Here is a 54,647-nt window from a genome sequence, read left to right as displayed (position 1 = left end):
CGACGATGCGGCCGGTCAGGGCCTCGAAATCCTCATCCGTCAGCGTGCGTTCGGCCGGCTGGATGGTGACCTCGATCGCCACCGACTTCTTGCCCTCGCCCAGCGCACCGCCTTCAAAGACGTCGAAGACATTGACGCCGGAGATCAGCTTGCGGTCTGCGGTCGAGGCCGCCTTCAGGATCGCGCCGGCTTCCACCGCGCGGTCGACCACGAAGGCGAAGTCGCGGCGCACGGCCTGGAAGGGCGAGAGATCGAGCGCCGGCTTGGTGCGGGTCGCCTTCTTCTTCGGTTCCGGCAGGGCGTCGACAAAGACCTCGAAGCCGCAAAGTGCGCCGGAAACGTCGAGCGCTTCCAAGACCTTCGGATGAAACTCGCCGAAGTGGCCAAGCGTGATCTTCGGGCCATATTTGATCGTGCCCGAGCGTCCCGGATGATACCAGGAGGGACCGCCGGCCTCGATCTGGACATTGGCCATGGGCACGCCGCAGGCTTCGAGAACCGCCAGCGCATCGGCCTTGGCCTCGTAGACATCCACCGGCTTGCCGCCGCCCTTCAGCCCGTTCGACCAGGAGCGCCCGGCGCCGGCAAGGCCCGCCGTGCCCCGGCGCAGGCCGCCTGCCACGCGCCGCTGGCCTTCCGGCTTGTCGCTCTCATAGGTGCCGGAGACTTCGAACAGCGCGACATCGCCATAGCCCTTGTCGGCATTGCGCTTGGCCGCTGCAATGAGGCCCGGCAGCAGCGAGGGGCGCATATCCGACATATCGGCGGCGATCGGATTGACCAGCGCCAGCTCCGGCTTGCCGCCGCCGAAGAGCATCGCCTGCTCCTTCGGGATGAAGGACCAGGTGACGGCCTCCAGCATGCCGCGCGATGCCAGCGCCCGCTTGGCCGCACGGGTGCGGATCTGCAGGAGCGTCAGGATACGGCCATTGACGGCGTTGAGCCGCTCCAGCGGCGCAGGGCGGATGCGGTCGACGCCATGGATGCGCATGACCTCTTCCACCAGATCGGCCTTGCCATCCACATCCGGCCGCCAGGAGGGCACGGTAACGCGGGCCCGCTCGCCCTGGTCCTCGACGGTGAAGCCGAGCTTTTCCAGGATCGTGCGCGATTGCGCCGGCTCGATCGTCAGGCCCGTCAGGCGGTTGACCTCGCTATAGGGGAAATCGACCTGCTTTGCCGGGATCTCGGCGTTGCCGGCGACAACGGCCTCGCAAGGCTGGCCGCCGCAGAGCTGAAGCACGAGCTCGGTCGCGCGGTCGAGGCCGGGGATCATATAGGCCGGATCGACGCCGCGCTCGAAGCGGTAGCGCGCATCGGTGATGATACCGAGGCCCCGGCCCGACTTGGCGATGTTCATCGGATCCCACAGCGCCGATTCGATCAGCACGTCGGTGGTCGTTTCATCGCAGCCGGAATGCTCGCCGCCCATAATGCCGCCGATCGACTCCACGCCGCTCTCATCGGCGATCACCACATTGGCGGCCGAAAGCTTGTATTCGCGAGTGTCGAGCGCCAACATGGTCTCGCCGTCCTTCGCGCGACGCACGACGAGATCGCCCTTGACCTTGGCGGCATCGAAGACGTGCAGCGGCCGGCCCTGATCGAAGGTCATGTAATTGGTGATGTCGACAAGCGCGTTGATCGGGCGCAGGCCGATGGATGTCAGCCGGCGGCGCATCCACTCCGGGCTCTGGCCATTGCGGACACCCTTGACGAGGCGCAGCGCGAAGCCGGGGCAGAGCGCGGGATCGTCGAGATCGAGCTTTACCTTGACCGGGGTCTCGCCCGAAAGCGCCAGCGCCGGGGCCGGCGCGGTCTTCAGCCGGCCGAGACCGGCGGCGGCGAGATCGCGGGCAATGCCATGGATCGAGGTGCAGTCGGGCCGGTTCGGCGTCAGATTGATCTCGATGACCGGGTCGTCGATGCCGGCATAGGACGCGAAGCTGGTGCCGACAGGCGCATCCTCGGGCAGTTCGATGATGCCGTTATGATCGTCGGAGATTTCAAGCTCCTTCTCCGAACACATCATGCCCCGGCTTTCCACGCCTCGGATCGTGCCGACCGAAAGCGTGACATTGAGGCCGGGCACATGGGTGCCGGGTGCGGCGAAGGCGCCGATCAGGCCGGCGCGCGCATTAGGCGCACCGCAGACGACCTGCACCGGCTGGCCGGCACCGGTATCGACCATCAGCACCTTCAGCTTGTCGGCCTGCGGATGCTTCTCGGCCGAGACCACCTTGGCGATCAGGAAGGGCTTGAAGGCCGCCTTGTCGTCGACATCCTCGACTTCGAGACCGATGGCGGTCAGGCGTTCGCAGATGTCGTCCAGCGCGGCGTCGGTCTCAAGATGGTCCTTGAGCCAGGAGAGGGTGAATTTCATTTCATTATTCCTTGCCGGGCACCAAATTCTTCGGATCTTGACGCGAGTGCCAAGAGTTCTTTGGAAGACAGACGCTCAGGACGCCTGTCGATGTGAGCATAATATGTTCGCGATTCGGGTCCCCAATTGAAGTGAAGACCACAATCGATATTGCTGAGAGCTTCCGCATGCTCTGAAGTTAGAGTTAGTTCGGTTTTAAACAGAAGTTCTGTTTGCTTTCCGACGACATTCCCAAAAACTTCCAAGCTAAGAATTCCAGGTTGAAACGAAAAATGCTTTTGGTCCGAAGAGAGAACGAAATGATGATTCGTCGCTACACCATCAGAGCCGACAAAAAGCCCGCCGCCCACTGAAAGACCGTTGCTATCGCCATGGAACCATAGCGAGAAATTTTGGGCGGCTTCTCCTCGTTTCAGACGCACATAAAGATTCTCGATTAACTGACCTCTTTTGGACGTCGAAAATAATAGTCCGCGTAGGAACACCTTCGGATCTGGCTTTCCTGGGGTTGTATCGTAGCCAAAGAAAATAAGGCTTGGCCTTGTCATCCTCAGCTTTCCAATTCTAAAAAAGGTCAACCAAGCCGTAATTGCAGAAACAGCAAGCGCCATTCCGCTTATAATCAATGCAATTACCGCAGGCCATGTCTCCATCTCAGGCAGCTTTCTCCGGCGCCCTGGCCCCAGGCGCTTTGATGCCAAGGAACATGCTTTGGACGGAGATGCCCTCGTCCACCTCAGGCCACCAGATCCCCTCATACATCAATTCGATCTCGTTGAGGGCTACTGGATCGAGATCACCAAGAAACGGATACCACCAAAGAGGGGTCGAAATGGTGCGGCCATCTGCCAGCGTCACATGGACCTCATCTGCGGAGCACCAAGCTTTCACCGGGCGCATCTCCTCGGTTTCAAATTCCAAAGAAGCCATTCCATGCCTCGATCCATTGATCCCTGTGTTGCGAAATCACCGCAAGCAGGCGGTCGACCTCCCGTTCATTGTAGCCAATATTCCGGGCCACCGCCGCAGTCTCCAGCCAGACCTTCAATGATTTTCCGTCCTTCACGACATGGATATGCGGAGGTTCGCCCATATCAAGCGCATAGAACCGGAACTTGTAACCCTGCCAGATGAGAAGTGTTGGCAAGGCTCATGCCGCCTTCTCTGGCGCCTTGGCTCCGGGTGCTTTCCATCCCGCAAGCATTCCACGAATGGACAGATCCTCATCCACGTCCGGCCAGTGCACACCGGCCAGCATCAGATGGACATTGTTGCGCTGTGCAGGGGTCGCATTGAGGAGGCGCGGATACCACCACAGAGGCGTGGAGACATGGCGCCCATCCGCAAGGCGCACATGCACCTCGTGCAAATCGCACCAAGCTTCCACCGGACGTTCGGCTTCCGGGTATGGATCATGCGAAATAGTCATTCCATGCCTCCAGCATCATGAGCCTGTGCTCCTCAACCACGTCCAATATACGTCGAAGGTCCCTTTGGCTAAAGCCGCCGGCTTCCGCCAGTTTCACGTCCGTCAGCCAGACCTTGGCTTCCCCGCCATTTCCATCAACATGGATATGCGGCGGTTCATATCTTCCTTACGCGCTCAATCCCCCAAACAGCGTCGGCATATCCAGCGGGCGAAAGCCGTAATGGGAGAGCCAGCGCGCATCCGCGTTGAAGAAGTCGCGCAGGTCCGGCATGCCGTATTTCAGCATGGCGATGCGGTCGAGGCCCATGCCCCAGGCAAAGCCTTGGTAGACATCGGGGTCGAGGCCGCCGGCGCGCAGCACGGTCGGATGCACCATGCCGCAGCCGAGGATCTCCATCCAGTCCTTGCCCTCGCCGAACTTGACAATCGGGCCGGAAGAGCGATCGCACTGGATATCGACTTCGAAAGACGGCTCGGTGAAGGGGAAGAAAGAGGGGCGGAAGCGCATGGTCACGTCTTCCACCTCGAAGAAGGCCTTGCAGAATTCGGTCAGCACCCAGCGCAGATTGGCGACATTGGCCGTCTTGTCGACGACCAGGCCTTCCACCTGATGGAACATCGGCGAATGAGTGGCATCAGAGTCCTGGCGATAGGTCTTGCCGGGAATGATGATGCGGATCGGCGGCTCCTGCTGCTCCATGGTGCGCACCTGCACCGGCGAGGTATGGGTGCGCAGCACGCGCTGCTCGTTGCCACCGTCGCCCGCCTGCAGGAAGAACGTGTCGTGCATCTCGCGCGCGGGATGGCCTTCGGGGAAATTCAGCGCGGTGAAATTATAATAGTCGGTCTCGATATCCGGACCCTCGGCGATCGAGAAGCCCATATCGGCGAAGATCGCGGTGATCTCGTCGACGATCTGGCTGATGGGATGGATACGGCCCCGCTCGGCCGGCGAGGAGCGCACCGGCAGGGTCACGTCGAGAGTTTCGCGGGCCAGCCGCTCGGCGATTGCGGCATCCTTCAGCGCGGCCTTGCGCGTCGCAATGGCGTCGCTCACCCGCGTCTTCAGCGCGTTGATCGCCGCACCGCGCGTCTGGCGCTCTTCCGGCGACATGGTGCCCAGCGTCTTCAGAAGGTCGGAGACCGATCCCTTCTTGCCCAGCGCTCCGACGCGCACGGCTTCGATGGCTGCTTCGTCGGCGGCCGTCTCAATGTCATTCAGCAGGGTGCTTTCCAAAAGCGCGAGATCGCTCATGTGGTGAACCTGTTCTGGCCAGTCTGGCCGTGTGGGTGGGCAAGAAGGACGGCCGAACGAAGATAGTCGGTCGCCAGGATGAAACGGTCGATATCGGCGCCCCGCCTCAGCCGAAGGGCGAAACGGGCAAGTGGCAGGAAGCGCGCCAGCATGGGAATGATGTCGTCCAGCGCGGTCTCGGCCGCATTCGGCCGATTCTCGCGCCAGGCGGCAAGCGCCTGCTCCAGCGTTTCGCGCGCAAGCGCCCGGCTGGCGACCTGGAGAAACAGCAGCCAGAAGTCGCGCGCCTGGGCGAGCGGCATGGGCATGACGGCCGCCGGATCTTCTTCAAGATCCAGAAAGCCGAAGCCTTGAGAATCGAGTGCGAAATCGCGCGGATGCGGCCGGCCATGGCAAAGCCCGGCAGCATGAAGCCGCCCAAGTTCACGGGCGCAGCGGACCAACAGGGCATCATGGCCTTGCGGATCCACAGGGCTGAGCGCCTTCATCAACGCGAGCACATTTGGACCGAGATCCGACAGAACCAAAGCTGCGGGACCCTGGTAGAGGATCCGGGGCACGCGAAAGCCGGCTGCCGCCAGCGCCTCGATCCGTCGCTTCTCACCCTGGGCCGAAGCCTCCGCGGACAGGCGCGGGGAGGGCGCGAGCATGCGCGCATTTGGTCCAAGCCGGGCGGCCAAGCGCCGCAGCATCGTGCCGCGCAGGAGCGATGGGGTGAGACCTTCGTAACGCTTGATCCAGAGCGCACGACCACCCGAGAGAGCGACACGCTGGACACGTTTGGACGAGCCGGCAAGGGCGGCCAGCATTCTCTCAACATCCGTGTCATCAAGCTCTTGAAGCATGACCGGGCCCTTCTCCCCATCCGCTTGCTCAAAGCGCGTCGTGATCCGCCAGATCAACGCGTGACGATCCAAGAAAAAACCCGCGCCGGCTCAGCGCCAGCGCGGGTTTCCCAAAAGTAACGATAGCTTGGGAAGCGCTGGTCTTAGCGAACCGCGCTTTCAAACTCGTTGGCCGTGCCCGTATCCTTGAGATAGGCGAGCGCGGTCTTGGCGGCTTCGACGAGCGCGCCGAAGGCAGCAGCTTCATGAATGGCCATGTCGGACAGAACCTTGCGGTCAACTTCGATGCCGGCCTTGTTCAGACCATCGATGAAACGGCCATAGGTCAGGCCATGCTCGCGCACGGCGGCGTTGATGCGCTGGATCCACAGAGCGCGGAAATTGCGCTTCTTGGCGCGACGGTCGCGCGTGGCAAACTGGCGCGAACGATCGACGGCAGCCTTGGCGGCGCGGATCGTATTCTTGCGACGGCCGTAGAAGCCCTTGGCGGCCTTCAGCGTCTTCTTATGCTTGGCGTGGGACGTTACGCCGCGTTTTACACGTGCCATGGAATGATCTCCTTAAAATCCTGGGCCGATGAGGGTCTTAAAGACCGTTGGGCAAGTAGTTCTTGACGATCTTCTTGCCATCGGCTTCGGCGAGAACCATGGTTCCACGCGCGTCGCGGATGAACTTGTTCGACCGTTTGATCATGCCGTGGCGCTTGCCGGCGGCAGCTGCGAGAACCTTGCCGCTGGCGGTGATCTTGAACCGCTTCTTGGCCGAGGATTTCGTCTTCATCTTGGGCATTTTGCTACTCCATTCTTCTTCGTTTCGAGCCTGCTGACGAGACAGGCTCCAGCATGAAGAACGGCCACGGCATGCCCTGCCGGACCGTTCGGACGGCGGCTTGTAGCCGAAGCCGGGCGAAAGCGCAACGGCTCGCGGCGCATTTCGTCGCGATTGCAGCCGATCGCGGCGTGAAGGCCGCAGGTGGCGATCCCGATCGATGTATCGGTGCGCCAGCATTCATCCCGATCAGCCAGAATGCAACAAGGCCGCTCAGGGTATCTCCCTGGGAGCGGCCTTGTTCAAGCACATGTCGAAGCGGGGCTGCGAGCGCTCCTGTCGCGCTCAGCCGCCGGCGGCGCCCGACGCGGTGCGCCGGCGCATTACCGCGGCGCGAGCACCATCATCATCTGACGTCCCTCGAGCTTGGGCTCGGCTTCGACCTTGGCGATGGTGGTGGTGTCTTCCTTCACCTGCAGAAGAAGCTTCATGCCGAGTTCCTGGTGGGCCATTTCGCGGCCACGGAACTTCAGCGTCACCTTCACCTTGTCGCCGTCTTCGAAGAAGCGGCTCATCGCCCGCATCTTCACCTCATAATCATGGGTGTCGATGTTCGGACGCATCTTGATCTCCTTGATCTCGATGATCTTCTGCTTCTTGCGGGCCTCGGCGGCCTTTTTCTGCGATGAATATTTCAGCTTGCCGAGATCGAGGATCTTGCACACCGGCGGTTCGGCGTTCGGCGAGATCTCGACGAGATCCAGACCGGCTTCCTCCGCGAGGCGGAGCGCCTGGTCGGTCGGCACGATGCCCTGGTTTGCACCTTCGGCATCGATGAGCTGCACCCGGGGAACCCGGATTTCCTTGTTGGATCGGGGTCCGTCCTTGACAGGGGCGTCCGATTTAAAGGGTCTGCGAATGGTCGTACTCTCCTCGCATTGTTGAAGAATTTTGCTTGATGCCAGCGCGTGCGCCAAGACCGGTCTGTCTTCAGACCTGTCGGCCGTAACGCCGCCCGTTCAATCGTCAAGGCGCGTATATAGCATCTTTCCTGAAGAAAATCACCCTCTGTCGCGGCTCGTCAAATCCGATTAGATGGAAAAAACCTGCCGCAAAGGAGCTGATTGCCATGACCGAGAGCCAAGTTCCCGCCATTTCGCAGATCACGGTCGGCGCGTCTGGCGAATCGCGGATGATTGCCTATCGGTTCCTGCGCGCCAGGACCGGCATCAAGCCGGCACTCGTCTGGCTCGGCGGCTACCGCTCGGACATGGAGGGCACCAAGGCGCTGGCGCTCGAAGGCTTTGCCCGGGAGCAGGGACTGGCCTGCCTGCGCTTCGACTATTCCGGCCATGGTGTGTCCGGCGGCGATTTCGCCGAGGGCACGATTTCGCGCTGGCTGGAGGAGGCGCAGGCCGTGATCGCGGCGGCAGGTCTGGATCGCATGATCCTCGTCGGCTCGTCCATGGGCGGCTGGATCGCCTTGCGGCTGGTCGAGGAGCTGCGCAGCCGGGGGGAGGGTGCTCGTCTGACCGGGCTGGTCCTGATCGCGCCGGCGCCTGATTTCACCAGCGCGCTGATCGAGCCGCAGTTGAGCGACGCTGAGCGCGAGGCGCTCGCGCAGAAGGGCTATTTCGAGGAACCCTCCGCCTATGGCCCTGAGCCTTATATCTATACCCGTAAGCTGATCGAGGATGGACGGAAAAACCGCGTTCTGTCCGGCATGATCGAAACCGGTTGCCCCGTTCACGTGCTCCAGGGCATGCGCGACGACGACGTGCCCTATAGCCATGCCCTGACACTGATGGAGCATCTGGCCTGTGACGATGTGGTGATGACCTTGATCCGAGACGGGGACCACCGGCTGTCCCGTCCAGAAGATCTGGAGCGGATGCGCGCCGCCATAGAAGGCATGCTCGGCGAAGCCTGAGCGCGCCCACAATCCTGTTCGATAGCACGAAGCACGTGCATTGCGGCCCGTTCTCGCGCTTTCGCACCGGCGAAGCTCGGGACGGTGAGCCGATGATCGGGCTCGTTCGATCGTCATCCTGCCATAGTGATTAAGGCCTTTTCACCCGCCTGGAAGGATCATGGCGAACTCTCCATTGATGCCCTGCTTTCGCCATTTTCGTAAAAATCTATTTAAATACAATGCGATGAAGGCTCGTTGCGTCTATCAGTTCTTACGAATCTGATGCGGTTTCGCCGCAGATCTTAACCATGTCTTAACGTGCCGCGCCGCTGCAATTGACTCTCCGCGCCCCTGCTGGTTAACGTTTTCTTAACAAATGGAACGGCGGGCGCATGAGGCGCCGCATACGCTGTCGTTAGATGTCATCGGCATGCGGAATGTTCGCGCGGGGTTTTCCGCGGGCGTTCCGCCACAGGGGACGCGCATGGCGCAGATCAACGGGCTTTCCAGGCTGGTAGCGGCAATGGCCGCGCTCGTGCTTTCCGCAGGTGCTGCCGTTCCGGCGCCAACCAATGGCAGCCTTTGGATGCAGACCGGCAGCGTGACCTCCCAGCCGATCGGCCATTACGAATTCTGCCAGACGCATCAGAGCGAATGCTCGATCACCTCGCCTTCTTCGCCGCCGCCGCGCGTCACCGAATATGGCTGGAAGGTCATTCGCGACATCAACACCACCGTCAACCATGCGATCACGCCGATGACCGACATGGAACTCTATGGCCGCGAGGAATTCTGGACCTATCCGGAAACCGCCGGTGACTGCGAAGACTATGCGCTGCTGAAGCGCCGCGACCTGCTCGAAAAGGGCTTTTCTCCCGCAGACGTGCTGATGACCGTCGTGCGCAAGCCCGATGGTGAGGGGCATGCGGTGCTGACCGTGCGCACCGCCCAGGGTGACTTCATCCTCGATAATCTCGAAGACGAGGTGAAGCTCTGGACCAAGACGCCCTACCGCTATCTCAAGCGCCAAGCCTCCTTCAACACCGGGCGCTGGGTCACCATCGAGAATGGCGACGAAATCATGGTCGGTTCAGTCGGGCGCTGAACCTCATCTGATTGCCGGATGCATCAAGGGCCGGAGGTTCACGCCTCCGGCCCTTTCCTTTGCGCAAGCAAGGGTAAGTGCAGCCTTTAGCCGCTGCCGATCAGAATGCCGGCCGCGAGCACCAAACTGCCGCCAACCACCACCTGAAAGGCAGCGCGCAGGAAGGGTGTCTCCATATAGCGGTTCTGGATGAAGGCGATGGCCCAGAGCTCGAAGAACACCACGATGCCGGCAACAATGGTTGCGGTCCAGAAATCGGGAATGAGATAGGGCAGGGCATGGCCGAGGCCGCCGAGTGCCGTCATGATGCCGCAGGCGAGCCCGCGCTTGATCGGTGATCCCCGACCGGAAATCTTGCCATCATCATGGGCGGCTTCGGTAAAGCCCATGGAGATGCCGGCGCCAACGGAGGCCGAGAGGCCGACCAAGAAAGTCTGCCAGGTATCCTGCGTGGCAAAAGCGGCGGCGAAAATCGGCGCAAGTGTGGAGACGGAGCCGTCCATCAGGCCAGCCAGGCCGGGTTGCACATAAGTCAGGACGAATTGCCGCCGGGCCGTCTCGCCTTCTTCCGTGCGAACGTCTTCCGGCCGGTGGCGCTCGTCCAGCATGCGGGCAATGTCTTCATGTCCTTGCTCCGCCAGAGCCAGATCGTGCAGAAGCGCACGCGTGCCCGCATCCGAGGTCTGCTTGGCTGCTTCCACATAGAAATGATAGGCCTGCTGCTCCATGAGTTCGGCTTCGCGCCGGATGGCATCGGGCGTCAGGCTTTTCTGCAGCCAGTCAGGCTTGCGCTCCAGAAAGCCGCGCACATGCTCGCGCCGCAACAGCGGAATGCGCTCGCCGAACCGGCGGCGATGCATGTCGATCAGCATGTTCTTATGGGTGTTTTCCACCTCCGCCATATCCTCGAAGACCTTGGCGGAGTGGGGATAGGCCGTGCGCAGCTGATCGGCATAGGCGAGATAGATGCGGGCATCGTCTTCTTCGCTGGAGATGGCAAGCGCCAGAACCTCCTGTTCGCTTAAGGAGGAAAGGCTGCGGCGGCGGGCGCCGCTGAAAAACTGCGTGAGCATGGAAAAGCACTCTAGATTTAGAATGATTCTAATCTATCGCGGGTGCGGAAGAATGCAAGGCGCAAGCCGTGCCAGGATCCGAAGAGGGCCTCATAGACATCATGCATCCCTATTACGTCCTGCGGAACAAAAGCCGACATCGCTCGTTTTGCTGGCAAGAACATCGCCGGACGCTTTCAAGGAAATTCGGCGGGGTTTTAACAAGAACGTGTTGAACCACAGGAGAATTCCCATGGACGTTAATGGCGTAGGTTGGCTTGCAGCAATCATCATCGGCGGCCTTGCAGGCTGGCTGGCAGAACAGTTCATGAAATCCAATATGGGTCTCTTCATGAACATCATCCTGGGTATTCTCGGCGCCGTCGTCTTGAACGCCATCCTGCACTTCGCAGGTCTCTCTTTCGCCGGCTGGCTTGCCTATCTGGTCATCGGTTTCATCGGCGCCTGCCTGCTCATTGCGGTCGGCCGCGCCGTGCGGCATTGATCGCCTGACACTCACGACATGATGAAACGACAGAAGCCGCTTTGACAAAGGCGGCTTTTGTCACTTTGAGGCGGCTCTGATCCTTGAAGGGCGGATGCATGCCCAAGCAAAAGTGTCTGAAGAACAGAGGAGAGCGCGATGCTCACGCATGATGCGGAAGGCAACGGCAAAGGCATTCTGGAAATCAACGGCCAGTCCCAGCCCGTGTCCTACGAACTCGTGGTGGCGCGCGAGGAGGACGATACGCGCCGCGTGCGCATTCGCCTAATGGCGCCGCGCGACTGGCTGATGAAGCAAGGGTTCAGCGGCGAGGCAACCTTGGTGCGTGACAATGGCTCACGCGTGAAGGTGTCCCATGAGGGTGGCGTCGATGTGGACGATCCCATCGCCGTCGCGCTGGAAGGGCATGACTCTCTGAAGGGCGGCGACGCAGAAATTGCCGAGGCCTATCCGGAATTGTCGAACTGACAGCGCTTTGACAGCGCAGAGAAAAGGGCGCGGCCTTTGACAGGCTGCGCCCTTTTGCATGCTCGGTCTCGCATGTGCTCCGGTGTCGTCATGTCGACGCTCAGAGCCTTAGGCTCAAGGCTAGAGCATCGGACCGAAAAGTGGGAACCGGTTTTCGGAAAATCCGATGCGAAACAAAAAACTAGAGCGTCGGACTGCGTATGATTTTCAGTCCGACGCTTTAAAGGCTGGCGCTTTCGACGCTGTGCACCGGAAAAGGCCGTGGCCTCAGTCCTTGGCGCGCTCCACGTAGGAGCCGTCTTCAGTGGCGATGATGACGCGCGTGCCGGCAGTGATGTGCGGCGGCACGAGCGTGCGCACACCATTCGACAGCATGGCCGGCTTATAGGACGAGGAGGCCGTCTGGCCCTTGGTGACCGGCTCGGTCTCGGTGATTTCGAGCGTGACATGGCGCGGTAGCTCGATGGCGATCGCCAGGCCTTCATGGATCGACAGGGTGCAGACCATGCCTTCCTGCAGATAGGCTTTCTGATCGCCGATGTCCTCTGCGGTCATGACCAGCTGGTCATAGCTTTCCGGGTTCATGAAATGGAAGCCTTCGCCATCCTCATAGAGGAAGGTGTGCGGGCGGTCTTCGACGAAGGCGCGCTCCACCTGCTCGGTGGTCCGGTAACGCTCGGAAACCTTCACGCCATCGGAGATGCGGCGCATATCGACCTGCGTGACCGGCGTGCCCTTGCCCGGATGGAAATTCTGCGCCGTCAATACGACGTAGAGCTTGCCGTCGACGTCGAGAACGTTCCCCTTGCGGACGGAGGAGGCGATGACCTTGACCATAAGTCTTCCTTGTTCAGAATTGTCTTGTTCGCGGATGCTTGTTTCAGATGGGCCGAACGTCTAGGTAACGGCCGACATGGCCGCCGCGAAGGCGAGGCGATTGCCCGTATTTTGGGCCGCACCTACCGCATCTCAAGCCAAAAGGCCAGCATCCTCGCGGCGAAAGCCAGAAGGAGTGGGTGAAAGCTTGGCGATCAAGGGTTTCGTTGGATCTGAATCCGGCAAACATCCCCTGTGATCCACGGCCTGATCGCTGCAAGCGGATGGGTGTGGGTCTGTCCCGGCGCGCATGACGGCATCACAGGCGCCGCAGGGCGGAAGGAGTTGAACGAGAATGGCCGCAGTCTCTCCCTGGTGGAGCCCCGCCCGGCATGCCGACCGGCGTCCTTTCTTAACGGCCCGCGGACGCATTCAAGCAGCGCTACGTGGCTTCTTCGACGGGCATGATTTTATCGAGGTCGATCCGGCCGCCCTTCAGGTCTCGCCCGGCAACGAGGCGCATCTGCATGCTTTTTCCACCCAGGCGACCGGCCCGGATGGGTTCAGCTACCCGATGCATCTTCACACCTCGCCGGAATTTGCCTGCAAGAAGCTTTTGGCGGCCGGCGAGCGGCGCATCTCCTGCTTTGCCCATGTCTGGCGCAACCGCGAGCGCGGGCCCCTGCACCACCCCGAATTCACCATGCTCGAATGGTATCGCGCCGGCGAGACCTATGAGCGGCTGATGGAGGATTGCGCGGCGATGCTGGGGCTGGCGGCGGAGGCGGCCGGAGCCAAGATGCTGAGCTGGCGCGGCGAAAGCTGCGATCCCCATGCCGAGCCCGAGCGGCTGAGCTTGGCGGAGGCTTTCGACCATTTTGCCGGCATCGACCTCTTGGCGAGCGTCTCCGCCGATGGCGAGACCGACCGTGACCATCTGGCCGCCGCCATGCGTGCCTCTGGCTTGCGGGTGGCCGAAGACGATGGCTGGGCCGATCTCTTCAGCCGCGTGCTGGTGGAAAAGATCGAGCCGAAGCTCGGCTTCGGCCGCGCCACGATCCTTTACGGCTATCCGGTCAGCGAGGCGGCCCTTGCTCGGCGCAGTGCGGCCGAGCCACGGACAGCCGAGCGCTTTGAGCTTTATGCCTGCGGCGTCGAGCTGGCCAATGCCTTTGGCGAGCTGACCGATCCGGCCGAACAGCGCCGCCGCTTCGAAATCGAAATGGCTGAGAAGCAGCGGATCTATGGCGAGACCTACCCGATCGACGAGGATTTTCTGGCGGCGCTTAACCTCATGCCCGAGGCCAGTGGCGCCGCACTCGGCTTCGACCGGCTGGTGATGCTCGCTGCGGGCGCTCGCCGCATCGAGGAGGTGCTCTGGGCGCCGGTCGCGGAATTGCCGCAGACGCAGGGGCGCCGCTGATGGCTGCGGCAACGCTGACCACACTGGAGGCGCTGGAAGAATCCGGCTTCGTCAAGGACGATGACCGCGCCGCGCTTGAGGCCGTTGCCGCGCGCTATGCCGTTGCGGTCTCACCTGATATGGCCGCGCTGATCGACCCGGATGATCTGGACGACCCGATCGCCCGGCAGTTCATCCCGCAATCCGCCGAGCTGGTCATCTTGCCGGACGAGCGCGCCGATCCGATTGGCGACCATGCCCATTCGCCGGTGGAAGGCATCGTCCATCGCTATCCCGACCGCGTGCTGCTCAAGGCCGTTCATGTCTGCCCGGTCTATTGCCGCTTTTGTTTCCGCCGGGAAATGGTCGGCCCGAAGGGTGATGGCACGCTGTCGGGCGCAGCTCTCGACGCGGCCTTTGCCTATATCGCCGCTCATCCCGAAATCTGGGAGGTGATTCTGACGGGTGGCGATCCCTTTGTGCTGTCGCCTCGCCGCCTGGCCGATCTCATGCGCCGGCTCGCGGCCATCGATCATGTCAGGATCGTGCGCTTTCACACCCGCGTGCCGGTGGTCGAGCCGGCGAGGATCGATACGGCTCTGGTGGCGGCGCTGAAGGAGAGCGGCAAAACCGTCTATGTCGCGCTCCATGCCAACCATCCGCGCGAGCTGACGCCGGAGGCGCGCGCGGCCATAGGGCGGCTTGCCAATGGCGGGGTGACGCTGGTCAGCCAGTCTGTGCTGCTGAAGGGCGTCAATGACGATCCGCAGGTGCTGGCAGCGCTGATGCGCGGCTTCGTCGAAGCGCGGGTGACACCCTATTATCTCCACCATCCCGATCTCGCGCCCGGCACCAGCCATTTCCGCCTGACGATCGAAGAGGGGCAGGCGCTGGTCGCCAGCCTGCGCGGCCATCTCTCCGGCCTTTGCCAGCCGACCTATGTGCTCGATCTTCCCGGCGGCCACGGCAAGGCGGTGGTCGCGGCCTCGTCCGTTCAAGACGATGGGGAAGGCGGCTATCGCATCATGGATTTTCGCGGGCAGGTGCATGCCTATCCGCCGCGCGGCGATTGATGGCAAAAAAACCGGCCCTTTCGAGCCGGTTTTGCATAGGTCGGTGAACGGCCTCGGCCGATCAATTTTCCTGGATCGGCGCGATGGAGATTTCCACGCGGCGGTTCTGGGCGCGGCCCGCCTCGGTGGCGTTGGAGGCGACGGGGCGCTCTTGGCCATAGCCGATGGCCGACATGCGGCGCTGATCGACGCCCTGGCTCGCCAGATAATTGGCGACCGAGGCGGCGCGGCGCTCGGAGAGGCCTTGGTTATAGGCCGGGTTGCCGACCGAGTCCGTATGGCCGTCAACGTCGACAAGCGTCTTTTCGAACTTGCGCAGAACGATGGCGACCGAGTTCAGCGTCGCGTAGAAGCCCGGATTAACCTGGTCCTGGTCGGTGGCGAAGGTGATGTTGGACGGCATGTTCAGAACGATGCGGTCGCCGACGCGGGTGACCGAAACGCCGGTGCCCTGCAGCTGGGCGCGCAGTTCGGATTCCTGATTGTCCATATATTTGCCGATCAGGCCGCCGCCGAGTGCGCCGATGCCGGCGCCGATCAGCGCGCCATTGCGCCGGCCACGGGCGCTCTTGCCGACCAGAAGGCCGGTCGCGGCGCCAAGGCCTGCGCCGATCAGCGCACCGCCTGATGTGTTCGACATCTTCTGTTCCCCGGTATAGGGGTCCACGGTCGTGCAGCCGGAAAGATAGACGGCCGCGATGGCCAGGATGGCGGTTCTCTTCATCATCGAATCAAGGGTTCCCCGAGTGACAGACTTTTGTTCATAGCATCGATTGCGGCGGGAAGATGAAGCCCCCACAATGGCGTGATGATGACGTGAAGCGAAAATTCTGCACGCGCTGCGCCTTGTGCTTCCCGTCAAAGCGCTTTGTAGAAGATCGTCGTGTCGCAGAAGCGGCCATCGGGCCAGAGCGCATAATTCGGGATGATGCCGCTGGGCGACCAGCCGAGGCGCGCATAGATCGCCTCCGCCGGGCTGCCGGTGGCCGTATCGAGCACCAGCAGGCTCTTGCCCGCGTGCCCCGCCTCCGCCTCTGCCGCATCCAGCAGCAGGCGGGCAAAGCCCAGGCCGCGCGCGGTGCGGTGAACCAGCAGTTTCTTCAGGTCCGCCCGATGGGGCTGGTTGGGCGGCTGTTTCAGGCCCAGCTGCACCGTGCCGGCAAGGCGGCCATCCTGCTCGGCGGCCAGCAGCAGCGTGGCGCCGGAGGCCACGCCGGCAGCAACGTCGCGCCAATAGGCTTCCGCCTCGTCACGGGAAAAATCCGCCATGAAGCCGACCGATGCGCCGCCTTCTATGCAATCGAGCAGGATGTCGGCAAGCTCGGGCAGGGCGGCAATGGCCGCCTCGGCGGACAGGCGGCGAAGGCCAGGCTTGGACGCTTGCGGGGCAGCGGGGAGAGGGGATGACATAAGGGGCTCTTTCATCAGCAATGCGCTTGGATCAACCTTCGCGCCGGTGGAGGATCACCGCGTAGCGTGCCGGTTCCGCATGCGGGTTTTCGAAAATCTGGCCGTCGTCCAGGCGCATGAACAGACAGTCCCCGGCCTGAAGATCGCAGGTCACATCGCCTGAGGTCAGTCGCATCGCGCCTTGCAGAACCCAGACATGCTGCGTCGTGCCGCCATCGAAGACATGGGGATCGAAGACCACGCGTCCATGCGCCGGAAATTCGACCTCGATGATATCGACGGGCGAGCCCGTGCGCTCCGGCGAGACGGAACGGCGCAGATAGCCCGTCGCCGGGTCGCGCCACAGGCGTTGAGCCTCGCGCCGCGACAGCGGATCGCCGGCTCCGTCTTCTTGGGCGAAAAAGCGCGACAGCGTCGTGTCGAGCGCGGCGCAGAGACGATTGAGGAGCTGCGCCGTCGGGCTCGCCTCGCCGCGCTCGATGCGTGAGATCATGGCGCGGCTGACCCCGGCACGCTCGGCCAGCCCGTCCAGCGTCAGACGTTGCATCTGGCGCAGATGCTTGAGCCGATGGCCGAGGCGGCTGTCGATCGGATCGGACAGGGATGATGTTTCTGATTCCATGATAAGAGAATAAATTCTCTTTTATGAGAGTCAAGCGGGCTTCGTCTTCGATGACGACAAAGCAAGCCTCGAGCTCTCCTGCCCGAAGTGCCGGAAGCCCGGCATTTTCCCGCTTTGCGGCCGGGATATGCGCTGCTATATGCCGGCTCCATGAGCACCACGACGCGCACGCCCCTCGACCATATCCGCAATTTCTCCATCGTCGCCCATATCGACCATGGCAAATCGACCCTTGCCGACCGGCTGATCCAGTCGACCGGCGGGCTGGCCGAGCGTGAGATGAGCGAGCAGGTGCTCGACAGCATGGATATCGAGCGCGAGCGCGGCATCACCATCAAGGCCCAGACCGTGCGCCTGCACTACAAGGCGAACAATGGTGAGGTCTATGTCCTCAACCTGATCGATACGCCCGGCCATGTGGACTTCGCCTATGAAGTCTCGCGCTCCCTGTCGGCCTGCGAAGGGTCGCTGCTCGTGGTCGACGCTTCGCAAGGTGTGGAAGCGCAGACGCTCGCCAATGTCTACCAGGCGATCGACAACAATCATGAGCTGGTGACCGTCCTCAACAAGATCGACCTGCCGGCCGCCGAACCCGACCGGATCAAGCAGCAGATCGAGGAGGTGATCGGCATCGACGCGTCCGACGCCGTGCTGATTTCGGCCAAGACAGGCCTTGGTATTCCCGATGTGCTGGAGGCGATCGTCAACCACTTGCCGCCTCCGACAAGCGAAGGCGGCGAGACTGCGCCCTTGAAGGCGCTGCTGGTCGACAGCTGGTACGACACCTATCTCGGCGTCATGGTTCTCGTGCGCATCATCGAAGGCGTGCTGAGCAAGGGCCAGACCATCCGCATGATGGGCACGGATGCCCGGTACACGGTCGAGCGCGTCGGCGTGCTCACGCCCAAGATGGTGGCCATGGACAGTCTTGGCCCGGGCGAGATCGGCTTCATCACCGCCTCGATCAAGGAAGTCGCCGATACCCGCGTCGGTGACACGATCACCGAGGACAAGAAGCCGACCGCCCATGCGCTGCCGGGTTTCAAGCCGGCGCAGCCGGTGGTTTTCTGTGGCCTGTTTCCGGTCGATGCCGCCGATTTCGAAGATCTGCGGGCGGCGATGGGCAAGCTGCGCCTCAACGACGCCTCGTTTTCCTTCGAAATGGAATCCTCCGCCGCGCTCGGCTTCGGCTTCCGCTGCGGCTTCCTCGGCCTGCTGCATCTCGAGATCATCCAGGAGCGGCTGGAGCGCGAATTCGATCTGGATCTCATCGCCACCGCGCCCTCGGTCGTCTACAGGCTGACGATGACGGACGGTTCCGAGCGGGAATTGCACAATCCTGCCGATATGCCCGATGTGGTGAAGATCTCCGAGATCCAGGAACCCTGGATCAAGGCGACGATCCTGACTCCGGACGACTATCTCGGCGGCATCCTGAAACTGTGCCAGGATCGGCGCGGCATTCAGACGGAGCTCACCTATGTGGGCAAGCGGGCGATGCTGACCTATGAGCTGCCGCTCAACGAAGTGGTGTTCGATTTCTACGACCGCCTGAAATCGATTTCCAAGGGGTATGCTTCGTTCGATTACCATCTGCATGGCTATCGCGAAGGCAATCTCGTCAAGATGTCGATCATGGTCAATGGCGAACCGGTCGATGCGCTGTCGATGCTGGTGCACCGTTCCGCCGCTGAAAAGCGCGGCCGCGACATGTGCGAGAAGCTGAAGGACCTGATCCCGCGGCACATGTTCAAGATCCCGATCCAGGCGGCGATCGGCGGCAATGTGATCGCCCGCGAAACGATTTCGGCCATGCGCAAGGACGTGACCGCAAAGTGCTATGGCGGCGACGCCACCCGCAAGCGCAAGCTGCTGGACAAGCAGAAGGAAGGCAAGAAGCGCATGCGGCAGTTCGGCAAGGTCGATATTCCGCAGGAAGCCTTCATCGCCGCGCTGAAGATGGGCGACGAATAGTCCACATACCGCAGGCCCAGGTCCCGGCGCTTTTTTATCTTGGCGCCGGATGTATCGTCCAGCTTGTGCTTGATCTTCTTCTTGACGTTTGCGGTCTTTGTCTTACCATCCAAAAGCATCGGCATGCCGACCCGGCATGTCCGGCTGGAGGAAGGCGACATGCACAAGTTCAAGATCGTCAAGGCCGCCAACGGCCAATTTCGCGTGCATTTTCTCTACAATGCCGAAGTGATGGTCTGGTCGGAGAATTACGCCTCCAAGCAAAGCGCCAAGGCCTGCGTCGAGTCGGTGAAGAAGAATGCACCGGGCGCTGCCACGATTGATCTGACGCGCGCAGAGAGCGGCTCCGGCTATCGCTTCGAAATCGTCGACAGCAAGGACCAGGTCTTCGTGCGCTTTCGCGCCGCCAATGGCGAGGTCATGCTCCGTTCAGAAACCTATTCCGCCAAAACCAGCGCGAAGAACTGCATCGACTCTGTCAAGAAAAACGCGCCTGATGCCCCTGTCGAGGATGAGACGGCGTCTGCGTAAGTGAGCTCAGGTCTTTTCCGGCAGGCGCGATGGCCGTATGATGCGCAGCACCGAGAAGGAGCCTGTCATGTCTCAAGCCGTCAAGCTCACCGATCTGACTGTTGACGACCGTCTTCTGGCGGAAGCCGAGGCACTGAAGATCGACATCACCCGCGCCGCCGCCGATGGCATCGCCCAGGCGGTGAAGGCCGAAAAAGAGCGTCTCTGGCTGAGCGAAAATGCCGAGGCGATCGCGGCGTCGAATGCTTATGTGGCCAAGCATGGTCTTCCGCTGGCGCGTCATCGCCGCTTCTGATGGCGCGGTTTCACGTTTACCGGCTTGAGCCGGACGATGCGCTCGTGCTCGATGTTCAATCGTCTCTTCTGGTCAATCTTGATACGCGCGCTGTCGTGCCACTGCTGCCAACAACAGCTTTGTCTCCCATCATGGCGCGACTCAATCCGAAATTCACGATCGATGGCGATCTCTATGTCATGGCAACGCAATTCATCGGCGTGGTGTCTGACCGATCCATTGGCTTAAGCGTCAGCAATCTCACCGCAAGGGCTGACGACATCATCGCCGCCCTCGATTTTCTCTTCCAAGGATTTTAAACAGCGCGCTATTGATCGGCCGCGCAGGGCCAGCCGGCAGGCTTCGTCAGGCCTGCGGGCAGCTTGGTCTTGTCGTCGCCGCAGGCAAGCTCGACCTGCTCCTGTGTTAGGCCCTTGACCTGCGAAAGATTGAGCCCCTCGATCCGGGTGAGATAGAGAAAGGCCTGGTCGAAACCGATCTGTCCGCCGAGCTTGGCACCAGCTAGCCGGGCGCGCGACAGATTGGACAGCGCAAAGCGCGCGTCAGTGAGCGAGGCGCCTGCGAAGTCCACGCGGCTCACCTCGGCCTTCTCGAAATTGGCGCCAGTGAGATCGGCCTTGGTGAAATCGGCGCGCTGCAGTTCGGCGCCGGAAAAATTCGCACCCTTGGCCTGAATGCCGGAGAAATTCGACCTGTAAGCCTCGATCCGGGCAAAATCGGCGCCGTCCGCCGCAGCGCCAGAAACGGAGGTTCGGATCATCCGCGCCTTCTCGAAGCGCGCGCCTGCCAAAGCCGATCCGCTCAAATCCGTTGCGCTGAGATCGCTGTCGCTAAGATTGGCGCCATCGAGCTGGCTGGAGGAAAGCAGGATGCGGGACTTGGTGCAGCCGCTCCAGTCGATTCCCGTTGTTGGCGACTCGCTGCAGTCTCCAGCGGAAGCCGGCCGCACGAGGCTTGACGATGCAAGAAGCGTCAGGGCCATGACCGCAAGCGCCGCCAAGCGCGATGCCGATCTCGCCCTGCTTGATGAATTGGTCGCCTTCATGCCGTTCATCCTCCACCCAAGCGCGCCGCGATCTTTCGGATCGGCGCCCGCGCTATCGCTCCTTGGTCTCGACGCATCCCTTATGCCTGGGCCCCTGACGACGTCGATATGCGTCCTGACGTCCGTGCTCCCGGCGATCCCCGGCTTGACGAGGTGCCTGCTAAGCGACGTCGTCCGGCCTTGGCGGTGCAGCCTATCCTTGCCATCTCATATGCGGTCGTGCACGCATCAATCCAAGGGGAAAATGGGGCAGGGCCTGCGATCCGTCCACAGCCTGAGGCAGGAGTAGGCTCTGTCCGTAGGCTCCCAAGGCCGGCTTTCGCACCGGCGGTCGCTTGACCTTTCGGCCTGAAACAGGCATTGCACCGCCTCAATCGCGCCTTGTGGCGCTGGATAACGGAACCATCATGAGCAAACCGACCTCCTCGGCCCCCTCGCAGCGGATGCTGCGGGTAGGTGAGCAAGTCCGCGCCGCCCTGACCCAGGTGCTGCAGCGTGGCGAGGTGCGCGACCCGCTGATCGAGACGACGGTGATTTCCATCTCGGAAGTGCGCATGTCGCCGGACCTGAAGCTCGCCACCGCCTATGTAACGCCACTCGGCGTTGCCGATCATCAGACCATCATCGACGCGCTGAACCGCAATGCCAAGTTCATTCGCGGCCGGCTTGGGCCGCAGCTGCGTCAGATGAAATATATGCCCGACGTGCGCTTCCGCGACGATACAAGCTTCGACAATTATCAGAAGATCGACGAGCTCCTGCGCTCGCCCGATGTCTTGCGCGATCTCGATCGTCCTGATGACGACGAGGACGAACCGCGCTGAGCGTCTTTGCGGATCATGATGGCTTGGACCTGCTCGGTCCGCCCATCTGCTCCCGTTGTCGCCTTTGAGGATGATAGCAAGCTGTGCAGACTGGGCTCCGCTTTCCAAGGAAGCGGTATGCGTTAGACTGAAAATACAAGGCGTGGCAGCATTTTCCTGAAGCGGGAGCGTCACACCCCTAAAACGAGACCTGCGTGCCGGAACCTAAGGCGTCTGGCCGGGCTTTTGCCAAGCATTGGAACGAAGAAGACGATGGGAAAACCGCGCAAACCCAAGGGACGTCCGATCTCCGGCTGGCTGATCCTCGACAAGCCGATCGATTTCGGATCCACCGAAGCCGTGTCGAAGATCAAATGGCTTTTCAAGGCGCAGAAGGCCGGCCATGCCGGCACGCTAGATCCCTTGGCCTCCGGCATGCTGCCGATCGCGCTGGGCGATGCGACCAAGACCGTGCCTTACGTCATGGACGGCCGCAAGATCTATGAATTCTCCGTAGCCTGGGGCGAAGAACGCACGACCGACGATCTCGAAGGCGAGGTCAGCCAGAGGTCCGATCAGCGCCCCGATGCGGAAGAACTTCGTGCGCTGCTGCCGAAATATACCGGCGTGATCTCGCAGATCCCGCCGCAATTTTCCGCGATCAAGATCGATGGCGAGCGCGCCTATGATCTCGCTCGTGAGGGTGAGACGGTCGAGATCCCGGCGCGCGAGGTGGAGGTCTTTAGGCTGACACTTCTCGGCACGACGCCCAATTTGGCGCATTTCGAGATCGAATGCGGCAAAGGCACCTATGTCCGCTCGATTGCGCGCGACCTCGGCCGCGATCTCGGCTGTTTTGGCCATATCGCCTCCCTGCGCCGCAGCTTCGTGGCGCCTTTTGCCGAAGACAGCATGGTGCCCCTGTCCGAGCTGGTGGCGCTGGAGAAGATCGAGGACGAGGGCGAACGCCTGGCTGCGCTGGATGCTTTCCTGATCGATACCAGCGAAGCGCTCTCCAGCCTGCCGCATCTTGCCGTCAACGACGATCAAGCGCACCGCCTGCGCATGGGCAATCCGATCATCCTGCGCGGGCGCGATGCGCCGGTGGCCGAGCCGGAAGCCTATGCCACGGCGCGCGGTCGCCTGGTGGCGATCGGCGAGATTGCCGAAGGCGAATTCCGCCCCAAGCGCGTTTTCGCCGAGACCTGAAAAGGCGATGCCGCCCGGCGCTTAGCTGTCTTGAATAGCCGGGCCTAGCTCGAGCGGCCGACGCGCAGCTCCAGCGTTTTTGGGTCCAGCTGGATCCGCCTGGCGTCCACGCATTGCACTTGCCTTTGCGGCTTTTGCTAAAGCGTTGGTAAGGCGGGTTTTTTCCTTCGCGTTGGCGAAATTCATTTGTTAAGCTCGCCGCGGATCTGCTTCGCCGGGCCGGCACCCTTGGGGTGTCTGCCTTGCGGCACATGTCCTTTAGGGAACGGGCGATGGTGGAGACAGCGAAGACCAACCCTGAACGCGCGCCGCCTGGCGAGGCGGAGACGCTGGCGCGCGTGCGCCGGCCACTCGCGGCCTATCTCGCTGCCCTGTTGATGGTGGCGATCATTCCCTCCTTCGTTTTCTCCCTCGTCATCCTCAAGCGCAGCACGGACAATCAGGACGAAGTCGTCAGCCAGCTTCTCAGGGCCTCGACGGGTTCTGTGACCCGCGTGGTCGAGCGCGAGATCGACACCATGCTGACGACGCTGAAGGTTCTGGCCGCGCTGCATCGGCCGGGAGACAAGGATTTTCGCGCCTTCTACGACCGATCTTTATCGGCACTGGCGGGTACCAGCACCAATCTCCTCGTCATCGAGCGGAGTTACCGCCAGCTGTTCAACACGCGCGTGCCCTATGGCGCGCCGCTGCCGCCTGTGGCCGATCCGAAATCGGTCGATCAGGCGTTTCGCTCCGGCACCACCGTCGTGTCCGATGTCTTCTTCGGCCGCACGGCCGGGCGCTGGGTCTTCAATGTCTATCTGCCGCTCGGCGACAACGGCACATCGACCGAATGGGTGATGGCACTGACCCGCGATGCGGACGACCTGGCGCGGGTTGTGGGTCACGGCACGCTTTCAGCCGGCTGGAATGCCGCCGTGCTCGATAGTGCCGGGCGGGTGGTCGCGTCCTCCGATCCCAAACTGAAGCCGGGCACGCCCTTTTTCATGGACATCGTCCCGAGCCATAACACCGGTCTCGGTACGGCCCGCTATAATGGCGTCGATTACCGCACCGTTACGGAGTTTTCGGTTACCAGCGGCTGGCGCGTGGTCGCCTGGGCGCGCCAGTCCGACGTCAATGCGCGGGTGGTGAACTCCTATCTCTGGCTCAGTCTCGGTGGCGTGCTGTTCGCCGCCCTGGCGCTGGTCGGTTCCAGCGCCATCGCCCGGATGCTATCCCAGGGCGTGCGCGGCCTAGTCGAAGATGCGCGCAGGCTTGGCGATGGCGAAGCGGTGGCCCCACGCCGCCATATGATCGCCGAGCTTGAAACCGTGTCCGAGGCGCTCTCCTCCGCCGCCAATGCCCGCAGCGAGGCCGAAAGCGAAATCCGCTTCCTGATGCGCGAGGTGGCGCACCGCTCGAAAAACCAGCTGACCGTCATCCAGTCCATGCTCAACCAGTCGGTCCATTTCAACGGCACTGCCCAGGATTTTGCCGAGGCCTTCCGCCGGCGGATCGCGGGGCTGGCCCGCTCGACCGATCTGATGATCGCCAATGCGGTACAGGGCGTGGACATGGCCGAGCTTGCCCGCAACCAGCTTCAGCCCTTCATCCCGGAAGACAGCACGCGGGTGGTGCTGCAGGGCCCGCCACTGCGGCTCGATGCACAGGTGTCGCAGACGCTCGGCATGGCGCTGCATGAGCTGGCCACCAACGCCACCAAATATGGCGCGCTTGCCAATGGCCACGGGAAGGTGACGCTGACCTGGACCATGGACGATCAGCTCTTTCGCCTGGTCTGGCGCGAAAGCGGCGCCGATCTCGTGGTCAAGGACGCCAGCCCGCGCAGAGGCTTCGGCACCATGGTGCTGGAGCGCATGCTGGGCATGGCTCTCGAAGCGCAGCTGGAGCGGCTGATGCACGACGATGGCATCGAATGGCACGTGGCGATTCCCGCCCATCACCTGGCGCCGGAAGAGGCCGCCGCCTGAGATCGGGCCGCAGCGTCGCCATGCCCTTTCCTTCCGCAGGAAGATGGTTTATAGGCAGCGCCAACATGGGGTTCCGCCTCTTCGGCTATCGCCGATGCGTGAACGCAGATACGGCGTCGAGGCTGTGCTCCATGGGCTTGAACGGCCGCAGCTAGACGACATCCCGGCTGCAGGCGACCTGAAATCCTAAAAATCACAAGAAAGGATCACCGATGTCGATCACTGCAGAACGCAAGGCGGAACTGATCAAGCAGTACGCAACCGTCGAAGGCGATACCGGTTCGCCGGAAGTCCAGGTGGCTCTGCTCACCGAGCGGATCAACAACCTGACCGAACATTTCAAGGGCCACAAGAAGGACAACCACTCCCGTCGTGGCCTTCTGGCCATGGTGTCCAGCCGCCGCTCGCTGCTGGATTACCTGAAGAAGAAGGATGAAGGGCGCTACAGCAAGCTGATCGCTGCGCTTGGCATCCGCCGCTAAGACCTTTGGCCGCCGGGCGCATCGCGATGATGGGCCCGGCGGTTTTGCATCAGGCCGCCAATGCTTCTTGAAGGGTTGGCGTAAAGAGCGCCCGTAAAGCCGGCGCTCGAGAGAAGAAGGGTCCGGCCTTGCCGGCCGCTTCGACGATCCGGAACAGCGGCGCCGCGGCGTTTGCGATCCAGCGGGTATGTCCAGGAAGCCGAGACGCTTTCGCGCTTGGGCAGGCCGAACAGACATTACAGGAACATTGAGGGTGGCCGCGTGTCGCCCGGCATGTTCGCGATGCAGGCAGCGCCGGTCATCTCAGCTAGAGAAAGGCAGATGTGGCGCGCGCCCTGCGAGACCGGAATGGATGTGGATGCGGAGGGCCTGAAACGGCGCCGGATCAAACGTTAAGGTGGCCGATCCGCGTTGCCCGTCGAAAGCGATGGGCGGCGAAGGCGACCATCCCGCAGGCCGGAATGGGCCGGACTGCGCAATGAAACCGACGGCCCGTCATGGGGCAGGATTGCAGGATGCTTCGGCACCCAGCCGGCATGGAACAGCGGGCAAAACGATGCCGCGTTCCGCGTCAACCGGATGGAGATGCTGGAACGGTGTGAGGGCCACACCCTTCGTGAAGCGTCTCGCTGTCTTGCCCGTGATGCGCCATCAGCTCGGGGGTGTTGCCCGCGCCGGTCTCCGGCAGCGGCCGAATGCCCGCAGATGCAAGGATTTACACTATGTTCGATACGCATACGGTCGAAATCGAGTGGGCCGGCCGCCCGCTCAAGCTGGAAACCGGCAAGATTGCCCGCCAGGCCGACGGCGCCGTTCTCGCCACCTATGGCGAAACTGTCGTTCTCGCTACCGTCGTTTCGGCCAAGGCGCCGAAGCCGGGCCAGGATTTCTTCCCGCTGACCGTCAACTACCAGGAAAAGACCTATGCCGCCGGCAAGATCCCGGGCGGCTATTTCAAGCGCGAAGGCCGTCCTTCGGAAAAGGAAACGCTGGTTTCCCGCCTGATCGACCGTCCGATCCGTCCGCTCTTCCCGGAAGGCTACAAGAACGACACCCAGGTCGTCGTCACCGTCATGCAGCATGACATGGAGAACGATCCAGACATCCTGTCGATGGTCGCCGCTTCCGCGGCCCTGACGATCTCCGGCGTTCCCTTCATGGGCCCGGTCGGCGGTGCTCGCGTCGGCTACATCAATGGCGGCTATGTGCTGAATCCGCATCTCGACGAGATGGACGAATCGAGCCTCGATCTCGTTGTCGCCGGCACGCAGGACGCCGTCCTGATGGTCGAATCGGAAGCCAAGGAACTGAACGAAGACGTCATGCTCGGCGCCGTCATGTTCGGCCACAAGGGCTTCCAGCCGGTGATCGATGCGATCATCAAGCTTGCCGAGGTTGCCGCCAAGGAGCCGCGCGAATTCGAGCCGGAAGACCATTCGGAACTGGAAGCCGAAATGCTCCAGCATTTCGAAGCTGAGCTGCGCGACGCTTACAAGATCACCCAGAAGGCCGATCGTTACGCCGCCGTCGACGCCGTCAAGGCCAAGGTCAAGGCGCATTTCTTCCCGGAAGGTGCAGAACCGCGCTTTTCGGCTGAAGTGATCGGTGCCGTCTTCAAGCATCTGCAGGCCAAGATCGTCCGCTGGAACATTCTCGACACCAAGAGCCGTATCGATGGCCGTGACCTGGAAACGGTCCGTCCGATCGTGTCGGAAGTCGGCGTTCTGCCGCGCACCCATGGTTCGGCGCTGTTCACCCGTGGCGAAACCCAGGCGATCGTCGTCGCCACGCTCGGCACCGGCGAAGACGAACAATATGTCGACAGCCTGACGGGCATGTACAAGGAGCGCTTCCTGCTCCATTACAACTTCCCGCCCTATTCCGTCGGTGAAACGGGCCGCATGGGCTCCCCGGGCCGCCGCGAAATCGGCCATGGCAAGCTGGCATGGCGCGCTATCCGCCCGATGCTGCCTTCGGCCGAGCAGTTCCCCTACACGCTGCGCGTCGTCTCCGAGATCACCGAATCGAACGGCTCCTCCTCTATGGCGACCGTTTGCGGCACCTCGCTGGCGCTGATGGATGCCGGCGTTCCCCTGGCAAAGCCGGTTGCAGGCATCGCGATGGGCCTGATCCTGGAAGGCGAGCGCTTCGCCGTTCTCTCCGACATTCTCGGTGACGAGGATCATCTGGGCGACATGGACTTCAAGGTCGCCGGCACCGCCGATGGCATCACCTCGCTGCAGATGGACATCAAGATCGCCGGTATCACCGAAGAGATCATGAAGGTCGCGCTGAACCAGGCGCAGGGTGGCCGCAAGCATATCCTTTCGGAAATGTCGAATGCCATCACCGAGAGCCGTGGCCAGCTCGGCGAATTCGCCCCGCGCATCGAAGTGATGAACATTCCGGTCGACAAGATCCGCGAAGTCATCGGTTCGGGCGGCAAGGTCATCCGCGAAATCGTCGAAAAGACCGGCGCCAAGATCAACATCGAAGACGATGGCACCATCAAGATCGCCTCCTCCTCCGGCAAGGAGATCGAAGCAGCCCGCAAGTGGATCCACTCGATCGTCGCCGAGCCGGAAGTTGGCCAGATCTATGAAGGCACCGTCGTCAAGACGGCCGATTTCGGCGCTTTCGTCAACTTCTTCGGCCCGCGCGATGGCCTTGTGCATATTTCGCAGCTGGCCCAGGATCGTGTGTCCAAGACCTCCGACGTGGTCAAGGAAGGCGACAAGGTCTGGGTCAAGCTTATGGGCTTCGACGAACGCGGCAAGGTTCGCCTCTCCATGAAGGTTGTCGATCAGGCGACCGGCAAGGAAATCTCGGCCAAGGCCGAGGGCGACGCCGCCGAATAAGAACGAGCCGGCTCGCCCGCAGGGTGGCTGCAAGCCCTCTGAAGGCGGATCTGCCCGGTGGCGGCTTGACGCTGCTTCTGCATGACGAATGGCAAGGCGCGGACACGGCAGATGTCGTTCCGCGCCTTTTGCCTTCTTCCAGCCCGGCGGCCGTGTCCAAGCCGTCCGGCCCTGATGCCGAGTGCATGATGAGCTGGCTCGCCTTGGGAACCGTCTTGTTCACAAGCGGAAAAATCTGGACAAAGACCATCGGAGGCACGAGCCGGCGCGGTAAGCCGCGCGCCGTTCTTCTGACCTGTCAGGCCTTGATGCTCACACGCTCGCGGGCCGACCCATTCGATAAAGGGAGCGCCCACGTGACGCGCAATGCCGTAAAGACCCTGTTCCACCCCTTCGCCAACGGTACGCTCGAGCTGCCTGGCGACAGCCAACGCATCCTGTTTCTTGGCGCCGAGGCAGGCTTCGACCGGCCCGAGGGCTTTGCAGCGCAGCTGGACGCCGTCCAGCCGATGCGCACGCTGCACCGTGGTCTGGCAGCCGCGCGGATCGACAGCCAGCCGCAACTCGGCGATGGTCGGGATTATGATGGCGCCCTGATCTTGATCGGCAAGCACCGCGGCGAAAACGAGCAGCGTCTGGCCGACGCGCTGGAACGCACCCGCACGGGCGCGATGATCGTGATCGCAGGTGCGAAAGAGGATGGCATTCTGGCGCTGCGCAAGCGGCTGGAGGGTCTTGCGCTCGATGTCGACAGCCTGCCGAAATATCACGCTGTGGCTGTCTGGTTTCCCCGTCCCGCCGATGTCGCCGCGCTTATCGATGCCCTGCATGCGCGCAGTGCCGTGGTCGAGGGCCGCTTCTCAGCCGCGCCCGGCATGTTCTCTCACGATCGCGTCGATCCCGGCTCAGAACTCCTGGCGTCGCGCCTGCCGAAGGATGCGACCGGCCATGCGGCCGATTTCGGCGCCGGCTGGGGCTATCTGTCGGTCATGCTGGCGGAAGCCGCGCCCGGCCTCAAGGGGATTGACCTATTCGAAGCCGACCACAATGCGCTGGAGGCAGCGCGCGCCAACATGGCCGCCAACGCCCCACGCATGCCCGCCCGCTTCCATTGGCAGGATCTGACCGCCGAGGAGCCGCGCGACCGCTTCGACCTGATCGTGATGAACCCGCCTTTCCACGAAACGCAGGCGACCGAGCCAGCACTCGGCCACGCAATGATCCGCATGGCCGCCAAGTCGCTGAAGATCGGCGGCCGGCTGATGCTGGTTGCCAATCGTGGCCTGTCCTACGAGCCGACCATGACCGAGCTGTTCAAGGAATGGGGCGAGACCTGCCGCAATGCACGCTATAAAGTGCTGTGGGGACGCAAATAGACGGCGCACCCACGCGACTGGGCGCAAGAGATCCGATCATTGTTGCAGATCCAGGCCGTTGATCGGGCTTGCGGCGGCTGGATTGCTGGAAGCCATACGCGTGACCAACCGTCACATCGTGCTCGTGGATCGGGTAGAGGATGAAGTCCGCGGCGACCTTGCCAAACCCTTTGCCGCCGAGGTGGCGGACTGGCTCGTTCGCATGCAAGGTGCCATCGTCAGGGCGCCTACACTGGAGGGGCTTGCCATCGCGACATTGCGCCAGCAAGCAGGGCAGGGAGACACTGCGGCGGCCGAGCGTCTGAAAAAGGCGTTGCGCCATAGCGGCGAGCGGGCAATTCGCGAATATGTGGAAATGATCGAGCCGAAAGACATAGACGACGCCGTCGTGCTTTATGAAGACGGCGCCGTGCCCAATCTCATGTCCGCAGCCAGCGTGCCGATGGTGTTGATGACGACACGCGCTTTCGTTCGAGTGATGATCGATCGCGGCTGTAATGGTGATGCGCTGCAAGCCTTGGAGAAGACCGGGTATCACCTCAAGCCACCGATCCGTACGCTGATCGAGGCAGGACTGGACGATGTCACGCCGTAGAGCCTGATACGCCACAGATCAGCAAAAGCCTGACGATCTCGATAGGCGCCTGACAAGGCGGATGCATAACCCATGAAAAAGCCCGGATCGGCAGCCGCCGATCCGGGCTTTGTTGTCATAGGCGAAGAAGCAAGCCGCTATTCCGTATCGGCGGAACGCAGGGCTTCCAGCGCAGGCATGGAGGTGATGTTGTAGCCGGCATCGACATAGTGGACTTCGCCCGTCACGCCGCTGGACAGATCCGAAAGTAGGTAGAGGGCAGAGCCGCCGATGTCGTCGAGCGTCGGGGTGCGGCGCAGCGGGGCGTTCTTCTGGTTCCAGGAGAGGATGGCGCGGGCATCGGAAATGCCGGCGCCGGCCAGCGTGCGCACGGGGCCTGCGGAGATCGCATTGACGCGGATGCCACGCGGGCCGTAATCGGCCGCCAGATAGCGCACGGAGGCTTCCAGCGCGGCTTTGGCGACGCCCATGACGTTGTAATTGGGAATGACGCGCTGCGAGCCGTTATAGGTCAGCGTCAGCATGCTGCCGCCTTCGGTCATCAGGGGTGCTGCGCGCTTGGCAAGCTCGGTGAAGGAGAAGCAGGAGATCACCATGGTGCGCGAGAAGTTCTCGCGCGTGGTGTCGGCGTAAAGCCCCTTCAACTCGTTCTTGTCGGAGAAGCCGACGGCATGGACGACGAAGTCGAGCTTGCCCCAGCGCTCGGCAAGCGCGGCAATGGTCGCATCCACCGAGGCGATGTCCTCGACATCGCAGGGAACGACGAAATCCGAGCCGAGTTCGGCCGCCAGCGGCTTCACCCGCTTGCCCAAGGCCTCGCCCTGATAGGTGAAGGCGAGTTCGGCCCCTTGCGCGCGGAGCGCCTTGGAGATGCCCCAGGCGATAGAGTGATTGTTGGCCAGGCCCATGATGAGCCCGCGCTTGCCGTTCATGATGCCGGTCATGACGCTTATCCGTTGTGACGCTGGAAGACCAGCGTGGCGTTGGTGCCGCCGAAGCCGAAGGAATTGGAGAGGATCGTGTCGATCTTGGCATTGTCGATGCGGCTGCGCACGATCGGCACGCCTTCGAACTCCGGATCGAGTTCGGTGATATGCGCGCTCTCGCCGATAAATCCGGCCTGCATCATCAACAGGCCATAGATGGATTCCTGCACGCCGGCGGCGCCCAGCGAATGGCCCGTCAGCGACTTTGTCGACTGCACATGTGGGATCTTGTCCCCGAAGACCTCGCGAATCGCGCCGATCTCTTTCGAGTCGCCGACCGGCGTCGAGGTGCCATGGGTGTTGATATAGTCGATCTCGCCCTTCACCGTGGCAAGCGCCTGGCGCATGCAGCGCACCGCGCCCTCGCCCGAGGGGGCGACCATGTCGTAGCCATCGGAGGTGGCGCCGTAGCCGACGAGTTCGGCATAGATCTTGGCGCCGCGCGCCTTGGCATGCTCCAGCTCTTCGAGAACGAGCACGCCGGCGCCGCCGGCAATCACGAAGCCGTCGCGCGAGACGTCATAGGCCCGCGACGCGGTAGACGGCGTGTCGTTGAACTTCGAGGACATGGCGCCCATGGCGTCGAACAGGTTCGACATGGACCAGTCGAGATCCTCATGGCCGCCGGCGAACATGATGTCCTGCTTGCCCCACTGGATCATCTCTGCGGCATTGCCGATGCAATGCGCCGAGGTCGAGCAGGCAGACGAGATCGAATAGTTGACGCCGTGGATCTTGAACCAGGTGGCAAGCGTGGCCGAGGCGGTGGACGACATGGCCTTCGGCACGGCAAAGGGGCCGATACGCTTCGGGCTCATATTCTTGCGGGTGATGTCGGCTGCTTCCACCAGCGTGCGGGTGGAGGGGCCGCCGGAGCCCATGATGATGCCGGTGCGCTCGTTGCCGGAGATTTCGCGCTCTTCCAGGCCCGAATCGGCGATTGCCTGCTTCATCGCGACGTGGTTCCACATGCCGCCCTGCGACAGGAAGCGTGCGGCGCGCCGGTCGACCAGATCGGTCGTGTCGATGTCGGGCGCGCCCCAGACCTGGCAGCGGAAGCCGTATTCGGCAAAATCCTTGGAGAAGGTAATGCCGGATTTGGCGTCCCGCAGGGATTGCGTGACCGCTGCCGCATCGTTTCCGATGGAGGAAACAATCCCCAGGCCGGTGACAACAACACGTCTCATCGCGATGAACCTTCCTTCGATCGGTATCAGTTTGCCTCTTGCGCCTTTAAGGGGGCGGCAAGGGCGTCAGGCGGCCTTTTCCTGGAAGAGGCCGACGCGCAGATCGCTGGCGCGGTAGATCACCTCGCCATCGGCCTTCATCCAGCCATCGGCAATGCCGAGCACCAGGCGGCCGCGCATCACGCGCTTGAAGTCGATGCCATATTCGACCAGCTTGACCTTCGGCGTCACCATGCCGGTAAACTTGACCTCGCCCGTCGACAGCGCGCGGCCCTTGCCGGGCTCACCCAGCCAGCCCAGATAGAAGCCGGTCAGCTGCCACATGGCGTCAAGGCCAAGGCAGCCGGGCATGACAGGGTCACCCTGGAAGTGGCAGGGGAAGAACCAGAGGTCGGGCGTGATGTCGAATTCGGCGCGGGCAAAACCCTTGCCATGCTCGCCGCCATCCTCCGAAAGTTCGGTGATGCGGTTGAACATCAGCATGGGCGGCAGAGGAAGCTGGGCATTGCCCGGGCCGAACAATTCGCCGCGCCCGCAGCTCAGGATTTCCTCGTAGGTGTAGCTCGTCTGCCTTGAACTCATGCCTTGACGTCCTCAAGTCTTAATTCGCCGAAGCCCAGCGCCCATGTAGGATCGGACAGGCGTGATTGTAAGCTTTGGCACGATTGCCGCGCCGGCTGCTGCTCACGCCCATGGTCCCCGGCGCGGGTGTTTGCGCCGTCGCATACATGATGATCTGCGTCATCACCAGAGGAAAACCTTTGGGCGCGGCCATGGAACGCCTCCAGAAGCCTGCGTCTGGCGCTGGAGACGGCATTTGCAAGCCTATTTCGGCGCGGTCGGGATTGAAAGGGCAGCGTGGTCTTACCAAGTGCCTGATTGCCGCTATTGAAAGGCTTTGCACGAAAAGTTATATCGGTGCGGATTGATCAAGTTTTATGAGAGGTTGCAGCCGCGCCCGTGATGACGAACAGTCCGACGCTCTGTCCTGAAGATCGCCTGCGCCAGTTCGGGCTTCGTCCGACGCGTCAGCGTGTCGCACTGGCCGATCTGCTGTTCGCCAAGGGCGATCGCCACCTGACCGTGGAAGAACTGCACGAGGAAGCGGTGACCGCCGGCGTCCCCGTGTCGCTGGCAACGGTCTATAACACGCTGCACCAGTTCACCGATGCCGGCATGATCCGTGTGCTGAGCGTCGAGAGCAGCCGCACTTATTTCGACACCAATGTGTCCGACCACCATCATTTCTTTGTCGAAGGCCATAACGAGGTGTTGGACATTCCCGTCAGCAATATCTCGATCGGCAATCTGCCCGAGCCGCCCGAGGGCATGGAAATCGCTCATGTCGACGTGGTGATCCGCCTGCGTCGGAAGGATCGGCGCGAAGGCGCCCAATAGAGATCGGCAGTCGGATGCTTCGAGCTGCCCGTTCCCGAGAATCTGACCCCATCCAATCCCGCGTCGACCGGACGGCTCGTCAGGCGGGTCGAACGCGGCCTCACGTCTCCTGTTGATCGTCCCGCCGTCGTGGCGGCATCACCACATCCGGGTCGCGGCCCGGCTTGGCGCGGCCGGTTGGCAGCGTCCAGCCGAATTTGAGCGCGCCGCCGCGCACGAGGAAGGCCACAAGCGCGCCGGATAGCAGGGCGAGCCAGGGCGCAGCGCCGAAGGCGAGCGAAAGAACGAAGAGCGCGGAGCCAGTCAGCGCCGCGCTGATGTAGATTTCCGGGCGCAGCAGCACGGAAGGTTCGCCAGCCAGGAGATCGCGCAGAATCCCGCCGAAGGTGGCGGTGAGAATGCCGGTGACGAGCGCGAGCAGCGGCGAGCCCGTGGCCGCCAGTCCTTTCTCCGCTCCCATGACGCAGAAGAGCGCGAGCCCCGCCGCATCCAGCCAGAGCAGCAGGCGGTAGCGTGATTCGAATCTGTTGGCCGAAAGGAAGACCGCGATCGCGGCCGCCGTGGTGATCACCAGATAGGTGGGGTCGCGGACCCAGAAGACCGGCGCCTGGCCGAGAATGAGATCGCGCAGCGTGCCGCCGCCAATGCCGGTGACGGCGCCGAAGAACAGGTAGCCGATGATGTCGAGCTGCTTGCGTGAGGCCGACAGCGCACCCGTGGCGGCAAAGACTGCCACGCCGGCATAATCCAGCAGGCTAAGCATCGACAGGATCGGCATGGGCTTTCTTCTCCTGCGGATTGGCGCAAGGCTGCGTGATCGTCTTGCCGTCAAGGCATGCATCAAACACCGCAAATCTGAAAACGCGGTTCATGCCTCAAAGAGGGGGCGCAGCCGCCTTGTCCGGAAACAGTGCCGTTGTGCGCCCTGTGGCGTAGTAGGCGGCAAGCCCGGTCCATTCCCTGAGCGCCGTGGTCAGAAGCTGGGCATTGAGCGAAGGCTGAGTGAAATCGAGACCGAGTCGCGCCCGACCGGTGGTGCGGTAGTCGCTCGGCCAGGGGATCATCTCCAGGCCCTGCTTGCGGAACAGGCCGATGGCGCGCGGCATATGGAAGGCGGAGGTGATCAGTGCGCAGCGCGCCAGTCCCGCCTCCTTCAAAAGTGCCTGCGTCTGGCGGGCATTCTCAAAAGTGGTGCGCGAGACGTTTTCCTTCATCAGCCGCTCGGGCGGAAGGTCGAACAGGGCGAAAAAGTCCGCTGCCGCATCGGCATCGCCTTGATAGGCGCCGCTGAAGGAGCCATCGCCGCCCGAGACCAGGATCCTGGCCTGCGGGTGGAGCTTGGCCAGCCGGGCCCCTTCGACGAAGCGGTCGGCCGCCTGGTTGAATTCGATGCCGCCGCGGGCTGCCATCACCTCATTTTCGAATGCGCCGCCGAGAATGACGATGCAGGCGAGATCGGCCGGCAGACTGTCCGGCCGGGCGAAGCGATCCTCGAGCCTTTGCAGGAGAACGCTGCCCGTCGTGGTGAACAAGGCCGTGAAGAGAAGAAGCATGGCCAGAAGGAGCGCGAAAATCCCGGTGCGCGACAGGCCGAGGCTGAGCAGGAGAGCGCTGACGAGAAGCAGCAGAAAGACGAGCGACAGCGGCTGGGCGACCAGCCAGAGGATTTTCGAGATCAGAAACATGGTCGCACCATGCCGCGCGGCCAGGGTGAGGGCAAGCGCTGCTGCGGCAGTTCGGCTGTTGCAGGAGGCATGTGGGTGACAGCCGAAGAGACGGCGTCAGCGACATGTCCATGATCTCTGCTCGCCTGCAAAGGCTTGACCGGTGCCGCGCTCTGCGCTTTCTCGCAAGGCATGAGCATGAACGATCAAGACGGTGTAGGGCAGGCAAGCCCGGCCGTGGATACACCCGCGGCGTCCAAACTCGTCGAGCCCGTTGCGATCATTGGCGGAGGGCCGGCGGGATTGATGGCGGCCGAGGTTCTGAGCGCGCGGGGTTTTGCGGTCACAGTCTATGAGGCCATGCCGACGATCGGGCGGAAGTTCCTGCTCGCCGGCAAGTCCGGGCTCAATCTCACTCATGCTGAGGACTATAGCCGCTTTCGCACCCGCTTCGGCCAGGCGAATGCGAGGCTGGCGCCGGCGCTCAATGCTTTCCCGCCCGAGTTCGTGCGCACATGGGCGGCCGGTCTTGGGGTGGAAACCTTCGTCGGCTCATCGGAACGCGTCTTTCCCACGGCTATGAAGGCCTCACCTCTCCTGCGCGCCTGGCGGGCACGGCTGGAGGCGGCTGGCGTGACGATCCGCACTCGCCACAGGCTGATCGGGATCAAGACGGATGGGCTGATTCTGGCAACGCCGGAAGGAGAGGTGACGCTCCATCCGCCGGCTGCGCTTCTGGCTCTCGGCGGCGCAAGTTGGCCACGCCTCGGCTCGGATGCCGCCTGGCTGCCATGGCTCACCGATCTCCATGTCCCTGTCAGGCCGTTCCTGCCAGCCAATTGCGGCTTTGACGTCGCCTGGAGCGCCCACTTCATCGAGCGTTTTGCCGGCGCGCCGCTCAAGGGCGTCGCAGCCACGAGTGCGGCGGGGCGTCTTCCCGGCGAATGTGTCGTCAGCCGCCATGGGCTGGAAGGAAGCCTGATCTATGCCCATGCCGCCTCTTGCCGCGACGCGTTGCTCGCCCACGGGCAGGCCGATTTGACTTTTGACCTCGCGCCCGGCCGCACGGCGGAACGGATAGCGGCCGACCTCATGCGCCAGCCGGCCAAAGCCAGCCTGTCCAATCGTTTGCGCAAGGCCGCCGGGCTCGACACTGTCAAGACGGCGCTGTTGCGTGAGCTTGCGCCTGATCTCGCCCACCAGCAGCCGGAGACGGTGGCCATGCGGATCAAGCATCTGCCCGTGCCGCTGCTCCGGCCCCGGCCCATCGCGGAGGCGATTTCGTCCGCTGGCGGGGTGATGTGGCAGGGTGTGGATGCGCGGATGATGGTGGAGGCCCTTCCAGGCCTCTTCGTGGCGGGAGAGATGGTCGATTGGGAAGCGCCGACCGGCGGCTATCTTCTAACGGCCTGCCTGGCCATGGGCCGCTTTGCCGGGCAGTGCATGGCCGACTGGCTGGCGCGACAAACAGCCTGACGATGGCAAAAAAAAGCCGCCGACACGGTCGGCGGGCTTCTGGCTTCTACGCTTTCCGATGGTCCGCTATCGAAAAACCGGCGGCCGACGGGCATTCATCAGCAGCTCCTGCTCGCTGGCGAAATGTCCGAACAGACGTGTCAGGCGAACATGCTCCTCCTGATTCAGCCGATAACGCCGGCAGAACTCTTCGACGCTGCGCACCTTGCGCAACCCGCTATCGTCGAGTTTCCCCAAATCCAGATGTTCGCTCATTCTCTCAAATCCCTCCAAGAATGCGCTCGTAACGCTTTGTGTCGAGATTTGTTCCCAAAAATATCGCTAATATTTCCGGCTTTTTCTATTTTGTGGGAACTTCCTGGCGAACCGGGCTTTTCTTCTGGCTGAGCAATGTCACGCCTTTGCGTTCATCGGCGTGGCGGGTTTGAGGGAGAAAGCCATGGCGCCGCGTGCCAACTGGAAGGGTCATCTGAAGCTCGGCGAGATGGCCTGTGCCGTGGCGCTTTATACGGCTGCATCTACATCGGAGCGAATCTCCTTTCACATGCTGAACCGCAAGACCGGCAATCGGCTTCACCGCGAATTCGTCGATAGCGAGACCGGCGCCGTCGTCGAGCATGACGACCAAGTCAAAGGCTACGCGCTGTCTGAAAATGACTTCGTGGTGCTGGAGCCGGAGGAGGTCGCCGCTGCCGTTCCCGACAGCGACAAGATGCTGGCAATCGAAGCCTTCCTGCCAAGCGACGAGATCGACGACGTCTATTTCGACAAACCCTATTATCTCGCGCCTGCCGATCCCCAATCTCGTGATGTCTTCGCGCTGGTGCGCGATGCGCTGGCCAAGAAGAAGGTTGCGGCGATTGCCCGCACGGTGCTTTTCCGGCGGCTGCGCACGGTGCTGATCCGCCCGCATGAAGACGGGCTCGTGGCGTTCACCCTGAACTACGACTACGAGGTGCGCCCCTCCGCCGAGGTTTTCGCGGATCTGCCGGAGGTAACGCTGAAGGGCGAGATGCTGGATCTGGCCACCCATATCATCAAGACCAAGATGGGCCGCTTCGATCCCTCGACCTTTGACGATCGCTATGAGAATGCGCTTGGCGAGGTGATCAAGGCCAAGATCGAAGGGCGCAAGATCAAGAAGCCGCCGGAGCCTGAGCGCGGCAAGGTGATCGACCTGATGGAAGCATTGCGCCAGAGCGCCGGCGCGGGGAGTGCCGGTCAATCGAGCCGCGCCGCTGAAGCCCGTAGCGCAAAGGGCAAAGCGGAAGACAGGAAAGCGGCGACCAAGGCGACCCGGACGAAGGCCACGCGCGCCAAGGCGAGTGCCGGCTCCTCCCGCAGCCGTGCCTCCAGCCGCAAGGCCGGGTAAACGCCATGGCATTGGAAACCTATCGGGCCAAACGCAATTTCGAGCGCACAGCAGAGCCTAAGGGCAGCACGCGGCAGCGCGCCTCCAAGGCCAAGGCGAAATCTGCGCCCGCCTTCGTCATTCAGAAACATGCTGCCCGGCGCCTACATTACGATTTCCGCCTGGAGATGGACGGCGTTCTGAAAAGTTGGGCCGTTGCCAAGGGACCGAGCCTGGTCGCGGGTGAAAAGCGGCTTGCCGTTCATGTCGAGGACCACCCGCTCGACTATGGCGATTTCGAAGGCACGATCCCGAAGGGTGAATATGGCGGCGGCTCGGTCATCGTCTGGGATCGGGGACGCTATACGCCGCTTCACGATCTCGACGCCATGTATCGCAAGGGACATCTGGAGTTTTCGCTGGAGGGCGAAAAGCTGGCCGGGCGCTGGCATCTCGTGCGCATGGCAGGAAAACGCGGCGAAAAGCGGGAGAACTGGCTGCTGATCAAGGCCGAGGACGAGGCAGCACGGTCGGAGGATGCGCCTGACATTCTCGAGGAAGCGCCCGATTCGGTTCTGACAGGTCGACCGGTCGAGGCGCTGGAGGGTGAGGCGCCCGGCTGGTCTTCGAAAACAGGGCCGATTCGCGAAACGCCGGGCACCAAGGCCGCTCGCAAGACGCGCAGGCAGGCCAAACAGACGGCAACGCCTGACGCAGAAGTGGGGACCGATAGGCAAGCCGATCCGTCGCCGCTCGACGGCCTCAGCGCAAGGGACCGCCGAAAGCTGAAGCCTTTGGATCTGCCGGACTTTATCGAGCCACAACTTGCCACGCTCGTCGCCAAGCCGCCCAAGGGCGGGCGCTGGCTGCATGAGGTGAAGTTCGACGGCTACCGGCTTCAGGCCCGAATCGACCAGGGGCAGACGCGCCTTTTGACCCGCAGCGGCCTGGACTGGACCGAACGGTTTGGCCCGGCCATCGGCAAGGCCTTGGCCGGTCTGACCGAAGGCAGCGCCCTGATCGATGGCGAGCTCGTCGTGGAGACAGGCGCCGGCAGCTCGGATTTCTCGGCCCTGCAGGCCGATCTGAGCGCCGGTCGGCAGGATCGCTTCGTCTATTACGCCTTCGATCTCTTCCATCTTGATGGGCAGGATTTGACCGATGTGCCGCTGGAGAGCCGAAAAGCGATTCTGGAACGGCTTGTTCAGGCGGCGGAGCCGCAGGGTCGTGGCGAGCAGGGGGCGCCCGGGCTTGTGCGCTTCAGCGCCCATTTCGGTGAGGAAGGCGGTCTGGTGCTCGAACATGCTTGTCGTCTCAGTTTGGAGGGTATTCTCTCCAAACGGGCGGATGGTGCCTATCACGGCGGGCGCAGCAAGGACTGGGTGAAGTCGAAATGTTCGGCGCGCCAGGAGTTCGTCATTGCCGGCTACATGCCTTCCACTGCCGCGCGCAACGCCATCGGCTCGCTGGTGCTCGGCGTTTATGAGGGCGACGATCTCGTCCATGTCGGCCGCGTCGGCACCGGCTTCAGCGCCGCAACGGCGCGGATGCTTCACGACCGGCTGGAAGAGCTGCACCTGCCGAAAAGCCCTTTTGCGCAGAAGCTGCCCAGCGAGGCGGCGCGAGGCGTTCGCTTCTGCCGGCCCGAACTCGTGGCCGAAGTCGAATTCCGCGCCTGGACGGCCGATGGCCAGCTGCGCCACGCCGCCTTTCGAGGCCTCAGGGAGGACAAGCCGGCGAGCGACATCGTACGGGAGGCGGAGATGGGCGAAGCGGACGCAGCAGCCTCGACCGGTGGCGATCATGGCAAGGCACCTGCCGAGGACAGGAATGGAGCCACTGGCGCCGGCAAACCTGCCGCCGCAAGGACGTCCGGTGCCGCAAAATCCCGCAAGCCCACCCGTGCGCCCCAGCTGGCAAAGCTGACCCATCCGGACCGCATCTACTGGCCCGATGCCGGCGTCACCAAGGAGGGGCTGGCGGATTACTATGTGGCCGTCTGGCGCTTCATCGCCCCCTTCGTCGCCGGCCGGCCGCTTTCGCTGCTGCGCGGCCCCGAGGGGATCGACAGCGCCACCTTCTTTCAAAAGCATGCCTGGCGGGGCATGAACAAAGCGATCGATACCGTGCCAGATCCTCAGGATGCCAAGGGCGAGCCGCTCTTGATGATCCGCGATATCGACGGGCTGATCGGCCTTGTTCAGGGCGCCGCGCTGGAAATCCATCCCTGGGGTGCGCCAGTGAAGGATCTGGAGCGGCCGGACATGATCATCATGGATCTCGATCCAGGTCCTGGCGTGGAATGGGCCGAGGTGATCGAGGCGGCAAGGGAGGTGAAGGCACGGCTGGAGGCAGCCGGTCTCGCTGCCTTCGTCAAGACCTCCGGCGGCAAGGGGCTGCATGTGGTTTCGCCGATCAAGCCGAAGGCGGATTGGGATACCGCCAAGCGCTTCACCAAGGCGATTGCCGAGGCCATGGCAGCCGATGCGCCGGAGCGCTTCGTGGCCCAGGTGACCAAGTCCAAGCGCAAGGGGCGAATCCTCGTGGATTATCTGCGCAATGGCCGCGGCAACACGGCGGTCGCGCCCTATTCATCGCGCGCCCGCCCTGGCGCCCCGGTCTCCATGCCGCTTGGCTGGGACGAGCTGAGCGAGGCGATCGGGCCTGCTTATTTCACGGTCGACAACGCCTTGAGCCGGCTCAATAGTCTCGACCATGACCCGTGGGGGGAGTTTTACAAGGCGGCTGCGCCTATCCCGCCGGAAAAGGCAAAAAGCGGCTCTAAGGGCTAGATACCAACGGGGGCCTGCCGATATGCGCGTGATGGCTTTGGGCGCTGACGTGGTGCGGTCTTAAAGACCGTTCACGGCGAAAGCGTCAGGCCGACTTCTTCTCGCTGCCCTTACCGCCCGCGCCGGTTTGCTTGGCGTTTTTCAGGCTGGCCTTGAGCGCATCCATGATGTTGACGACATTGGTGGTCGGCGGCGCCTTGGGCGCGGCCTTCTTCTTCGCCCTGGTTTTCTTCTTTTTCTTCGCGTCGATGATATCGAGAAGCCGGTCCTGAACAGGGTCGTCCACGATCTCTTCCGACCAGGCGCGCGTCTGCTTGGCGATCACCTGCTGGGCAAGCTTCAGATGCGCGGCATCCGGCTTTGCGTCGTCCAGCCCATCGAAATAGTCGGCGGCCTCGCGCACCTCGTCGCCATAACGCAGCGTCCACAGGACGATGCCGCCATCGCGGGGCTCCAGCATCACGGCGCGCTCACGCCGATAGAGCACGAGCCGGGATATGGCCACCACCTTGGCCGCGCGCATGGCCTCACGGATTACGGCAAAGGCCTCTTCGCCCACCTCGTCATCGGGCTCCAGATAATGCGGCGTGTCGAGATAGACCCAGGAGATGCTCTCGGCCGGGACGAACATGTCGATGTCGATGGTACGTGTGCTGTCGAGCGCTACGGCCTCGATCTCCTCATCCTCGAGCATGACATAGGCGTCCTCGCCTTTGGGATAGCCCTTGACCACATCGTCGTCCGCAACTGCCTTGCCGGTGACCGCATCGACATAATGGCTGACGATGGGATGGCCTGTCTTCCGGTTGAGCGTGCGAAAGCGCACCTTCTCGGCCTCCGAGGTCGCCGGCGACATGGCAACGGGGCAGGTGACGAGCGAGAGCTTGAGATAGCCCTTCCAGGAATTGCGGGCGGCCAAGGGCGGCTCCTTTGCACGTGATAGGGTCAGGCTCGACCGAGCCTGGCATCTCGCAAACGGCCGAAACGCCGGTCAGGTTCCTGGATGCCGCAGCCCATCATCCCAAGGGCCGACATGCCCTATGCGCGCAACTTCTTCGCATCCGCCGCAGTTCTCTCAGGATAAGGTGAGCAGAAAGGGAAGATGACATGATGCGATCCTTGAAAGATGCCGTCGTCGTCATTGTCGGCGCGTCGAGCGGCATTGGCGAGGCCACGGCCGAGGAATTCGCAGCGGAGGGCGCCCGACTGGTACTGGCGGCGCGCAACGGTCCGGCCCTGGAGGCCATCGCCGAACGCTGCCGGCGCAAGGGCGTGCGTGTGCTGGTGGTGCCAACCGATGTGACCGAGCCGCGCCAGATCACGGCTCTGGCTGGGACAGCCCATAGTTTCGGCCGCATCGATGTATGGGTCAGCAATGTCGGCGTGGGCGCCGTCGGCCGTTTTCAGGACGTGCCTTTCGAAGCCCATGAGAAGATCATCCGCGCCAATCTCCTCAGCCACATGCAGGAAGCGCATGCGGTGCTGCCGGTCTTCCTGGAGCAGGGCCATGGCACCTTCATCAACATGATCTCGCTCGGCGGTTTTGCCGCCACGCCCTTTGCCGCCGCCTATGCGGCCAGCAAATTCGGCCTGCGCGGCTTTGCCCAGTCCTTGCGCGCAGAACTCTCAGCCCATCGCGACATCCATATTTGCGACATCTATCCCGCCTTCGTCGATACGCCGGGCCTGAAGCATGGAGCCAACTATGTCGGGCGGGCGATCAAGCCGCCGCCGCCCGTTATCGATGCACGTCGCGTGGCGCGTGCCATCGTTCACGCCGCCCGATCGCCACGGGCGACGACGACGGTGGGCGCGGTGACCAATGCCACACGGCTGATCGTCGCCATCGCCCCAAATCTCGCCGCCAGTATGCTCGCCAAGGGTATGGAGCGTGCCTTCCGCCGGGCAGAGCGAGTGGACCGCAGCGAAGGCAATTTGCACCGCGCGTCGCTGGAGCCGGGCGGAATCGACGGCGGCTTTCGCCAACCCGGCCTGATGCGCTCTCCCAGTGGGGCCGTGCTTGCGGGCGTCGCGGTGGCCGGCCTCGCGCTGGTGGCCGGGCGCCTGCTCGCCGGCGGACGGGCCTCGGCTCGCCATCGCTCATTGAGGCATTTCTAAGCCAGATCCTGCCTCGTGCTGACCCGCATTTTCGGCGGAACATCATGTGTCGCGCGGGGTTAGTTCGATAGGCGGCGCCCGATGTCGCGATATGCCAGGGCATCGCCACAGGCAAGGGCGGAGCCGCAGTGCCACTGGTGTGGCCGAGCACCGCTTCAAACCAGAAGACGATAAGGAGGATTTCCCATGGCCAATGCCGATCGCAAACATTTCGGTTCGGGTGCCCAGGGCAAGGGTGACGGAACGGGCGCAATGACCGTTCTGGAAGACGGTATTCTGCCGGATAATATGATCCTGTCCAACCGCGACAAGGCCCAGCACTCCCGCGAGCGGGGCTTGGACGGGCGCAATGTGCAGACCGAACAGTATCGCGACCATGCCGGAAACCGCCGGACTGACCTCTAACGAGTCCAAGCCTTTGAACGCCTGCTCATGAACGCTGCCAGATTGGCGGCAGGAGGATGAGATGACAGCGAAGCAACCCCCAATTCCCCCGGAAAACCGCAGCCCGCATGGCGGCAAGCTTGAGATCCATGGCGCCGACGTGGAGTCTGGTGCATCGGCGCCCGTCAATCCCGACAAGGTTGGCCACCAGGGCAATAGCAAGGTCAATACCACCCATCAGGGCTATCAGCAGGATCGCTGAGGCTCTTGAGACAGGAACGAGCACGCGGTGCGGCGGCTTTGACCTCGCCTGTGGCCCGTTTTGTTTCGACGAAACGAAGAGGAGCATATCATGTCCACCTCGACCAAGACGCCGGCGAGCATCCGCCAGGGCGGACCTGGCGCGTCGCATGAAAATGCAAAAGCGCCTCTTGAGATCAAGAAGCCGCCTGCCGATGACGACCGGCGGTCACGCAGCGCCGTGTCCGGCGGTGGTGGCGAGCAGGATCGCCACCACACGCATGACCCGAAGGGCAAGGGCAATTGACGCCTGACGGGCCGGCCGCAAGGCAAAGAAACTCCTGAAGGGCAAGGACCCCTTCAGGTGTTTTTCATGCAGGGTACGAAAGAGGAGTGATCGGTGCGCGCGGAAACGGAAACATCCTTTGGCGAAGGCAACGGCATTGGCACAAACGACGCAGCGCCTGACCCCGGCGAGCAGGCGCTGCCGCATGGCGGCCAGCGCCTGTCCAGGCTCGGTTTTCCGGTCAAGGTGATGGCGCGCGATGATCTGAAGAGCAATGACAGCCGCCGCGCAGCTAGCAATCCGCACCTCGGCGTGTCGCTCGGCTATGTCGATGCCATCCTCGACCATCTGGTGCGCCACGACATTCGCATGTACCGCATGTCGTCGGATCTGGCGCCCTATGCCACCCATCCCGACATGCCGCAATTCCACACGATGGTGCGCGAAAGCCGCGATGCGCTGAAGGCGCTGGGCGACAAGGCACGTGCACTCGATATTCGCCTCTCCTTTCACCCCTCCCAATATGTGGTGTTGAACAGCCCAGATCCGGAGCTCGTGCGCAAAAGCACATGGGATCTGACGAGCCAGGCCGAAATGCTCGATCTCATGGAGCTTGGCCCCGAGGCCGTGCTCGTCATCCATGTCGGCGGCACTTATGGCGATATCCCTGAAAGCCGGGCCCGCTGGGCACGCGTCTTTCCCACTCTGCCGGAACCGGTGCGCCGCCGGCTTGTGCTCGAACATGACGATCTGCGCTTTTCCGCTGCCGACGTGCTGTGGATCCACAACGAAACGGGCGTGCGGCTGATCTTCGACTACCAGCACTTCTGGTGCCTCAACCCGGAACAGGCAGACCTGCGCGAGACACTGAAGGCCATTCTCGCGACCTGGCCGCAGGGGCAGCAGCCGAAGATCCATTTTTCGTCGCCGCGCACGGAGCTGCGCGAGAAGGTGACCATCGACAAGGCCACGCGCAAGAAGACGGTGAAGCCGGTGGCGCCTATCTTCACAGGCCATGCCGACTTCATCAACCCTTTCGAATTCGCGACCTTCCTGCGCACGGCGCAGGGCCTGGATTTTGATGTGATGCTGGAAGCCAAGGCCAAGGATCTGGCGCTTCTGCGCTTGCGGCCGGACCTGCTGCGCTACGCGCCCGATGTTGCCGGCCGCTTCGGCCTGCGCGCCACCGAAGCCGCGCAGCTGGAGGATCAATCGGATGCGGTCATGGTGGACGAGCCGATGCCCGGCGGAGCCTGAGGCGCCCGCCGGGTAATGTCGGATCGGTTTTTGCCGAGCGCTATGCCTATCGGCGCATGATCACCCAGATTGCGTGGATGATGCCGGGGATATAGCCGAACAGCGTCAGGAGGATGTTCAGCCAGAATTGCAGGCCGATACCGACCTGGAGAAAGACGCCGACCGGCGGCAGGATGATGGCGAACAGGATGCGAATAATATCCACGGGGAGCCTCACGAGCGGGTTCTACCTCTCCACAACGCAAAAGCAGGCGCAAAAGTTCGCTACTGTCACAGCCGCTTCCGCGCTGCCGCCTGGGAATGTTCTTCTATCGCGCGGAAATTTTGCATAATGTGTCTGAAGCCATGAAGAACCGCTGCTTCGGCCGGGGCTTCACGTCGTTTGCGGGCGCGAGGAGGATGTTTCGCACTGTGCAAGATCCTTCGATGTGCCGAAAGAGTTTGAATGGGCTGCGCGTAGGTCGCCTCCGATCCGCTTCGATCGAAGGAATGATGCAGTCGCAGGAGGTCGATCATGCCACCCAAACCCCATGAACCCAGGCTGCTGCCTGACGATGTGGCCGCCTGCGTCGATTTTCTGGTGGACGAAGCCGCACGGCTGCATCTGGCCAGCGGTGCCGATGCCCCTGTAGCAGTGACAGTCAAGGATGTTCTCGTCGGCGGCCTACCGGTCGGCGATTATGAAATCGTCATTCGTCGAAAGCCAAGCGCACTCGCCGAGCGGCTGGGTAGGCTGAACAATCCCTGGATGCGAGGCTTCGAATAGGCTCTGCAATAAGTGTGGGCGACCAGGCGTTGCCGCCTTTCTGCGCAAGCTCTTTTGGTCTATGTTGCTAAGCAAGAAGGCATGCGAACACGGCGACAGCGAGCACGTCGGACTGAAAAAGGACAGCCGAGTTCGGGCAATCCGGTGCAGGGACAAAAGTCTGAAAACTGGAGCCGGCTGCGATGTTCGGCATGATGCTCCGGCCCGACGCCGGCGCGTGGCTGTTCAGCTTTAAAGACATGAGACGGCATCCGACAGGCATGGTCCCTGCGCTTGGCAAAGCGCTGCGCAGATTCTTGAGCCATCTTGACCGGATCCGGTGGGAGTAGCTGCCCGAAAGGTGCAGCGGTGGAGAGCGGGACAGCCGGAGGGCATGATGGCCCGAGGAGGATGTGATGAATGGTGACAGGCAGCTATAATTCTCTCCTGGTCGCTCTGGCGCTGTTGATGGCGATCGCGGCTTCGATCACGGCCCTGGATCTGGTCGCGCGGGCACCGGCCGCCGCCACGCGATTTGGCGCCATGCTCTGGCTCGCGGCGGCTTCGCTTGCCATGGGCGGCGGCATCTGGGCCATGCATTTCGTTGCCATGCTGGCGCTCTCCATGCCGGGCATGGAGGCGCGTTATGATCCCTGGCTGACGATGCTTTCCCTCCTTCTGGCGGTTGGGGCCACGGGCTGCGGCTTTTTCGTCATGAGCCGACCGCAGCGCGGGCGCCTGTCCCTTTTCGTCGGTGCGACGGCAATGGGTACCGGCATTGTCGCCATGCATTACACCGGCATGGCCGCCATGCGCCTGCCTCTCGACGTCCATTACGATCCGCTCTGGGTGATGCTGTCGGTGGTGATTGCCATCGGCGCCGCCTTTGCCGCACTGGCGCTGGCTTTCGGCACGGGCCGCCCATCGATCCGGCTTTCACAGCGGGGAGAGACTGGTTCTGGCAGCCAGGTCGAGACATGGCGGACCGAGCTTCGCCAGCGTGATCTCGCCAAGCTGGGTGCGGGGATCATTCTCGGCCTTGCCGTCTCGGGCATGCATTTCGCCGGCATGCAGGCGGCGCATTATGCCATGCGCGCGCATGAGCCCGCTGCCATTGTCTCCAGCCTCGGTCAAAGCCGGTTGGCGCTGGGCGTCACCCTCATCACCTTCCTCATCCTTTTCGCCGCGATGGTAGCCGCCATGTTCGATCGGCGGCTGGCTGCGTCGGCCGCGCGCGAGGCGGCGGCGTTGCGCGCCAGCGCCGAGCAGTTCCGGCTCTTCTATCGCGAAACGCCGTTGCCGCTGCATGCGCTCGACGCGAATGGGCATATCGAGGAAGTGAGCCAGGCTTGGCTCGATCTTCTCGGCTATGGGCGCGAGGCGGTCATCGGCCAGCCTCTGATCCGCTTCATGACCGAGGAATCGGCCATGCGGCGCGTTTCGCAGGATTGGCCGCGGCTGATTGAGGAAGGCATGCTCGCCGATCGTCAATATGGCTTCGTCAGCCGCGACGGCCGGGTGCTCGATGTCGTCTCCACCTCCCGCGTGCACCGCGACGAGGCGGGACGCTTTCTCTGGGCGGTCGGCGGCCTGATGGACGTCACGGCCCGCAAGCGGGCGGAAGAGGCCTTGCGACAGGCGCAGAAGATGGAGGCGATCGGCCAGCTCACCGGCGGCATCGCCCATGATTTCAACAATCTGCTCGCTGTCGTCACCGGCAATCTCGAGCTTTTGCGGCGCCGGGTGACGACCGAGCCGCAGAGCTTGCGCCTGCTCGACAATGCGATGAACGGCGCGCGGCGCGGGGCGGCATTGACCCAGCGCATGCTGGCCTTTGCCAGGCGCCAAAGCCTAAGGCCGGAGGCGGTATCGCTTCCCGCGCTGGTCGAGGGCATGGATGATCTGATCGCCACCTCGCTCGGCGCGCGCATGCGCATCGTCAAGACATTTCCCGAGACTTTGCCGGCCGTCGAGGTGGATGCGCCCCAACTCGAACTTGCGCTGCTCAATCTGGCGGTGAACGCGCGGGACGCCAGTGGCGCGCAGGGCGAGATCCATTTCGCTGCACGTGCCGTGCCTGCGGGCGATCCCGCTCTGCCGTCCGGCCTGCAGGAGGGCACCTATGTTTGTCTGAGCGTCACCGATCAGGGCGAGGGCATGGATGCGGAAACGCTGGCGCGGGTCTGCGAGCCCTTCTTCACAACCAAGGAGGTCGGCAAGGGAACGGGGCTTGGCCTGTCGATGGTCCATGGCTTTGCCGAGCAATCCGGCGGGAAATTGCGGCTCACCAGCCGCAAGAACGAAGGCACGACGGCTGAAATCTGGCTGCCGATTGCCGCATCCGAGCCAAAGCCCGCAGCTCTGAGCACGGACGGGCGCGAGCAGCCGCATAGTGGCATGGGCTTCGCGCCGGTTCTGGTGACATCGGATGCGCCGTCATCGTCCGAGCCAGTGCCAAAAGTCGCCGAGATCGCGGCGGAAACGGCCACACCGTCGCGAGACAACGGATCGGCGCTCACCATCCTTGCTGTCGACGACGATGCGCTGGTGCTGATGAACACCGAGGCCATGCTGGAGGATCTCGGCCACAGGGTTCTCATCGCCAGCCGTGGTCGTCAAGCGCTCGAAATTCTGGCCGATGCGCCCGAGATCGCGCTCGTCGTCACGGATCAGTCCATGCCCGGCATGACCGGCATGGAGTTCGCGGTTGCCGCGCGCGCCATGCGGCCGGATCTGCCGATCCTGCTTGCCACGGGCTATGGCGATCTGCCGACACCCCTGCCGGCCATGGCAAGGCTCGGCAAGCCCTTTCTCCAGGCCGATCTGGCCCGCGCCATCGCCGCGCTCACCTCCTCCGACAAGCCATCGCCGCGCGCGGCCTGATCCTGCCGCTTGACGGATGAGGAAAGCCGCGTCAATCATGGTCGGTCTGAGGTTTAACGCTTTGATCTCATGATGTTTTGATGCTCGATGGCGCTGCTCCGGGGGAGGCGCTGGGCATGCTGGCCGCCTGATCCACGAGCTGCTACGACCGCAGGCGCAGCCTGCCGCAGGAGGAGACGAGATGAGCGAGACGATGTACCGCGCGGCGCCCGGGCGCTATGAGGAGATGGCGTTTCGCCGATGCGGCCGCTCCGGGCTGAAGCTGCCGGCCATTTCGCTCGGCCTCTGGCAGAATTTCGGCGGGTTGGATTCCTATGAGACCGGTCGCGCCATCCTGCACCGCGCTTTCGATCGCGGCGTCACCCATTTCGACCTGGCCAACAATTACGGCCCACCGCCCGGTGCTGCCGAAGAGATGTTCGGCCGGGTTCTGGCGAGCGACTTCAAGCCCTATCGTGACGAGATGATTGTTTCATCCAAAGCCGGCTATCTGATGTGGCCCGGCCCCTATGGAGAATGGGGTTCGCGCAAATATCTGCTCTCCAGCCTAGATGCCAGCCTGAAGCGGCTCGGCCTCGACTATGTCGACATTTACTACCATCATCGACCGGATCCCGAGACGCCGATCGAGGAGAGCATGGGGGCGCTGGCCGATGCCGTGCACCAGGGCAAGGCGCTTTATGTCGGGATCTCCAACTATCGCGCGGCCGATGCGAAGCGGGCGATCGACACGCTGAAAGCGCTCGGCGTGCCCTGCCTCATTCACCAGCCGAACTATTCCATGCTCGACCGCTGGATCGAGACCGATGGCCTCCTGGATGTTCTGGAGGAGGGCGGGGCCGGCACGATCGTTTATTCGCCGCTGCAACAAGGCCTGCTGACGGACAAATATCTCGATGGCATCCCGGAAGGGTCCCGCGCCGCGCGTGGCAGCCGCGGCGGGTCCATGGGCGCCGAAGGGGTGAGTGATGCGCGGCTTGCCAAGGTGAAAGCGCTTGCCCCGATCGCCGCGCGTCTCGGCCTGCCTCTGGCCCATCTCGCGCTGAAATGGGTGCTGCGTGACCCACGGGTCACCTCGGCGCTGATCGGCGCGCGCACGGTTGCCCAGCTGGACGACAGCCTGGATGCGCTGAAGGGCAACGGGTTGTCTGACAGCGATCTTCACGAGATCGAGAAGGCCCTGTCCACCGGCTGACGCTGTGAACTTGCACGCTATATCGCCGCCCATCCCTCGGCGCTTATCCCCTGCCGGATGTCCCGTTCTGCCCTTCCATGCCGGAGCCGCCTGATGTTTACCAAGATCCTCGTGGCCAATCGTGGCGAGATCGCCCTGCGGATCATGCGCACGGCCAAGGCCATGGGCATCGGCACGGTGGCGGTCTATTCGGATGCCGACCGTGACGCCGCCCATGTGCGCGCTGCCGACGAGGCGGTGGCCATCGGCCCGGCTCCGGCGGCAAGTTCCTACCTGTCCGTGGAGGCGATCTTGGCGGCGGTGCGCCAGGCGGGCGCCGATGCCGTTCATCCCGGCTACGGTTTCCTGTCCGAAAATGCCGCCTTTGCCGAAACGCTGGCGCGCGAAGGCATCGCCTTCATCGGCCCGCCGGCTTCAGCGATTGCGTCCATGGGAGACAAGATCACCTCCAAGGCGCTGGCCGCGAAGGCCGGCGTTTCCACGGTGCCCGGCCATATGGGTCTGGTGGAGGATGCCGAGGAGGCCGTGCGGATCGCCGCAGAGATCGGCTTTCCCGTGATGATCAAGGCGTCCGCCGGCGGCGGCGGCAAGGGCATGCGGATTGCCTGGAATGAGGGCGAGGCGCGCGATGGCTTTCGCGCTTCGCGGGCCGAGGCCCGCACCGCCTTTGGCGACGAGCGGATCTTCATCGAGAAATTCGTCACCGATCCCCGCCATATCGAGATCCAGGTGCTCGGCGACCAGCATGGCAACATCGTCTATCTGGGCGAGCGCGAATGCTCGATCCAGCGACGCAACCAGAAGGTCATCGAGGAAGCGCCCTCTCCCTTCCTCGACCCTGAGACGCGCAGGGCCATGGGCGAACAGGCGGTGGCGCTTGCCCGGGCTGTCGGCTATTTCTCGGCCGGTACGGTGGAGTTCATCGTCGACGGCGCGCGCAATTTTTATTTTCTGGAGATGAATACGCGGCTGCAGGTCGAGCATCCTGTCACTGAGCTTGTCACCGGCATCGACCTTGTCGAGCAGATGATCCGCGTTGCATCAGGTGAAAAGCTGACGCTTTCGCAAGAGGATGTAAAGCTCAATGGCTGGGCAATCGAAAGCCGCCTCTATGCGGAAGACCCGTTCCGCAATTTTCTTCCCTCCACCGGCAGGCTCACACGCTACCGTCCACCGCGTGAAGGCAGACAGGCCAGCGGCACTGTGGTGCGCAACGATACCGGCGTCTATGAGGGGGGCGAAATCTCCATCTATTACGATCCGATGATTGCCAAGCTCTGCACCTGGGCCGAGACGCGAGAAGCGGCAATCGATGCTATGGTCGCCGCCCTCAATGATTTCGAAGTCGAAGGCATCGGCCACAACCTGCCTTTCCTCTCCGCCGTCATGCGGCAGGAGAGGTTCCGTTCAGGCAGGTTGACGACAGCCTACATCGCGGAAGAGTTTCCCGACGGCTTTTCCGGTGTGGCACCGGATGCGGCCGCCTCGCAGAAACTCGCCGCGATTGCTGCCGTGATCAATGCCAGGCTGCAAGGCCGCGCCAAGCAGATATCAGGCACGATCAGCAACCATGCGCGGGTCGTCGGCAAGGATTGGGTGGTGCAGCTTGGCGACATCAGCCACGCCGTCACGTTGTCCGGCGGCGCGCAGGCGGAGGTCGTCATGTTCAGGGAAAGTGAAGCTCGCGTCACGGTGATGGGTGCATGGCATCCCGGCCAGACCCATGCGCATTTTCTGCTGAACGAGGAGATGCTTGGCGTGAAAGTCGATCTCGCGGGTTTCGTCATCCGTCTGCGCGTGAACGGCATGGATGTGCGTGCTCGCGTTCGCAGCCCCCGCGTGGCGGAACTGGCGAAACTGATGCCGATCAAGCTGCCGCCGGATACATCGACGATGCTGCTCTGCCCCATGCCGGGTGTGATCACTGGTGTCACGGTCAAGGTTGGCGATCGTGTGGAAGCGGGTCAGACGCTCGCCACCGTCGAAGCCATGAAGATGGAGAACGTGCTGAAGGCCGAACGCAAGGGTGTCGTCAAGCGCGTGGCTGTCTCCGCCGGCCAAAGCCTGGCGGTGGACGAGCTGATCTTGGAGTTCGAGTGATGCGACATGCGGGAGCGGCCCAGCAATCAAGCGTTTGTCGTCGGTTTGCCCAGCCGCTCCAGCATGTGGTGCCGGTGATCCTGTCCGCCGAAGAAAACGGCCAGAATATTGACCGTGCGGTTTTCCTCATCGATCCAGAAATAGAAGATCGCCCGCTCTTTTGTCACATGCCGCAGACCGGGTTGAAGATCATTGTTCAATGTTCCCTGATGGGGATGGAGCGCAAATTTTTCCAGATCTTCGGCAATAGCGTTCAAGCGGCTGGCTGCACGTTCATAGGCTTGTTCAACAGAATCGCCCATTCCCAGATAGGCCGCCAACAGATGGTCGAAGATGTGATCGAAGTCGGTGCTAACCGCCGCTGCAGGATTGATCTTATAAACCAAGCGCGGCCTTCTTCCTGGCAAGCATCTCCTCAATCTGTTGCCGGCTCTCTTCCATCGTCAGGAACGGCCCCTTCCGCCGCTCATCGAGCAGAGCTTTCAAAGCAGCAAGCTCCGCCTCCTTCATCTCCGTCTGCTCGCGCAAAAGCTCCAGCCCCTGCTGCACGACAGCGCTCACGCTGGAATAGCGGCCTTCCTCAACCAGCCGGCGGGCAAAGGCGTCCTGCTGGTCGGAGATGGAAACGGATGCTTTTACGGTCATGGCTCAAGGCTCCCGTGAAGAATGGACCTAGGATGCTACTCAGTAGCAATTTCGTCAATCTCAACGCCGCGCCGATCCTGGCAGTGGTATCTGGAGGACCTGGGCGATGACCAAAAAAGCCGTCGCAGATTGGCGGGCCCTGGCCGAAAAGGAGCTGAAGCGCCCCCCGGAGACGCTGTCGGTGACGACGCCCGAGGGTATCGCAGTCAAGCCGCTTTATACCGCCGAGGATCTTGCCGACCTGCCGCATCTCGATGGCTTGCCGGGTTTTGCGCCGTTTACCCGCGGTGTGCGCGCCACGATGTATGCCGGCCGGCCCTGGACGGTGCGCCAATATGCCGGCTTCTCCACGGCAGAAGCGTCCAACGCCTTTTACCGTCGCAATCTGGCGGCCGGGCAGAAGGGCCTGTCTGTCGCCTTCGATCTCGCCACCCATCGCGGCTATGACAGCGACCATCCCCGTGTCGAAGGCGATGTCGGCAAGGCCGGCGTGGCGATCGACAGCGTCGAGGATATGAAGATCCTGTTCGACGGCATTCCCTTGGGCGAGATGTCCGTTTCCATGACCATGAATGGCGCGGTGCTGCCCGTACTTGCCGCCTTCATCGTTGCGGGGGAAGAGCAGGGCGTGGCCCGCAGCGACCTCTCCGGCACCATCCAAAACGACATTCTCAAGGAGTTCATGGTCCGCAACACCTATATCTATCCGCCTGAACCTTCGATGCGGATCGTTGCCGACATCATCGACTTCACCGCGCGGGAAATGCCGCGCTTCAATTCAATTTCCATATCCGGCTATCATATGCAGGAAGCGGGCGCGACGCTGGTGCAGGAGTTGGCCTTCACGCTGGCCGATGGGCGCGACTATGTGCGCGCCGCCTTGAAGCGGGGGCTGGATATCGACGAATTTGCCGGGCGGCTCTCCTTCTTCTTCGCTATCGGCATGGATCTGTTCATGGAGGCCGCCAAGCTGCGCGCCGCTAGGCTGCTCTGGTCGAAGATCATGCAGGAGTTCCAGCCGAAGAAGCCGCAATCCCTGATGCTGCGCACCCATTGCCAGACCTCTGGCGTTTCGCTTGCCGAGCAGGACCCGATGAACAATGTGGTGCGCACGGCCTATGAAGCGCTGGCGGCTGTGCTTGGTGGCACGCAATCGCTTCACACCAATGCCTTCGACGAGGCCATGGCGCTGCCGAGCGAGCTGTCCGCCCGCATCGCCCGCAACACTCAGCTGATCCTGGCGCACGAGACCGGGGTGACCCGCGTGGTCGATCCACTCGCTGGATCCTATTATGTCGAGAGCCTGACGCATGAACTGGCAGAAGCCGCTTGGGCACTGATCGAGGAGATCGAAGCCAAAGGCGGCATGACGAAAGCCGTTGCCGAGGGCTTTCCTAAGCGGATGATCGAGGAGGCGGCGACGCGCCGTCAGGCGGCGCTCGACAAGGGCGAAACGGTGGTGGTCGGCGTCAACCGCTACCGGCTGGAGGAGGAGCCTCCGGTCGAAATCCTGACCATCGACAATTCCGCCGTCAGGGCCGCGCAGATCCGGCGGCTGGAGGAGACGCGCGCCCGGCGCGATCCGGCACGGCTCGATGTCGCGCTCGGCCTTCTCGGCAAGGTGGCCGAGAGCGGTGAGGGCAATCTCCTGGCCGCCGCGGTCGAAGCCGCACGGGCACGCGCGACGGTCGGCGAAATGTCCGATGTGCTCGGCCGCGCCTTCGGGACCCATTCCGCCCGCCCGCCCCTGG

General features: G+C 62.7%; 59 protein-coding genes and 1 pseudogene (2 of these 60 running past the window's edge). 32 read left to right on the top strand and 28 right to left on the bottom strand.

Translation table 11 applies throughout. The annotated features are described in order from the left end of the window. From pheT to infC, 11 genes are all read right to left on the bottom strand, one after another. Window positions 1–2,383 carry the 5' portion of a phenylalanine--tRNA ligase subunit beta gene (pheT, locus tag BMX61_RS06800; RefSeq protein ID WP_075628414.1) on the bottom strand. Its footprint begins 41 nt before the window's first position, so the window shows 2,383 of its 2,424 coding nt (coding positions 1–2,383); it begins with the start codon at window positions 2,381–2,383; the stop codon falls past the left edge of the window. Then, the gene (locus tag BMX61_RS24260; protein ID WP_139198885.1) at window positions 2,380–3,036 is read right to left on the bottom strand and encodes a hypothetical protein; all 657 of its coding nucleotides are present in this window, start codon (window positions 3,034–3,036) and stop codon (window positions 2,380–2,382) included. Before BMX61_RS24260 ends, pheT begins: the two co-directional genes overlap by 4 nt. 1 nt (window position 3,037) lies before the next feature. Beyond that, on the bottom strand, window positions 3,038–3,313 hold the full coding sequence (locus BMX61_RS06795) for a DUF2442 domain-containing protein (protein ID WP_075628415.1): 276 nt from the start codon (window positions 3,311–3,313) through the stop codon (window positions 3,038–3,040). Beyond that, window positions 3,294–3,530 carry a DUF4160 domain-containing protein gene (locus tag BMX61_RS06790; RefSeq protein ID WP_075628416.1) on the bottom strand — a complete coding sequence of 79 codons (237 nt, stop codon included), beginning with the start codon at window positions 3,528–3,530 and terminating at the stop codon, window positions 3,294–3,296. The genes BMX61_RS06795 and BMX61_RS06790 overlap by 20 nt, the downstream gene beginning before the upstream one ends. Window positions 3,531–3,533: 3 nt before the next feature. Continuing rightward, the gene (locus BMX61_RS06785) at window positions 3,534–3,812 is read right to left on the bottom strand and encodes a DUF2442 domain-containing protein (protein ID WP_075628417.1); all 279 of its coding nucleotides are present in this window, start codon (window positions 3,810–3,812) and stop codon (window positions 3,534–3,536) included. Next, window positions 3,796–3,909 carry a DUF4160 domain-containing protein gene (locus tag BMX61_RS06780; protein WP_234794618.1) on the bottom strand — a complete coding sequence of 38 codons (114 nt, stop codon included), beginning with the start codon at window positions 3,907–3,909 and terminating at the stop codon, window positions 3,796–3,798. Before BMX61_RS06780 ends, BMX61_RS06785 begins: the two co-directional genes overlap by 17 nt. Window positions 3,910–3,978: 69 nt before the next feature. Further along, on the bottom strand, window positions 3,979–5,067 hold the full coding sequence (gene pheS / locus BMX61_RS06775) for a phenylalanine--tRNA ligase subunit alpha (RefSeq protein WP_075628418.1): 1,089 nt from the start codon (window positions 5,065–5,067) through the stop codon (window positions 3,979–3,981). Beyond that, entirely contained in the window at window positions 5,064–5,876 is an 813-nt protein-coding gene (locus BMX61_RS06770) for a BUD32 family EKC/KEOPS complex subunit (RefSeq protein ID WP_083639504.1), read from the bottom strand. The genes pheS and BMX61_RS06770 overlap by 4 nt, the downstream gene beginning before the upstream one ends. A gap of 179 nt (window positions 5,877–6,055) precedes the next feature. After that, on the bottom strand, window positions 6,056–6,460 hold the full coding sequence (rplT, locus tag BMX61_RS06765; protein ID WP_075628420.1) for a 50S ribosomal protein L20: 405 nt from the start codon (window positions 6,458–6,460) through the stop codon (window positions 6,056–6,058). Window positions 6,461–6,497: 37 nt separating this feature from the next. Further along, window positions 6,498–6,701 carry a 50S ribosomal protein L35 gene (rpmI, locus tag BMX61_RS06760; protein WP_075628421.1) on the bottom strand — a complete coding sequence of 68 codons (204 nt, stop codon included), beginning with the start codon at window positions 6,699–6,701 and terminating at the stop codon, window positions 6,498–6,500. A gap of 362 nt (window positions 6,702–7,063) precedes the next feature. After that, on the bottom strand, window positions 7,064–7,600 hold the full coding sequence (gene infC, locus BMX61_RS06755; protein ID WP_083639527.1) for a translation initiation factor IF-3: 537 nt from the start codon (window positions 7,598–7,600) through the stop codon (window positions 7,064–7,066). A 209-nt stretch (window positions 7,601–7,809) separates the two neighbouring features. Between infC and BMX61_RS06750 the strand changes: the two genes are divergently transcribed. Then, window positions 7,810–8,610 (top strand): alpha/beta hydrolase, encoded by an 801-nt coding sequence (locus BMX61_RS06750; protein WP_075628422.1) that lies wholly within the window; start codon window positions 7,810–7,812, stop codon window positions 8,608–8,610. A gap of 466 nt (window positions 8,611–9,076) precedes the next feature. Next, window positions 9,077–9,697 carry a transglutaminase-like cysteine peptidase gene (locus BMX61_RS06745; protein WP_075628423.1) on the top strand — a complete coding sequence of 207 codons (621 nt, stop codon included), beginning with the start codon at window positions 9,077–9,079 and terminating at the stop codon, window positions 9,695–9,697. A gap of 86 nt (window positions 9,698–9,783) precedes the next feature. On the opposite strand, the gene mbfA is transcribed toward BMX61_RS06745, so the two are convergent. Continuing rightward, window positions 9,784–10,770, bottom strand: a complete 987-nt coding sequence (gene mbfA, locus BMX61_RS06740; protein ID WP_075628424.1) for an iron exporter MbfA — start codon at window positions 10,768–10,770, stop codon at window positions 9,784–9,786. Between the two features lie 232 nt (window positions 10,771–11,002). Here mbfA and BMX61_RS06735 point away from each other — a divergent pair, with 232 nt between their 5' ends. Then, a complete protein-coding gene (locus tag BMX61_RS06735; RefSeq protein WP_075628425.1) occupies window positions 11,003–11,254 on the top strand; it encodes a GlsB/YeaQ/YmgE family stress response membrane protein in 252 nt (83 codons plus the stop codon). 138 nt (window positions 11,255–11,392) lie between these two features. Continuing rightward, window positions 11,393–11,722 carry a hypothetical protein gene (locus BMX61_RS06730; RefSeq protein ID WP_075628426.1) on the top strand — a complete coding sequence of 110 codons (330 nt, stop codon included), beginning with the start codon at window positions 11,393–11,395 and terminating at the stop codon, window positions 11,720–11,722. Window positions 11,723–11,989: 267 nt separating this feature from the next. On the opposite strand, the gene efp is transcribed toward BMX61_RS06730, so the two are convergent. Further along, the gene (efp, locus tag BMX61_RS06725; RefSeq protein ID WP_075628427.1) at window positions 11,990–12,559 is read right to left on the bottom strand and encodes an elongation factor P; all 570 of its coding nucleotides are present in this window, start codon (window positions 12,557–12,559) and stop codon (window positions 11,990–11,992) included. Window positions 12,560–12,893: 334 nt separating this feature from the next. Here efp and epmA point away from each other — a divergent pair, with 334 nt between their 5' ends. Together epmA and BMX61_RS06715 are read left to right on the top strand one after the other, a co-directional pair. Then, window positions 12,894–13,961 (top strand): EF-P lysine aminoacylase EpmA, encoded by a 1,068-nt coding sequence (gene epmA / locus BMX61_RS06720; protein ID WP_075628428.1) that lies wholly within the window; start codon window positions 12,894–12,896, stop codon window positions 13,959–13,961. Continuing rightward, a complete protein-coding gene (locus BMX61_RS06715) occupies window positions 13,961–15,013 on the top strand; it encodes a lysine-2,3-aminomutase-like protein (protein WP_075628429.1) in 1,053 nt (350 codons plus the stop codon). The genes epmA and BMX61_RS06715 overlap by 1 nt, the downstream gene beginning before the upstream one ends. A gap of 61 nt (window positions 15,014–15,074) precedes the next feature. Here the strand turns inward: BMX61_RS06715 and BMX61_RS06710 are convergent, their stop codons facing one another. From BMX61_RS06710 to BMX61_RS06700, 3 genes are all read right to left on the bottom strand, one after another. Further along, window positions 15,075–15,740 (bottom strand): YiaD family glycine zipper/OmpA-like lipoprotein, encoded by a 666-nt coding sequence (locus BMX61_RS06710; RefSeq protein WP_075628430.1) that lies wholly within the window; start codon window positions 15,738–15,740, stop codon window positions 15,075–15,077. Between the two features lie 131 nt (window positions 15,741–15,871). Next, window positions 15,872–16,423, bottom strand: coding sequence for a GNAT family N-acetyltransferase (locus BMX61_RS06705; protein ID WP_075628431.1), 552 nt, complete (start codon window positions 16,421–16,423; stop codon window positions 15,872–15,874). A 31-nt stretch (window positions 16,424–16,454) separates the two neighbouring features. Then, entirely contained in the window at window positions 16,455–17,045 is a 591-nt protein-coding gene (locus tag BMX61_RS06700; RefSeq protein ID WP_075628432.1) for a helix-turn-helix domain-containing protein, read from the bottom strand. A 150-nt stretch (window positions 17,046–17,195) separates the two neighbouring features. On the opposite strand from BMX61_RS06700, the gene lepA reads away from it, so the two are divergent. The 5 genes and pseudogenes from lepA (at window position 17,196) to BMX61_RS06680 (ending at window position 20,144) form a co-directional block, all read left to right on the top strand. Next, complete coding sequence (gene lepA / locus BMX61_RS06695) at window positions 17,196–19,019, top strand: translation elongation factor 4 (protein ID WP_075628637.1); 1,824 nt, start codon at window positions 17,196–17,198, stop codon at window positions 19,017–19,019. Between the two features lie 123 nt (window positions 19,020–19,142). Then, window positions 19,143–19,283: pseudogene (locus BMX61_RS25310) on the top strand (hypothetical protein); the annotation flags it as partial. 60 nt (window positions 19,284–19,343) lie between these two features. Next, window positions 19,344–19,550, top strand: a complete 207-nt coding sequence (locus BMX61_RS25010; protein WP_407703749.1) for a YegP family protein — start codon at window positions 19,344–19,346, stop codon at window positions 19,548–19,550. Window positions 19,551–19,587: 37 nt separating this feature from the next. Then, window positions 19,588–19,845, top strand: a complete 258-nt coding sequence (locus tag BMX61_RS06685) for a type II toxin-antitoxin system CcdA family antitoxin (RefSeq protein ID WP_407703744.1) — start codon at window positions 19,588–19,590, stop codon at window positions 19,843–19,845. After that, window positions 19,845–20,144: a CcdB family protein gene (locus BMX61_RS06680; RefSeq protein ID WP_075628433.1), complete on the top strand. Its 300-nt coding sequence runs from the start codon at window positions 19,845–19,847 to the stop codon at window positions 20,142–20,144. The genes BMX61_RS06685 and BMX61_RS06680 overlap by 1 nt, the downstream gene beginning before the upstream one ends. 8 nt (window positions 20,145–20,152) lie before the next feature. On the opposite strand, the gene BMX61_RS06675 is transcribed toward BMX61_RS06680, so the two are convergent. Further along, window positions 20,153–20,827: a pentapeptide repeat-containing protein gene (locus tag BMX61_RS06675; protein WP_234794617.1), complete on the bottom strand. Its 675-nt coding sequence runs from the start codon at window positions 20,825–20,827 to the stop codon at window positions 20,153–20,155. 470 nt (window positions 20,828–21,297) lie between these two features. Here BMX61_RS06675 and rbfA point away from each other — a divergent pair, with 470 nt between their 5' ends. From rbfA to BMX61_RS06640, 7 genes are all read left to right on the top strand, one after another. Continuing rightward, a complete protein-coding gene (gene rbfA, locus BMX61_RS06670; RefSeq protein WP_075628434.1) occupies window positions 21,298–21,714 on the top strand; it encodes a 30S ribosome-binding factor RbfA in 417 nt (138 codons plus the stop codon). 252 nt (window positions 21,715–21,966) lie between these two features. Beyond that, a complete protein-coding gene (truB, locus tag BMX61_RS06665; protein ID WP_075628435.1) occupies window positions 21,967–22,902 on the top strand; it encodes a tRNA pseudouridine(55) synthase TruB in 936 nt (311 codons plus the stop codon). 272 nt (window positions 22,903–23,174) lie between these two features. Beyond that, window positions 23,175–24,878, top strand: coding sequence for a sensor histidine kinase (locus tag BMX61_RS06660; protein ID WP_075628436.1), 1,704 nt, complete (start codon window positions 23,175–23,177; stop codon window positions 24,876–24,878). Window positions 24,879–25,090: 212 nt separating this feature from the next. Next, on the top strand, window positions 25,091–25,360 hold the full coding sequence (rpsO, locus tag BMX61_RS06655) for a 30S ribosomal protein S15 (protein WP_075628437.1): 270 nt from the start codon (window positions 25,091–25,093) through the stop codon (window positions 25,358–25,360). Window positions 25,361–26,082: 722 nt separating this feature from the next. Continuing rightward, complete coding sequence (pnp, locus tag BMX61_RS06650; RefSeq protein ID WP_075628438.1) at window positions 26,083–28,218, top strand: polyribonucleotide nucleotidyltransferase; 2,136 nt, start codon at window positions 26,083–26,085, stop codon at window positions 28,216–28,218. Window positions 28,219–28,574: 356 nt separating this feature from the next. Beyond that, the gene (locus BMX61_RS06645; protein ID WP_075628641.1) at window positions 28,575–29,594 is read left to right on the top strand and encodes a class I SAM-dependent methyltransferase; all 1,020 of its coding nucleotides are present in this window, start codon (window positions 28,575–28,577) and stop codon (window positions 29,592–29,594) included. A 58-nt stretch (window positions 29,595–29,652) separates the two neighbouring features. After that, the gene (locus BMX61_RS06640) at window positions 29,653–30,189 is read left to right on the top strand and encodes a hypothetical protein (protein WP_075628439.1); all 537 of its coding nucleotides are present in this window, start codon (window positions 29,653–29,655) and stop codon (window positions 30,187–30,189) included. A gap of 137 nt (window positions 30,190–30,326) precedes the next feature. Here BMX61_RS06640 and fabI read toward each other — a convergent pair whose 3' ends face one another. The 4 genes from fabI to BMX61_RS24615 all read right to left on the bottom strand — a co-directional run bounded on the left by fabI (window position 30,327) and on the right by BMX61_RS24615 (window position 33,137). Continuing rightward, a complete protein-coding gene (gene fabI / locus BMX61_RS06635) occupies window positions 30,327–31,133 on the bottom strand; it encodes an enoyl-ACP reductase FabI (RefSeq protein WP_075628440.1) in 807 nt (268 codons plus the stop codon). Between the two features lie 5 nt (window positions 31,134–31,138). Then, entirely contained in the window at window positions 31,139–32,362 is a 1,224-nt protein-coding gene (gene fabB / locus BMX61_RS06630; protein WP_075628441.1) for a beta-ketoacyl-ACP synthase I, read from the bottom strand. Window positions 32,363–32,428: 66 nt separating this feature from the next. Beyond that, window positions 32,429–32,944: a 3-hydroxyacyl-[acyl-carrier-protein] dehydratase FabA gene (gene fabA / locus BMX61_RS06625; RefSeq protein ID WP_075628442.1), complete on the bottom strand. Its 516-nt coding sequence runs from the start codon at window positions 32,942–32,944 to the stop codon at window positions 32,429–32,431. A 19-nt stretch (window positions 32,945–32,963) separates the two neighbouring features. Next, a complete protein-coding gene (locus BMX61_RS24615; RefSeq protein WP_170854903.1) occupies window positions 32,964–33,137 on the bottom strand; it encodes a hypothetical protein in 174 nt (57 codons plus the stop codon). A 188-nt stretch (window positions 33,138–33,325) separates the two neighbouring features. Between BMX61_RS24615 and irrA the strand changes: the two genes are divergently transcribed. Further along, entirely contained in the window at window positions 33,326–33,760 is a 435-nt protein-coding gene (irrA, locus tag BMX61_RS06620) for an iron response transcriptional regulator IrrA (protein WP_075628443.1), read from the top strand. A gap of 100 nt (window positions 33,761–33,860) precedes the next feature. Here irrA and BMX61_RS06615 read toward each other — a convergent pair whose 3' ends face one another. Continuing rightward, the gene (locus BMX61_RS06615) at window positions 33,861–34,529 is read right to left on the bottom strand and encodes a trimeric intracellular cation channel family protein (RefSeq protein WP_407703748.1); all 669 of its coding nucleotides are present in this window, start codon (window positions 34,527–34,529) and stop codon (window positions 33,861–33,863) included. Window positions 34,530–34,635: 106 nt separating this feature from the next. After that, window positions 34,636–35,445 (bottom strand): YdcF family protein, encoded by an 810-nt coding sequence (locus BMX61_RS06610; protein WP_075628445.1) that lies wholly within the window; start codon window positions 35,443–35,445, stop codon window positions 34,636–34,638. A gap of 177 nt (window positions 35,446–35,622) precedes the next feature. Here BMX61_RS06610 and BMX61_RS06605 point away from each other — a divergent pair, with 177 nt between their 5' ends. Continuing rightward, window positions 35,623–36,900 (top strand): TIGR03862 family flavoprotein, encoded by a 1,278-nt coding sequence (locus tag BMX61_RS06605; protein WP_083639528.1) that lies wholly within the window; start codon window positions 35,623–35,625, stop codon window positions 36,898–36,900. A 66-nt stretch (window positions 36,901–36,966) separates the two neighbouring features. On the opposite strand, the gene BMX61_RS06600 is transcribed toward BMX61_RS06605, so the two are convergent. Next, window positions 36,967–37,155, bottom strand: coding sequence for a hypothetical protein (locus BMX61_RS06600; RefSeq protein ID WP_075628446.1), 189 nt, complete (start codon window positions 37,153–37,155; stop codon window positions 36,967–36,969). 184 nt (window positions 37,156–37,339) lie between these two features. Between BMX61_RS06600 and ku (BMX61_RS06595) the strand changes: the two genes are divergently transcribed. Together ku (BMX61_RS06595) and ligD are read left to right on the top strand one after the other, a co-directional pair. Then, window positions 37,340–38,272: a non-homologous end joining protein Ku gene (gene ku / locus BMX61_RS06595; protein WP_075628447.1), complete on the top strand. Its 933-nt coding sequence runs from the start codon at window positions 37,340–37,342 to the stop codon at window positions 38,270–38,272. 5 nt (window positions 38,273–38,277) lie between these two features. Then, window positions 38,278–41,043, top strand: coding sequence for a DNA ligase D (gene ligD, locus BMX61_RS06590; RefSeq protein WP_075628448.1), 2,766 nt, complete (start codon window positions 38,278–38,280; stop codon window positions 41,041–41,043). 85 nt (window positions 41,044–41,128) lie between these two features. Here ligD and ku (BMX61_RS06585) read toward each other — a convergent pair whose 3' ends face one another. Next, window positions 41,129–41,962, bottom strand: a complete 834-nt coding sequence (gene ku, locus BMX61_RS06585) for a non-homologous end joining protein Ku (RefSeq protein WP_075628449.1) — start codon at window positions 41,960–41,962, stop codon at window positions 41,129–41,131. 188 nt (window positions 41,963–42,150) lie between these two features. Between ku (BMX61_RS06585) and BMX61_RS06580 the strand changes: the two genes are divergently transcribed. The 5 genes from BMX61_RS06580 (at window position 42,151) to uvsE (ending at window position 45,328) form a co-directional block, all read left to right on the top strand. Beyond that, entirely contained in the window at window positions 42,151–43,161 is a 1,011-nt protein-coding gene (locus BMX61_RS06580) for an SDR family oxidoreductase (protein WP_075628450.1), read from the top strand. 186 nt (window positions 43,162–43,347) lie between these two features. Next, on the top strand, window positions 43,348–43,566 hold the full coding sequence (locus BMX61_RS06575) for a hypothetical protein (protein ID WP_075628451.1): 219 nt from the start codon (window positions 43,348–43,350) through the stop codon (window positions 43,564–43,566). Window positions 43,567–43,627: 61 nt separating this feature from the next. Then, window positions 43,628–43,807, top strand: a complete 180-nt coding sequence (locus tag BMX61_RS06570; protein WP_075628452.1) for a hypothetical protein — start codon at window positions 43,628–43,630, stop codon at window positions 43,805–43,807. Window positions 43,808–43,897: 90 nt separating this feature from the next. After that, on the top strand, window positions 43,898–44,092 hold the full coding sequence (locus BMX61_RS06565) for a hypothetical protein (RefSeq protein WP_075628453.1): 195 nt from the start codon (window positions 43,898–43,900) through the stop codon (window positions 44,090–44,092). Window positions 44,093–44,185: 93 nt separating this feature from the next. Next, on the top strand, window positions 44,186–45,328 hold the full coding sequence (uvsE, locus tag BMX61_RS06560; protein ID WP_234794616.1) for a UV DNA damage repair endonuclease UvsE: 1,143 nt from the start codon (window positions 44,186–44,188) through the stop codon (window positions 45,326–45,328). Window positions 45,329–45,374: 46 nt separating this feature from the next. On the opposite strand, the gene BMX61_RS06555 is transcribed toward uvsE, so the two are convergent. Next, a complete protein-coding gene (locus tag BMX61_RS06555) occupies window positions 45,375–45,533 on the bottom strand; it encodes a YqaE/Pmp3 family membrane protein (protein ID WP_075628454.1) in 159 nt (52 codons plus the stop codon). 309 nt (window positions 45,534–45,842) lie between these two features. Here BMX61_RS06555 and BMX61_RS06550 point away from each other — a divergent pair, with 309 nt between their 5' ends. The 4 genes from BMX61_RS06550 (at window position 45,843) to accC (ending at window position 52,251) form a co-directional block, all read left to right on the top strand. After that, window positions 45,843–46,094, top strand: coding sequence for a hypothetical protein (locus BMX61_RS06550; protein ID WP_075628455.1), 252 nt, complete (start codon window positions 45,843–45,845; stop codon window positions 46,092–46,094). Between the two features lie 399 nt (window positions 46,095–46,493). Further along, on the top strand, window positions 46,494–48,956 hold the full coding sequence (locus tag BMX61_RS06545; RefSeq protein ID WP_075628456.1) for an MHYT domain-containing protein: 2,463 nt from the start codon (window positions 46,494–46,496) through the stop codon (window positions 48,954–48,956). 181 nt (window positions 48,957–49,137) lie between these two features. Next, window positions 49,138–50,151 (top strand): aldo/keto reductase, encoded by a 1,014-nt coding sequence (locus BMX61_RS06540; protein ID WP_075628457.1) that lies wholly within the window; start codon window positions 49,138–49,140, stop codon window positions 50,149–50,151. Window positions 50,152–50,244: 93 nt separating this feature from the next. Then, entirely contained in the window at window positions 50,245–52,251 is a 2,007-nt protein-coding gene (gene accC / locus BMX61_RS06535; RefSeq protein ID WP_092742401.1) for an acetyl-CoA carboxylase biotin carboxylase subunit, read from the top strand. 26 nt (window positions 52,252–52,277) lie between these two features. Here the strand turns inward: accC and BMX61_RS06530 are convergent, their stop codons facing one another. Beyond that, window positions 52,278–52,637 carry a type II toxin-antitoxin system RelE/ParE family toxin gene (locus BMX61_RS06530; RefSeq protein ID WP_075628459.1) on the bottom strand — a complete coding sequence of 120 codons (360 nt, stop codon included), beginning with the start codon at window positions 52,635–52,637 and terminating at the stop codon, window positions 52,278–52,280. Then, window positions 52,627–52,896, bottom strand: coding sequence for a type II toxin-antitoxin system ParD family antitoxin (locus tag BMX61_RS06525; RefSeq protein WP_075628460.1), 270 nt, complete (start codon window positions 52,894–52,896; stop codon window positions 52,627–52,629). Before BMX61_RS06525 ends, BMX61_RS06530 begins: the two co-directional genes overlap by 11 nt. 106 nt (window positions 52,897–53,002) lie before the next feature. On the opposite strand from BMX61_RS06525, the gene scpA reads away from it, so the two are divergent. Further along, window positions 53,003–54,647 carry the 5' portion of a methylmalonyl-CoA mutase gene (scpA, locus tag BMX61_RS06520; RefSeq protein ID WP_075628461.1) on the top strand. 491 nt of this gene lie beyond the right edge of the window, so 1,645 of the gene's 2,136 nt are visible here — the first part of the coding sequence; the start codon lies at window positions 53,003–53,005; the stop codon falls past the right edge of the window.

The sequence above is a fragment of the Xaviernesmea oryzae genome, assembly GCF_900109605.1.
In the GTDB taxonomy this organism is placed as follows: Bacteria; Pseudomonadota; Alphaproteobacteria; order Rhizobiales; family Rhizobiaceae; genus Xaviernesmea; species Xaviernesmea oryzae.
Note: the sequence above shows the minus strand (reverse complement) of the source record. Positions and strands in the feature narration are given on the sequence as shown.

Bases quoted from the DNA above. Each gene is read 5' to 3' on its own strand.
- BMX61_RS24260 (WP_139198885.1), bottom strand. From the start codon at position 3,036: ATGGAGACATGGCCTGCGGTAATTGCATTGATTATAAGCGGAATGGCG.
- BMX61_RS06795 (WP_075628415.1), bottom strand. From the start codon at position 3,313: ATGGCTTCTTTGGAATTTGAAACCGAGGAGATGCGCCCGGTGAAAGCT.
- BMX61_RS06785 (WP_075628417.1), bottom strand. From the start codon at position 3,812: ATGACTATTTCGCATGATCCATACCCGGAAGCCGAACGTCCGGTGGAA.
- pheS (WP_075628418.1), bottom strand. From the start codon at position 5,067: ATGAGCGATCTCGCGCTTTTGGAAAGCACCCTGCTGAATGACATTGAG.
- BMX61_RS06770 (WP_083639504.1), bottom strand. From the start codon at position 5,876: ATGCTGGCCGCCCTTGCCGGCTCGTCCAAACGTGTCCAGCGTGTCGCT.
- rplT (WP_075628420.1), bottom strand. From the start codon at position 6,460: ATGGCACGTGTAAAACGCGGCGTAACGTCCCACGCCAAGCATAAGAAG.
- rpmI (WP_075628421.1), bottom strand. From the start codon at position 6,701: ATGCCCAAGATGAAGACGAAATCCTCGGCCAAGAAGCGGTTCAAGATC.
- BMX61_RS06750 (WP_075628422.1), top strand. From the start codon at position 7,810: ATGACCGAGAGCCAAGTTCCCGCCATTTCGCAGATCACGGTCGGCGCG.
- BMX61_RS06745 (WP_075628423.1), top strand. From the start codon at position 9,077: ATGGCGCAGATCAACGGGCTTTCCAGGCTGGTAGCGGCAATGGCCGCG.
- mbfA (WP_075628424.1), bottom strand. From the start codon at position 10,770: ATGCTCACGCAGTTTTTCAGCGGCGCCCGCCGCCGCAGCCTTTCCTCC.
- BMX61_RS06735 (WP_075628425.1), top strand. From the start codon at position 11,003: ATGGACGTTAATGGCGTAGGTTGGCTTGCAGCAATCATCATCGGCGGC.
- BMX61_RS06730 (WP_075628426.1), top strand. From the start codon at position 11,393: ATGCTCACGCATGATGCGGAAGGCAACGGCAAAGGCATTCTGGAAATC.
- efp (WP_075628427.1), bottom strand. From the start codon at position 12,559: ATGGTCAAGGTCATCGCCTCCTCCGTCCGCAAGGGGAACGTTCTCGAC.
- epmA (WP_075628428.1), top strand. From the start codon at position 12,894: ATGGCCGCAGTCTCTCCCTGGTGGAGCCCCGCCCGGCATGCCGACCGG.
- BMX61_RS06715 (WP_075628429.1), top strand. From the start codon at position 13,961: ATGGCTGCGGCAACGCTGACCACACTGGAGGCGCTGGAAGAATCCGGC.
- BMX61_RS06710 (WP_075628430.1), bottom strand. From the start codon at position 15,740: ATGATGAAGAGAACCGCCATCCTGGCCATCGCGGCCGTCTATCTTTCC.
- BMX61_RS06705 (WP_075628431.1), bottom strand. From the start codon at position 16,423: ATGTCATCCCCTCTCCCCGCTGCCCCGCAAGCGTCCAAGCCTGGCCTT.
- BMX61_RS06700 (WP_075628432.1), bottom strand. From the start codon at position 17,045: ATGGAATCAGAAACATCATCCCTGTCCGATCCGATCGACAGCCGCCTC.
- lepA (WP_075628637.1), top strand. From the start codon at position 17,196: ATGAGCACCACGACGCGCACGCCCCTCGACCATATCCGCAATTTCTCC.
- BMX61_RS06685 (WP_407703744.1), top strand. From the start codon at position 19,588: ATGATGCGCAGCACCGAGAAGGAGCCTGTCATGTCTCAAGCCGTCAAG.
- BMX61_RS06680 (WP_075628433.1), top strand. From the start codon at position 19,845: ATGGCGCGGTTTCACGTTTACCGGCTTGAGCCGGACGATGCGCTCGTG.
- BMX61_RS06675 (WP_234794617.1), bottom strand. From the start codon at position 20,827: ATGGCCCTGACGCTTCTTGCATCGTCAAGCCTCGTGCGGCCGGCTTCC.
- rbfA (WP_075628434.1), top strand. From the start codon at position 21,298: ATGAGCAAACCGACCTCCTCGGCCCCCTCGCAGCGGATGCTGCGGGTA.
- truB (WP_075628435.1), top strand. From the start codon at position 21,967: ATGGGAAAACCGCGCAAACCCAAGGGACGTCCGATCTCCGGCTGGCTG.
- BMX61_RS06660 (WP_075628436.1), top strand. From the start codon at position 23,175: ATGGTGGAGACAGCGAAGACCAACCCTGAACGCGCGCCGCCTGGCGAG.
- rpsO (WP_075628437.1), top strand. From the start codon at position 25,091: ATGTCGATCACTGCAGAACGCAAGGCGGAACTGATCAAGCAGTACGCA.
- pnp (WP_075628438.1), top strand. From the start codon at position 26,083: ATGTTCGATACGCATACGGTCGAAATCGAGTGGGCCGGCCGCCCGCTC.
- fabI (WP_075628440.1), bottom strand. From the start codon at position 31,133: ATGACCGGCATCATGAACGGCAAGCGCGGGCTCATCATGGGCCTGGCC.
- fabB (WP_075628441.1), bottom strand. From the start codon at position 32,362: ATGAGACGTGTTGTTGTCACCGGCCTGGGGATTGTTTCCTCCATCGGA.
- fabA (WP_075628442.1), bottom strand. From the start codon at position 32,944: ATGAGTTCAAGGCAGACGAGCTACACCTACGAGGAAATCCTGAGCTGC.
- BMX61_RS24615 (WP_170854903.1), bottom strand. From the start codon at position 33,137: ATGGCCGCGCCCAAAGGTTTTCCTCTGGTGATGACGCAGATCATCATG.
- irrA (WP_075628443.1), top strand. From the start codon at position 33,326: ATGACGAACAGTCCGACGCTCTGTCCTGAAGATCGCCTGCGCCAGTTC.
- BMX61_RS06610 (WP_075628445.1), bottom strand. From the start codon at position 35,445: ATGTTTCTGATCTCGAAAATCCTCTGGCTGGTCGCCCAGCCGCTGTCG.
- BMX61_RS06605 (WP_083639528.1), top strand. From the start codon at position 35,623: ATGAACGATCAAGACGGTGTAGGGCAGGCAAGCCCGGCCGTGGATACA.
- BMX61_RS06600 (WP_075628446.1), bottom strand. From the start codon at position 37,155: ATGAGCGAACATCTGGATTTGGGGAAACTCGACGATAGCGGGTTGCGC.
- ku (WP_075628447.1), top strand. From the start codon at position 37,340: ATGGCGCCGCGTGCCAACTGGAAGGGTCATCTGAAGCTCGGCGAGATG.
- ligD (WP_075628448.1), top strand. From the start codon at position 38,278: ATGGCATTGGAAACCTATCGGGCCAAACGCAATTTCGAGCGCACAGCA.
- BMX61_RS06580 (WP_075628450.1), top strand. From the start codon at position 42,151: ATGATGCGATCCTTGAAAGATGCCGTCGTCGTCATTGTCGGCGCGTCG.
- BMX61_RS06575 (WP_075628451.1), top strand. From the start codon at position 43,348: ATGGCCAATGCCGATCGCAAACATTTCGGTTCGGGTGCCCAGGGCAAG.
- BMX61_RS06570 (WP_075628452.1), top strand. From the start codon at position 43,628: ATGACAGCGAAGCAACCCCCAATTCCCCCGGAAAACCGCAGCCCGCAT.
- BMX61_RS06565 (WP_075628453.1), top strand. From the start codon at position 43,898: ATGTCCACCTCGACCAAGACGCCGGCGAGCATCCGCCAGGGCGGACCT.
- BMX61_RS06550 (WP_075628455.1), top strand. From the start codon at position 45,843: ATGCCACCCAAACCCCATGAACCCAGGCTGCTGCCTGACGATGTGGCC.
- BMX61_RS06545 (WP_075628456.1), top strand. From the start codon at position 46,494: ATGGTGACAGGCAGCTATAATTCTCTCCTGGTCGCTCTGGCGCTGTTG.
- BMX61_RS06540 (WP_075628457.1), top strand. From the start codon at position 49,138: ATGAGCGAGACGATGTACCGCGCGGCGCCCGGGCGCTATGAGGAGATG.
- accC (WP_092742401.1), top strand. From the start codon at position 50,245: ATGTTTACCAAGATCCTCGTGGCCAATCGTGGCGAGATCGCCCTGCGG.
- BMX61_RS06525 (WP_075628460.1), bottom strand. From the start codon at position 52,896: ATGACCGTAAAAGCATCCGTTTCCATCTCCGACCAGCAGGACGCCTTT.